Annotated in this window: 44 protein-coding genes; 29 read left to right on the top strand and 15 right to left on the bottom strand. The window is 41.5% G+C overall.

Features of this window, described 5'->3' with window-relative positions; genetic code table 11:
* The first annotated feature begins 18 nt into the window (after window positions 1–18).
* Window positions 19–456 carry a Crp/Fnr family transcriptional regulator gene (locus RG47T_RS10615; protein ID WP_074489435.1) on the top strand — a complete coding sequence of 146 codons (438 nt, stop codon included), beginning with the start codon at window positions 19–21 and terminating at the stop codon, window positions 454–456.
* A gap of 7 nt (window positions 457–463) precedes the next feature.
* Here the strand turns inward: RG47T_RS10615 and RG47T_RS10610 are convergent, their stop codons facing one another.
* Window positions 464–1,378, bottom strand: a complete 915-nt coding sequence (locus RG47T_RS10610; protein ID WP_074489434.1) for a helix-turn-helix domain-containing protein — start codon at window positions 1,376–1,378, stop codon at window positions 464–466.
* A gap of 48 nt (window positions 1,379–1,426) precedes the next feature.
* Entirely contained in the window at window positions 1,427–2,167 is a 741-nt protein-coding gene (locus tag RG47T_RS10605) for an SDR family oxidoreductase (RefSeq protein WP_074489432.1), read from the bottom strand.
* Between the two features lie 547 nt (window positions 2,168–2,714).
* Between RG47T_RS10605 and RG47T_RS10600 the strand changes: the two genes are divergently transcribed.
* From RG47T_RS10600 to RG47T_RS10585, 4 genes are all read left to right on the top strand, one after another.
* Window positions 2,715–5,183 carry an ATP-binding protein gene (locus tag RG47T_RS10600; RefSeq protein WP_074489431.1) on the top strand — a complete coding sequence of 823 codons (2,469 nt, stop codon included), beginning with the start codon at window positions 2,715–2,717 and terminating at the stop codon, window positions 5,181–5,183.
* A 119-nt stretch (window positions 5,184–5,302) separates the two neighbouring features.
* The gene (locus RG47T_RS10595) at window positions 5,303–6,694 is read left to right on the top strand and encodes a DASH family cryptochrome (protein WP_074489429.1); all 1,392 of its coding nucleotides are present in this window, start codon (window positions 5,303–5,305) and stop codon (window positions 6,692–6,694) included.
* A 56-nt stretch (window positions 6,695–6,750) separates the two neighbouring features.
* Window positions 6,751–7,044 carry a hypothetical protein gene (locus tag RG47T_RS10590; protein WP_074489427.1) on the top strand — a complete coding sequence of 98 codons (294 nt, stop codon included), beginning with the start codon at window positions 6,751–6,753 and terminating at the stop codon, window positions 7,042–7,044.
* Between the two features lie 254 nt (window positions 7,045–7,298).
* Window positions 7,299–8,390 (top strand): PAS domain-containing sensor histidine kinase, encoded by a 1,092-nt coding sequence (locus RG47T_RS10585; RefSeq protein ID WP_074489426.1) that lies wholly within the window; start codon window positions 7,299–7,301, stop codon window positions 8,388–8,390.
* Between the two features lie 606 nt (window positions 8,391–8,996).
* On the opposite strand, the gene RG47T_RS10580 is transcribed toward RG47T_RS10585, so the two are convergent.
* Entirely contained in the window at window positions 8,997–9,470 is a 474-nt protein-coding gene (locus RG47T_RS10580; protein WP_074489424.1) for a ferritin-like domain-containing protein, read from the bottom strand.
* A 154-nt stretch (window positions 9,471–9,624) separates the two neighbouring features.
* On the opposite strand from RG47T_RS10580, the gene RG47T_RS26695 reads away from it, so the two are divergent.
* Entirely contained in the window at window positions 9,625–9,801 is a 177-nt protein-coding gene (locus tag RG47T_RS26695) for a PAS domain-containing protein (protein WP_245770808.1), read from the top strand.
* Between the two features lie 365 nt (window positions 9,802–10,166).
* Here the strand turns inward: RG47T_RS26695 and RG47T_RS10565 are convergent, their stop codons facing one another.
* Window positions 10,167–11,372: a GAF domain-containing sensor histidine kinase gene (locus tag RG47T_RS10565; RefSeq protein ID WP_074493329.1), complete on the bottom strand. Its 1,206-nt coding sequence runs from the start codon at window positions 11,370–11,372 to the stop codon at window positions 10,167–10,169.
* A gap of 111 nt (window positions 11,373–11,483) precedes the next feature.
* Here RG47T_RS10565 and RG47T_RS10560 point away from each other — a divergent pair, with 111 nt between their 5' ends.
* Window positions 11,484–11,846 (top strand): response regulator, encoded by a 363-nt coding sequence (locus tag RG47T_RS10560; RefSeq protein ID WP_074489420.1) that lies wholly within the window; start codon window positions 11,484–11,486, stop codon window positions 11,844–11,846.
* 259 nt (window positions 11,847–12,105) lie between these two features.
* Here RG47T_RS10560 and RG47T_RS10555 read toward each other — a convergent pair whose 3' ends face one another.
* From RG47T_RS10555 to RG47T_RS10545, 3 genes are all read right to left on the bottom strand, one after another.
* A complete protein-coding gene (locus RG47T_RS10555) occupies window positions 12,106–12,933 on the bottom strand; it encodes an SDR family oxidoreductase (protein WP_074489418.1) in 828 nt (275 codons plus the stop codon).
* A gap of 93 nt (window positions 12,934–13,026) precedes the next feature.
* Complete coding sequence (locus tag RG47T_RS10550) at window positions 13,027–13,917, bottom strand: helix-turn-helix domain-containing protein (protein WP_074489417.1); 891 nt, start codon at window positions 13,915–13,917, stop codon at window positions 13,027–13,029.
* A gap of 92 nt (window positions 13,918–14,009) precedes the next feature.
* On the bottom strand, window positions 14,010–14,321 hold the full coding sequence (locus RG47T_RS10545) for a hypothetical protein (RefSeq protein ID WP_074489415.1): 312 nt from the start codon (window positions 14,319–14,321) through the stop codon (window positions 14,010–14,012).
* Window positions 14,322–15,513: 1,192 nt separating this feature from the next.
* Here RG47T_RS10545 and RG47T_RS10540 point away from each other — a divergent pair.
* The 4 genes from RG47T_RS10540 (at window position 15,514) to RG47T_RS10525 (ending at window position 20,429) form a co-directional block, all read left to right on the top strand.
* Window positions 15,514–15,828, top strand: coding sequence for a CU044_2847 family protein (locus tag RG47T_RS10540; RefSeq protein WP_074489413.1), 315 nt, complete (start codon window positions 15,514–15,516; stop codon window positions 15,826–15,828).
* 3 nt (window positions 15,829–15,831) lie between these two features.
* Window positions 15,832–18,642, top strand: coding sequence for a serine protease (locus tag RG47T_RS10535; protein WP_074489412.1), 2,811 nt, complete (start codon window positions 15,832–15,834; stop codon window positions 18,640–18,642).
* 343 nt (window positions 18,643–18,985) lie between these two features.
* Window positions 18,986–19,735 carry a hypothetical protein gene (locus tag RG47T_RS10530; RefSeq protein WP_074489410.1) on the top strand — a complete coding sequence of 250 codons (750 nt, stop codon included), beginning with the start codon at window positions 18,986–18,988 and terminating at the stop codon, window positions 19,733–19,735.
* A gap of 97 nt (window positions 19,736–19,832) precedes the next feature.
* Window positions 19,833–20,429: an nSTAND3 domain-containing NTPase gene (locus RG47T_RS10525; RefSeq protein ID WP_074489408.1), complete on the top strand. Its 597-nt coding sequence runs from the start codon at window positions 19,833–19,835 to the stop codon at window positions 20,427–20,429.
* 80 nt (window positions 20,430–20,509) lie between these two features.
* Here RG47T_RS10525 and RG47T_RS10520 read toward each other — a convergent pair whose 3' ends face one another.
* The 3 genes from RG47T_RS10520 to RG47T_RS27075 all read right to left on the bottom strand — a co-directional run bounded on the left by RG47T_RS10520 (window position 20,510) and on the right by RG47T_RS27075 (window position 22,444).
* Window positions 20,510–21,277, bottom strand: a complete 768-nt coding sequence (locus RG47T_RS10520) for a class I SAM-dependent methyltransferase (protein WP_074489406.1) — start codon at window positions 21,275–21,277, stop codon at window positions 20,510–20,512.
* 272 nt (window positions 21,278–21,549) lie between these two features.
* The gene (locus RG47T_RS10515; RefSeq protein ID WP_074489405.1) at window positions 21,550–22,080 is read right to left on the bottom strand and encodes a hypothetical protein; all 531 of its coding nucleotides are present in this window, start codon (window positions 22,078–22,080) and stop codon (window positions 21,550–21,552) included.
* Between the two features lie 226 nt (window positions 22,081–22,306).
* Window positions 22,307–22,444, bottom strand: a complete 138-nt coding sequence (locus RG47T_RS27075) for an ATP-binding protein (protein WP_216351043.1) — start codon at window positions 22,442–22,444, stop codon at window positions 22,307–22,309.
* A gap of 212 nt (window positions 22,445–22,656) precedes the next feature.
* Here RG47T_RS27075 and RG47T_RS10505 point away from each other — a divergent pair, with 212 nt between their 5' ends.
* From RG47T_RS10505 to RG47T_RS10490, 4 genes are read left to right on the top strand one after another with little or no spacing between them, the layout of a single operon-like run.
* Complete coding sequence (locus RG47T_RS10505; RefSeq protein ID WP_074489403.1) at window positions 22,657–24,765, top strand: AAA family ATPase; 2,109 nt, start codon at window positions 22,657–22,659, stop codon at window positions 24,763–24,765.
* The gene (locus tag RG47T_RS10500) at window positions 24,762–25,565 is read left to right on the top strand and encodes an HNH endonuclease family protein (RefSeq protein ID WP_074489402.1); all 804 of its coding nucleotides are present in this window, start codon (window positions 24,762–24,764) and stop codon (window positions 25,563–25,565) included. Before RG47T_RS10505 ends, RG47T_RS10500 begins: the two co-directional genes overlap by 4 nt.
* Window positions 25,562–26,863: an alpha/beta hydrolase gene (locus RG47T_RS10495; RefSeq protein WP_074489400.1), complete on the top strand. Its 1,302-nt coding sequence runs from the start codon at window positions 25,562–25,564 to the stop codon at window positions 26,861–26,863. The genes RG47T_RS10500 and RG47T_RS10495 overlap by 4 nt, the downstream gene beginning before the upstream one ends.
* Window positions 26,864–26,867: 4 nt before the next feature.
* Window positions 26,868–28,604, top strand: a complete 1,737-nt coding sequence (locus RG47T_RS10490; protein WP_074489399.1) for a phospholipase D-like domain-containing protein — start codon at window positions 26,868–26,870, stop codon at window positions 28,602–28,604.
* Window positions 28,605–28,698: 94 nt separating this feature from the next.
* Here the strand turns inward: RG47T_RS10490 and RG47T_RS25715 are convergent, their stop codons facing one another.
* The gene (locus RG47T_RS25715) at window positions 28,699–28,887 is read right to left on the bottom strand and encodes a hypothetical protein (RefSeq protein ID WP_139235677.1); all 189 of its coding nucleotides are present in this window, start codon (window positions 28,885–28,887) and stop codon (window positions 28,699–28,701) included.
* Window positions 28,888–28,929: 42 nt separating this feature from the next.
* A complete protein-coding gene (locus RG47T_RS26065; RefSeq protein ID WP_171972511.1) occupies window positions 28,930–29,091 on the bottom strand; it encodes a hypothetical protein in 162 nt (53 codons plus the stop codon).
* A 130-nt stretch (window positions 29,092–29,221) separates the two neighbouring features.
* On the opposite strand from RG47T_RS26065, the gene RG47T_RS10485 reads away from it, so the two are divergent.
* The 7 genes from RG47T_RS10485 to RG47T_RS10455 all read left to right on the top strand — a co-directional run bounded on the left by RG47T_RS10485 (window position 29,222) and on the right by RG47T_RS10455 (window position 36,658).
* Entirely contained in the window at window positions 29,222–30,250 is a 1,029-nt protein-coding gene (locus RG47T_RS10485) for an amidohydrolase family protein (RefSeq protein WP_074489397.1), read from the top strand.
* 426 nt (window positions 30,251–30,676) lie between these two features.
* Window positions 30,677–32,227 carry a DHA2 family efflux MFS transporter permease subunit gene (locus RG47T_RS10480; RefSeq protein ID WP_074489396.1) on the top strand — a complete coding sequence of 517 codons (1,551 nt, stop codon included), beginning with the start codon at window positions 30,677–30,679 and terminating at the stop codon, window positions 32,225–32,227.
* Between the two features lie 37 nt (window positions 32,228–32,264).
* Window positions 32,265–32,684 carry a DUF983 domain-containing protein gene (locus RG47T_RS10475; RefSeq protein ID WP_091690877.1) on the top strand — a complete coding sequence of 140 codons (420 nt, stop codon included), beginning with the start codon at window positions 32,265–32,267 and terminating at the stop codon, window positions 32,682–32,684.
* A 62-nt stretch (window positions 32,685–32,746) separates the two neighbouring features.
* On the top strand, window positions 32,747–34,909 hold the full coding sequence (locus RG47T_RS10470; RefSeq protein ID WP_083627368.1) for a cbb3-type cytochrome c oxidase subunit I: 2,163 nt from the start codon (window positions 32,747–32,749) through the stop codon (window positions 34,907–34,909).
* 9 nt (window positions 34,910–34,918) lie between these two features.
* Window positions 34,919–35,950, top strand: a complete 1,032-nt coding sequence (locus RG47T_RS10465) for a cbb3-type cytochrome c oxidase subunit II (RefSeq protein ID WP_074489393.1) — start codon at window positions 34,919–34,921, stop codon at window positions 35,948–35,950.
* A gap of 38 nt (window positions 35,951–35,988) precedes the next feature.
* Window positions 35,989–36,246 carry a hypothetical protein gene (locus tag RG47T_RS10460; protein ID WP_074489392.1) on the top strand — a complete coding sequence of 86 codons (258 nt, stop codon included), beginning with the start codon at window positions 35,989–35,991 and terminating at the stop codon, window positions 36,244–36,246.
* A 4-nt stretch (window positions 36,247–36,250) separates the two neighbouring features.
* Window positions 36,251–36,658, top strand: coding sequence for a cytochrome C (locus RG47T_RS10455; RefSeq protein WP_074489390.1), 408 nt, complete (start codon window positions 36,251–36,253; stop codon window positions 36,656–36,658).
* Window positions 36,659–36,736: 78 nt separating this feature from the next.
* Here RG47T_RS10455 and RG47T_RS10450 read toward each other — a convergent pair whose 3' ends face one another.
* Window positions 36,737–37,321, bottom strand: a complete 585-nt coding sequence (locus RG47T_RS10450) for a DJ-1/PfpI family protein (RefSeq protein WP_074489388.1) — start codon at window positions 37,319–37,321, stop codon at window positions 36,737–36,739.
* 182 nt (window positions 37,322–37,503) lie between these two features.
* Window positions 37,504–42,228, bottom strand: coding sequence for a sigma 54-interacting transcriptional regulator (locus RG47T_RS26380; protein WP_216351042.1), 4,725 nt, complete (start codon window positions 42,226–42,228; stop codon window positions 37,504–37,506).
* Window positions 42,229–42,669: 441 nt separating this feature from the next.
* On the opposite strand from RG47T_RS26380, the gene RG47T_RS10440 reads away from it, so the two are divergent.
* Entirely contained in the window at window positions 42,670–43,170 is a 501-nt protein-coding gene (locus RG47T_RS10440; RefSeq protein WP_074489387.1) for a GNAT family N-acetyltransferase, read from the top strand.
* Between the two features lie 13 nt (window positions 43,171–43,183).
* Here RG47T_RS10440 and RG47T_RS26375 read toward each other — a convergent pair whose 3' ends face one another.
* On the bottom strand, window positions 43,184–47,404 hold the full coding sequence (locus RG47T_RS26375) for a sigma-54-dependent Fis family transcriptional regulator (protein WP_216351041.1): 4,221 nt from the start codon (window positions 47,402–47,404) through the stop codon (window positions 43,184–43,186).
* Window positions 47,405–47,865: 461 nt separating this feature from the next.
* On the opposite strand from RG47T_RS26375, the gene RG47T_RS10430 reads away from it, so the two are divergent.
* From RG47T_RS10430 to RG47T_RS10405, 6 genes are all read left to right on the top strand, one after another.
* The gene (locus RG47T_RS10430; protein WP_074489385.1) at window positions 47,866–49,827 is read left to right on the top strand and encodes a sigma 54-interacting transcriptional regulator; all 1,962 of its coding nucleotides are present in this window, start codon (window positions 47,866–47,868) and stop codon (window positions 49,825–49,827) included.
* Window positions 49,824–52,136 (top strand): tetratricopeptide repeat-containing sensor histidine kinase, encoded by a 2,313-nt coding sequence (locus RG47T_RS10425; RefSeq protein WP_074489383.1) that lies wholly within the window; start codon window positions 49,824–49,826, stop codon window positions 52,134–52,136. Before RG47T_RS10430 ends, RG47T_RS10425 begins: the two co-directional genes overlap by 4 nt.
* Before the next feature lie 157 nt (window positions 52,137–52,293).
* Window positions 52,294–53,673: an aldehyde dehydrogenase family protein gene (locus tag RG47T_RS10420; RefSeq protein ID WP_074489381.1), complete on the top strand. Its 1,380-nt coding sequence runs from the start codon at window positions 52,294–52,296 to the stop codon at window positions 53,671–53,673.
* Window positions 53,674–53,854: 181 nt separating this feature from the next.
* Window positions 53,855–55,408 (top strand): GMC family oxidoreductase, encoded by a 1,554-nt coding sequence (locus RG47T_RS10415; RefSeq protein ID WP_074489380.1) that lies wholly within the window; start codon window positions 53,855–53,857, stop codon window positions 55,406–55,408.
* Window positions 55,409–55,840: 432 nt separating this feature from the next.
* On the top strand, window positions 55,841–56,677 hold the full coding sequence (locus RG47T_RS10410; protein WP_074489378.1) for an SDR family NAD(P)-dependent oxidoreductase: 837 nt from the start codon (window positions 55,841–55,843) through the stop codon (window positions 56,675–56,677).
* 33 nt (window positions 56,678–56,710) lie between these two features.
* Window positions 56,711–57,613 (top strand): helix-turn-helix domain-containing protein, encoded by a 903-nt coding sequence (locus tag RG47T_RS10405; RefSeq protein WP_074489377.1) that lies wholly within the window; start codon window positions 56,711–56,713, stop codon window positions 57,611–57,613.
* The last annotated feature ends 58 nt before the right edge of the window (window positions 57,614–57,671 follow it).

The following is a 57,671-nucleotide window of genomic DNA, read 5'->3' as shown; positions in this document are numbered from 1 at the left end:
GGGCAGGGACCTGTCACGATGTTGAACCTGATAAAGTTCAAAGACAAAAAAGTTTATTTTGAAGAGTATATACCGGCATTCGGTCAGGTCGTCGAACAGTTGGGCATCAAGGGCGTGAATGTTAAGTTCGTAAGCGAGGTGGTAGCCAATATAGTTGCCATTCAGGCCCTGGAGGATTCAACGCTTTATTACGTTACATTGGCAGATCTGAAACGGCTTTTTGACCGGGTCCCAAAATTTGAACGTTTCTTCCGCATACTTACCCAAAATGGATTTGACATGTTCCAGCGGCGCCTAACATTCAACCTGTCAAAAACAGCAGAGCAGCGGTATCGTGAATTTCGGAGGCATTACCCGCGCCTGGAACAGCGGATATCTCAAAAGCACATTGCCAGTTACCTGGGTATAACCGCAGCATTTCTCAGCATGATGCGTAAAGAAAAAGATCTGCTGTGACCGATCTTTAATTGTCATTTAGCTGACCACGCCTGAATTGTACAGGCGAAACCCTGGTGCGCTGTCTGAACAGTTTATTAAATGATTGCGGATGTTCGAATCCCAAATGGTAAGCTATCTCTGCTGTGGTCAGGGTTGTATGGTTTAGCAACCCTTTGGCTTTCTCGATCAGTGCCAGGTGGATATGCTGCTGCGTGGTTTTGCCGGTGAGTGCTTTAAGCATATCCGAGAGATAACGCTGTGACACGTTCAAATGCGTAGCAATATCCTGCGGCGAAGGTAAACCGTTAATGACCGTACCGGCACCCTCGAAATGCGCATTCAACCAAGCGTGCATGCGGCTGATCAGGTCATGGTGCATATTTTTCCGGGTCAGGAATTGCCGGTTGTAAAAACGGTTACTGTGGTTGAGCAACAGTTCGAGCTGCGATACCAGTACATTTTCGCTGAACTGATCAATATGATTATCCAATTCTGTCGCGATAGCACGAAACAGCATTTCCAGTACCTGTTTTTCTTTTTCTGACAGGAACAATGCCTCAGCTACTGCATAATCAAAGAACCCATAGCTATGGATACCTTTCGCCAACGAGTGACCATCTAACAGTCCGGGATGAAAATACAGGGCGTAACCCTGGTAGTCCCCGGGATCGGCCGTCATTTGTACGACTTGCCCCGGTGCTAAAAAAGCCATACCGCCATCCTTAAAATCGTAAGTACCCGGCCCGTATTTAACGCTGCCGTTAAAATCTTTTTTAAAAGTGATCTTGTAAAAGTCGAGCATGAACCAGCAGCCGGCATCCCGCAGGTCGATCTTGACCTGGTCATAGTTGACCAGGGCCATCATCGGATGTGCAGGCGGATCTAATAGAAGCCTGCGCATCAGGTCAGAAATATTATTAAACTTCAACGGTTTATCCATACGATCTGGCAATTCGTTCACTTATTCGACCATGATAAAGATAAGGGTTTAACCTTGAACAGACGGGCGGATCACAACATCACCTATGTCCACGTTTTCCGGTTGCTCAATAGCGTAAGCGATCGCGCTTGCAACTGCTTCAGCGGGAATGGCCATTTGATCCGCATTCTGCTGAATCGTATTTCTTACATCCTCATTTTTGATATTACTGGCAAATTCGGTGGCTACATAACCCGGCGATATCCCGGTTACCCGCCAGCGGCCCTGCGACTCCTGGCGTAATGCTTCGGTGATGGTACGCACCGCGTTTTTAGTTCCGGCATAAACGCCCATGGTGGGTACAATGCTGATACCAGCAGTAGAGATCACGTTAATGATGTGGCCGCAGCCCTGTTCTTTAAAAATGGGTAACGCTGCGGCAATCCCATATAAAGTGCCTTTCAGGTTAACATCGATCATCTGCTCCCAGCCATCCACATCCAGTTCCTCCATTTTATATAATTGGCTGATGCCCGCATTATTGATCATTACATCAAGCCTGCCAAACCGCTCAACAGCTAATGCAGTGAGTTTAGCCACATCTTCCCGGCGCGTCACGTCTATTTCCAAAAAAGTAGCCTCGCCGCCGTTTTGTTCAATGGTCTCTACGATAGTTTTCAGCCTGTCTTCTCTGCGTGCTCCTAAAACTACTTTCGCGCCTTGTGCAGCTAATAACTCTGCTGTTGCTTTACCTATTCCGCTGCTGGCACCTGTTATGGCAATTACTTTATTTTCGATCCCGTTTTTCATAAAGCAAAGTTCAGGAAACGGATAGTGCTTATTGTAGCCGAAATTGCCTGATGTGTAGCCGTTTTGGCAAAAGTAAGATCCAAACCTTAAATGTGCTGATCTGACCGCCCCTTGTTGTTCATTTCGGTTACGAATGCCCTTGTTTTGGTTACGGGGCACCTTGGATACTGAATAGGGTTGCCCTACGACATCTTATCAATTATGTATGTGAGAAATTTGTACCCCAGGCCGACCGGATGATTTGGAGAAGATTGTTTGCGATTAGTTGATGATTAAAAAGGTTACTACTTTATGATAAGAATTCTTTAAGGCTATGGTTATCAACTATAAAACTTTTCTGGATGCAAAAATGAACTTTTCCTAATGAGTAATCGGGTTTAGTTTGTCATTACCCTAAGATTTGAATAAATGCAACAGCTCAAAAAGCTAGCTACTTTTTCGAGGAGAACTGCTAATCAAATTTATATATAGTTAGTTGCCATTCAAACTATACCTGTCATAAAATGTTGTGATCAATGGCAATAACTACTCAATTTTAAGAACTTTTATGAACTCAATTATACTTGATTTTGAGCAGGCTAAATCCAAGCACCTACTATTTAAGTCAAGATTAAGATCTATTCTTTACAACATCCCTGTAGAGGAAGGTCCGGTACTTAGTCATCACGAGTGCAGTGTAGGCAAATGGATCTACGGGCATGCCTTGGTGGCCTACGGCCATATACCGGAAATGCATGAACTCGAAATGGTTCACGCAGATATTCATATCAGCGCGCGAAAGCTGGTCGCCATGCACAAAGACGGCAAAACGAAAGAGGCCCGCGATGGCTTATCTGAAATGGAGGTCGTCGCTGATCAACTCGTGCATTTACTTGGTTTGATCGAGAAAAAGCTCAAGAACTATCCCGACAATCAATTAATAAGCCCCGAACTAAAGATAAAACCGGAAGAATACAATGATCTGTTGCGGTCTAACGCTGAGTTGGATAAGCGCATCAAGCAACAGATCGCTGAAAATAATGAATCCGCTATCAAATATGATGCGGTATTGGCGGCTCTGCATGAGGGTATTGTGATTCAAAACGCTGAAGGCGTACTGATCTCTGCCAATCAAAGTGCTGAAAGATTGCTTGGAATGACAGCTAACCAGATGCGGAGACTGACCTCTATATCGCCGGATTGGCCTACAATAGCCGAAAATGGCCAACCGCTTCCAGGTGAATTGCACGCGCCAATGCTTGCGTTAAAAACCGGCTTACCTCAGATCAATCAAATACTTGGAGTTATAAGAAAAGACAATGTCATTGTATGGTTAAGCGTCAACGCTCAGCCGCTGATCGATAAGCAAAATAATGAGATCATTGGTGTGGTATCATCTTTCTTTGATGTGACCGCCGCGAGAGAGGCCGAAGCTTTACTTAAAGAGAGCTTTAGCGAACAACAGGCACTTAATGAGGAACTTGCCGCCTCTAACGAGGAACATGCTGCCGTCAATGAAGAACTACTTTCTACTAACGAAGAATTAGTTCTTATCCAGGAAAGCAGCCGGCAATTATTGGTACAGGTGGAGGCGAGTGAAACCCGCTTTAGGTTTATGCTCAATGCTATCCCGCAGCAGGTATGGACAGCAAGTCCCGATGGCGCGCTAAATTATGTCAATCAAGTGGTTTGTGACGATTTCGGCTACAATACAAGTGAAATAGTTGGCCAAGGCTGGCAGGCTTTTATACATCCGGATGATCTGCAGAATTGCCTAAATAAATGGATCAGGGCGCTGGAGACAGGAACCGAATACTTAGTCGAATTCCGCTTAAAATTCAAAAATGGTGATTATGTCTGGCACTTAGCCAGAGCTTTGCCTTATGCCCAGGACCATGAAGTTACCTTGTGGCTGGGTACAAATACAAACATCGATCTTCAAAAAACAAACGAACAGCGGAAAGACGAATTCCTGTCCATTGCCAGCCACGAATTAAAAACACCGCTGACGAGTATCAAAGCCTATAACCAGATCGTGCAGAAGATAAGCGACCCGGAAAAATTAAAACCCTTCCTGAAAAAATCCGCAGACCATATCGCCCGGCTGGAACGCCTGATCAGCGATTTGCTGGATGTCACCAAGATTAATGCCGGTAAGGTATTTTATGCACAGGAGCCAATCAGTATTCGCGATCTGATCATACATAGTATTGAAAGCATCCAGCATACCATTGGCAGTCATGAGATCATTGTGGAGACTGTCCCAGACATAAGTTATATTGGCGACCAGTTGCGATTGGAGCAGGTACTGCACAATTTTATAAGCAATGCGGTAAAATATTCGCCGGATGCCGATAAGATCATCGTGAATAGTAAAATTGATGAAGATAATATTATCGTCAGCATACAGGATTTTGGTATCGGGATCGCCCGGGAAAATATCGACCGCCTGTTCGATCGGTATTACCGCGTTGATAATACGGCCATGCGCTTTGAAGGCCTGGGTCTCGGCTTATTTATCTCTGCCGAGATATTGCGGAAGCACGGCGGCAGTTTTTGGATCGAGAGCGAGCCGGGTAAAGGTTCAACTTTTTATTTCCGTTTGCCGTTAAATAAAACTGAAAAGCTCCAAATCACGTGTACAACTACATTTTACCGCGACCGGCACATTACCATAAACTTTAACCAAACCCATCAGAGGTTGGATGTAGACTGGACAGGCTTTCATGATGAAGAATCTGTAAAAAAAGGCTGCCTGAAATTATTGGAATACCTGCAGAAAAATAACAGTGATCGGATTGTTAATGACAACACACACGTTATGGGCAATTGGTCTGAAGCAGCTGAATGGGTTGGTAATACATGGTTCCCTATGATGGAAAAAGCTGGACTAAAATATTTTGCTCACGTAATTTCGCCAAGTACGTTCAGCGAACTTGCTGCCCGGAAAAGCATTGACATCATGGCCGGCATCGTAACCACACAATTTTTTAGTGATGTGAGCCTGGCTGAGACCTGGATAAATGAACAAATATAATTTCGGGACTTAACGCAAATAATAAAACATCAATTAAATTATGGCCAGCCTATCGCATTAGTTGCCATATTAATTCCATTAGTTAATAAACGTGATTTTTAAAATAAGCTACAGAACAGATGACTAAACGCGGCTTGGTCTGGTTTAAAAATGATCTGAGGCTCCATGATAATGAGGCCTTAACAAGGGCGATTGAGGAATGCAGTGAAATGGTATGTTGCTATTGCCTGGAACGATCGGACTTTGACATGCTGGACCTTGGTTTCCGAAAGATGGATATGAACAGATTCAAGCTTTTAGAGCAATCTGTAATCGACTTGCAACATCATTTAGAATTGTTAGGTGCCCATCTGTTTATTGGTGCAGAGTCGGCGCTCATTACATTACCTGAACTGGTTAGTAAATATGGCATCACGGATGTTTACGCAGAAGAGCAGTATGCCAGCTACGAATTGGACCTTGTTAAGAAAATAATGGCTGCATTGCCGGAAACCAGTTTCCACTTTTTTTGGGGCAAGACTCTTTATCACAAAGACGACATTCCATTTGCAATTGACAAAATCCCACTTACAAGCAAAGCCTATCGTATACCTGCTGCACAAGAAGCAGAACCACGTGAACCTTTTGCAGTACCCGCAAGCATCAATCCGGTCAAAAAAATAAAAAGTAACGCCTTTCCCACCTGCACCGAATATGGATTCGATGACGAAGAATATAAACGCGTAACCCCATTTTTAATGGGGGGCGAATCTGCAGCTTTGGAGCGGCTGGAATATTACACCTTCAAATCCGAACTTTTAACAGGGTATAGGTGGAGCAGAAACCGATCTGACGGAATGGACTATAGTTCTAAGCTCTCTCCATACCTGGCATTGGGTTGTATCTCGCCCAGGGAGATTTATAAAAAGGTGAAAGCTTACGAGAAGGATGTAAAAAAGAACCAGAGTACCTGGTGGCTCATTTTTGAACTGGTGTGGAGGGACTATTTTACTTTTAAAGGAATGCGCTTTGGAAACCGAATCTTTAAAACGGAGGGCTATAAAAACAAAGAAATTGTTTGGGAGAATGACCCTGTAAAGTTTGAGCGATGGTGCCTGGGAACTACCGGCGTTCCTTTTATAGATGCACATATGCGGCAATTAAACCAAACCGGATTTATGAGCAACAGGGGAAGGGTGAACTGTGCAAGTTATTTCGTTTATGATCTTAAATTGAATTGGACTTGGGGTGCTTCTTATTTCGAATCGAAATTGATAGATTATGATGTAAGCTCCAATTGGATGAACTGGCATATGCAAGCCTTTGAAATATGGTACACAAATCCTGTTCACCAATCCAACAAATACAAAGCACAAGATTTTATACGTCAATGGATTCCCGAGCTTTCGTCCTATAATAATGTCGAGGTTTTGATTCCGTGGGAATACGAATTATCCAATTATCCCAAGCCAATAGAAGTGTACGATAAGTGGAGCCGGGCTATTAATCTGATCAAAAAAATTAAGCCTTAAAATATATAGTTGAATCGAAATGAAACTTTATGTTCAGCCAACGCTTGTGTAAGCCTATGGCAACTATCAAAAATATTCAACCTCTTAACGCAGAAAGTCTGTTTGATCTACTGAAAACAGGATTTGCGGATTACATTAATGGTAAATTAGGTTCCAATCTGGCTATCGATTATGCGCACGTATATGATGAGATCAATGTTTTATTTCCGGAGGTAATCGAAGGGCCAGCATTGAATATTACCGTGACGGATGTGGAACTTACTGTGACCTTATTGGCAAAGGAAACGGATTATAATACAGCGTTACTGGAAGAAAACCTAGTCGCTTTCCTAACAGAACAAGCAGGATAAATCTGCTAGCCTCTTCAGGACAAACCTAAATTAGGGTGGAAGTTGATTGTAGATTAGCTTTATATGATGATATAAAGGAGGTATTTAAACTGACCATTCTTAATGTTTACTGCTTTTTGCTAATTCGAATTGACCGAAATTTTTAGCTCGGTAATAAATTCTTTTAATTTCATCAGCAAAGTCACCGATCTCATACTTAAATAGTCTATCAACAAAATACCGTATTTTTACGATCTAAACTGGTGAACTATAAAATGGATGAGTCTACAAAAGATCAAAGCGCATTTGCCAGTCCGGATTCGATGGCAAGCCTGGATTTCGCGAAAATGGCACTTGAATCTGCGAACGTGGGTATTTGGGTGATGGATGCGGAATCACGTAATTTTACACCGTCGGATCGGACCAAAGAATTATTTGGCTTTGCATCGCATGAAGAAATGTCTTTTGATGACGCCGTGTCAAGGATCGCTGAAAAGCCCAGACAAGCGTTTTTGTCAATAGTAGATAACGCATTTAAGCTAAGGACCAGTTTTTATGCAGAATGCCCTGTCGTTATTCCGCCAGACAGGAAGACTGAATGGCTAAGCGTAACGGGTGGATTCAATACATCTGACAAAACCAACAACTATTTTTCAGGGATCATCGTTAATATTACGGAACAAAAGCAAAATGATCTGCGCCGCAGCAAATTCATTGGCATCGTCAGCCATGAGCTCAAAACGCCGCTGACTGCCTTGAAAGCTTATGTGCAAATGCTCAATACCTGGGCTAAGAAACAAAAGGATAATTTTTCGCTCGGAGCATTATCGAAAGTAGATAGGCAGGTTAAGAAAATGCTGAACATGATCAACAGTCTCCTTAATCTTTCCAGTGCCGAGGCGGGAAAGATCCATTTGAACAAACAGGCATTTTCTGTAAATGATTTAATTCATCAGGTGATCGAAGAGACCATGTTTGTAACTTCGTCTCACAATATTACGATTGATGAATGCCCGGATGTGAATATTATTGCAGACCGCGATAAAATCGAGCAGGTGATTGTGAATTTACTTAGCAATGCAGCTAAGTATTCAGGTAAAGATGAACCGATCGAGGTTGCCTGTACGATTGAAAATAATGCAATCACAATCAGCATTAGCGATAAAGGGATGGGAATCTCGCAAGAAGATATCGAGAAATTGTTTCTTCCTAATTATCGCGCGGAAACGAAGGAAATCGAGAAAATTGCCGGCTTTGGCATAGGCCTTTATTTGTGTTCTGAGATCATCACCCAACACAATGGCCGGATCTGGGTCGAAAGTGCACTTGGCCAGGGAAGTACATTCAGTTTTTCGCTGCCTTTATAACTACAGCGCTTTCGGAAAAATGATGTTAATGTTGTCCCGGCGCCAGGCTCGCTGAAGTTAATGATTTCTCCCTTAAGCATTTCGACATGGCTCCGGATCTGTATTTGATGGCATTGGTGATCAGATTTAAAAAAATACTGCAGACGTAAGCTTTATGAGCGTGAATGAAGAAAGTGCTTGGGGACACGTGGATTTGTACACTGTTGCGAGTGATCTTATCAGCCAGGTTAAGTCTCACGGTTCAAAATTGTCTTCGTAAGATCCACAGGTTCTGCATTTCGTTCTACGAAACCGTCGGTTGCATTCGGGATTTTACTCAGTTTGAGTATAACTTCATCCAGTCGTGATACAGAAGTTTTCAGGTACGTTTATTAGTGATAGTATTGAAGCCTAAGTAAACATGTGCTGAATAAGACAGTGAAACTTAAGCGGTACGCTATTACAATAGAAATGTGTATATAGATAACAAATAAAGGCGGAAATGTCTAAGACGGAATGAATGACTGACCTATATGGCAACATCTGGGTGGGAATCCCGAATCAATATATGGAGAATAAATTATTGGATTTAATAGCCAGGAATACTCAGTATTCCTGGCTATTAATTTAAGCCTGTACGATTTTTTGTTCAACCTTTTGCAGTGCCGAAATGATACCATCTTTTTGCTCTGTTAACAATTTGAGATGATCTGCATGATCGGCGTAGTCAGCGATCAATTCTTCATATTTAGAGATGGCAGCACGTTCGCCTGTTGTAATTGCTCTGAGGATCGCCTGGTCGTCATTGCTACTAAACACCTGTTTAACGTTAAGCCATGCTCTGTGTAAACCACCCAAAACACCGCCGGAATCATTATCGCCGGTTCCGCCGTGTAGCGCAATGTGTTCTTTTAGTTCGGCAGCGTATACAATACGTTCGCCGGATAACTGCGAAAGGAAGGCCTTTAGGTCAGGCGTAGCGGTCGCTTCCGCCGCGTCATGATAACCTTCTTTACCATCGTTTACTAAAACCAGTAGGTCTCGTAAATCATTGATGACTTCTTCTTTGCTTTTAAGCGAGGACTTTTTTATGCTTTCCATAGTGTGGTTTTATTTAAATTGGTATATGCAATTACTCAGCCACTAGCGTATCGGTATAATATATTCCTCACGATAAACATACATCATAACCGTGTTAAGGAGCATTTGCAAGAATATTGTATCGAAAAAAATAATTTTTTATTTTTTATTTTTTTTGAATAATTTAATAAATGGAGAGTTTAACCTTTCCAATGAATCTTTAAAAGAAGACTTCTCACTGCTTACACAAGCATTTGATGCCGCTAATACCGGAATTGTTTTAACAGATAACAGGTTGCCGGACAATTCTATTATATATTGTAACAAAGCGTTTGAGCAAATGACCGGCTAAAGCAGGGCGGAGATTATTGGACACAACTGTCGCTTTTTACAGAAAGACGATCGTGAGCAGGAGCAACGTGGAAAATTACGGGATGCTATTCGTACTGGTCAAAAATTGTGTCGTTGATATTCGAAACTACAAAAAGCATTGCGCAAAAATGAGGAAACCAAATAGCTGCCCGTTATCGTAATATCGGCAAGTCGTGATGGTCAGGAAATTGCAACCGATGCGGGGGCCGATGAATTTTTGGCTAAACCTTTTGACCTGGATAAGCTATTAAAGAAAATTCAGCACCATTTAATCGAAAGCCGCTAATGTTAATTGTATCAGCTATTAATGGGGTACCTTAATAAACCACTGCACAGTAATCATGGTTATTTTTTAAGTTTTACAACGAAGGTAGAACCTAACCCTAATATTGATTTAACAGTGATTGTACTGTTAAGAAGGTAGAGTAAGTCCTTAACGGTAGATAACCCTATACCTGAACCTTGTTTTCCAAACTGATCTTTAGCATCGAGCGTAAAATTATTATCAAAGATTTTATCAAGATACTTCGAAGGTATGCCTATGCCGTTATCCTCTACCGACAGTTCGTAACAGTCAGGTTCATCCCTAAAATGTATCTTGATGATCGAGTTTTTTTTATCATTGTAACGTACTGCATTACTCACCAGATTCATCAGGATCTGTTCAAAGGCAATAAGCGAAAAATTAATCGTGTGTTCTGCGTCAGGTAGAGAAATATTTATGTGATCCGGAATTACGAGTAGCTTCAACACTTTATCAATTGAGATATTTACCTTAAATTCTTGTCTTTTTTCCAGTAATAATAAAGGGTTTTTTGAATAGGCCATCATCTCCTCGATCAGCTCAAGCATATTATCCGAAGCGGCAATATTTAAGTTAACCAGTCGCAGGCACCCTTCATGCTGCGTTATTTCCTGCCGAAGTCTGAGCGCCTGTGAAGTGAGTTTAATACTGCTTAACGGATTTTTTAAATCATGAGCAGCCATTGATGCGAATTTTTGGATCAACACATTAGCATTCTTTAATTCCTGATTTGTTTTCTCTAATTCATAAACTTTCTTGCGTAATTCAATTTTGTCAACAACCTGTTTAGCCAATGCTTTCAGGGCACTGATCTGCTCGTCAGTAAAATCATGCGGCTTTTGATCCATGACACAAAGCGTTCCTAAAGCGAAGCCACCATCATTGATCAGCGGAACACCTGCATAGAACGTTACATTAGCATCCGTTACTACTGGATTATCTGCAAAGCGCGCATCATTCATCGCATTTGGTATAACCAGGATGTCGTCCGTACCTGCAATAGTATGCGTGCAAAAAGAAAGATCGCGGAAGTTCTCTGTAAGCGTAGTGCCAATATGTGATTTAAACCACTGCCGCTTCTCATCAATAAATGTAATGAGGGAAATGGGTGTGTGGCAGATTGCAGAGGCAATTGACGCAATAGCATCAAAATCCCGCTCTTCGCCACTATCAATGATGTTATAGGACTGAAGAGCAACTAATCTTTCAGCCTCATTCTTCGGTATCGGCAATCCTTTTATCTCCATAGCTATGACTGTCCAAATATACGGCATTAGAAATCATTCGGTTATACGAAGGTATAAAGCATTGTAGCTGGCACTATAATAGAGCATTTGATATAGAACTATAGTATTTTGATGGCAAAACGAATATTGATCCTGGATGATGACCAGCAAATTTTAGATGTTGTTTCCTTTCTATTAATTGATAGCGGATATGACGTACAGACACTGGACTCGGGAGAGCAAATATTTTCCATCATTGAACAGTTCCATCCGGACCTTGTACTTATGGATGTGATGTTAGCGAATATGGATGGACGGGTGATTTGTAAGGACTTAAAAGAATTTGAGGGAACTAATGGTATACCTATAATTCTAATCTCAGGAACGCATGACCTGGCGGAGTCGCTTCATCAAATCGGAGCACCCAACGATTTTTTATCAAAACCTTTTGATATAGATGTTTTATTGAGCAAAATAATCGATCAATTGAAATAGCCTCTTTTTCAACACAGTATTTAGTCTCACACGGAATTTTGTATTATCAAGATTGTTGATAGATCATTGACAATACAAAATTCACTGATTGGTAACGCTAATCAATGAAAGCACAATGTTCAAAAATATGTATAAATCTAAAAAAGTAGAAGCATATGGATACCGCAATTTTCAAATGGAATAGACATTAATAGACAACATAACAAGTCTTTTAAAAAGATGCGCGTAAATTCTTAATACAGTCTCTTTTAAAGTTAGGTTAGTCCTTCAATTCGCTGGCCATTGCAACATCTTTTTGATTGTCCAAAGCCTCTAAGCGTGTTGCCAGTGCTGCGCGCATATCCCGATAAGCATCTCCGCCCAAAGCAAGTCTTAAAGGTACTGGTGATATATTTACACAATTAATCATTTCCTGAACCGTTTTGTTTACATCGCCTTTGATCGGGAAGCTGCCGGCTTCCACAGCCCTGCGAACATCGCCTGCAGGAGTATTATCATATGCGTCCATAATTGGGGCAGTTACCATTGCAGTGGCGAAAGATGTTTTATGTGCACCTGGTTCTATGATCGTTACGCCGATATTTAAAGGTGCAACTTCTTTGGCCAGCGTTTCGCAATATCCTTCAATTGCCCACTTTGTTAGATGGTAATAGCTGAAATTTGGATAAGTTGTTTGACCGCCAGCGGATGATAATTGTAGTACATGCCCGCTACCCTGCGCACGCAAGTAAGGCAACGCCGCCCTGATTACCTGTACAGAGCCGGTAATATTGGTATCTATCTGTTGTTTAATTTGTTCGTCACTTGCTTCTTCAGCAGCGCAAAATAATGCATATCCGGCATTGTTTACAATCACATCGATTTGTCCTAAATCGGCAAATGCCTTTTTAACAACTTCTTTTATTTGTAAAGTATCGGTAACATCCAGTTTTTCTACCCAGATCCTGTCGCCGTATTGCGCTTTAAGGTCATTCAGCGCATTGGGTTTGCGCACAGTGGCGGCAACGGTATGGCCCTGCGCCAGTAATTTTTCTGTTAATATTCTTCCCAACCCGGTTGATGTACCGGTGATAAACCATGTTTTCATGTGTAGCCTGTTTAATAATATGTAACAAAACTACCACATCAATCATAGCTCGTTCGAACCCTATTCAAACCAATGCAGACCCAAATCAAACCATTAACGGAGCGATGATGGTGTTTGACCCGTATGTAACCGGAATGCCCTTGTAAAATGTGTAGCTTCTTCAAAACCAAGGCTATTACTGATTTGACTGATCGACCAGTTAGAATGCAGCAGTAATGTCCGGGCTTCCTGCATTATACGTTCATTAATGAACTGCGTGGTGGTTCGGCCGGTAACTTCTTTTAATACGCGGTTTAAATAATTGACGTGTACAAAGAGCCGGTCGGCATAATCTTGTGGAGTTCGCAAAGTGATTTGCTGATTCGGATAAGTTAAAGGGAACTGACTGGCAAGCAGGTTTTTAAACAGGTCGGTTAATCGGGTACCAGCTGTTTGACTGCGGCGTTCCGCCTCCGGCTCGAGTTTTAGCGCGCCGTGGATACATTCGAGCACATATAGAAACAACAGGTCATATTTATGGACATAATTTGCTGCCTGCTCATTGATCATTTTTATAAAAAGCTTTTCGAAAAAAACCTTGTCCGCTTCTGCTAACTTAAATACAGATTGAGCGTTTCCATTAAAAACCGCCCAATCTGTTGGACGGATATGTGTATGCAGCGGTAAAAAGTCCTCTGTAAACATACAGGCGTAGCCGTTGCAGACTCCTTCGTGTACATCCCACCGGTATGGGTCATCTCTGTTGGTAAATACCAACGCCCAGTCATCCACATTGAACACGTATTCCTGCCCTCTGTAGAAATAAGAAGTGTTGCCGTTGATCAGCGAAATTTTATAAAAATCCTTGCGGCTGTAAATCGCTGTGGCTGCAACACTTTCGGCAGAAAAATCTTCCAGGTGCACTGCCACAAAATGCCCGCCTTTATGATTATCCTGACTAAGAATTGATGGCGCGTAAATGTCAATGGAATGTTGATCAATCATATTCAAAGATAAAAAGCTTTTTTACAATCGGCCTTTTCACAAAACACAGCTACAGATAGTTTATTGATCGGCTTAACATTCGTATAGCGTTGTTAATGGTGATTGCCTTCAGCAGCACTTTGGGTTATTCTGTCCAGTAGTTTGTGCACCTGCTTGCCCTTCTCAAAATCAGGCGCAAACTGTGTATTGTTTTTAATATTATTTAGCACTGCTTGATAAGCATAATACAAACCGCGCACGGGCTGTTCCGGATCAGCTATCTCTTTAGCTAGAAATTCAGCAGGAATGTCCAGGTCTTGCAATTGTTGCCCGGATAGCGCATATTGTAGTTTAACCGGTGATAACTGGTAATGTCCCAAACCTCCGCTGATCACAATATCGCCTTTGTGCCATTGATCTCCCATAGCAAATTTGTACCTGCCGACACACTGCTGCGGTAGTGAATATTTGCTACTATTTCCCCTTCAAGGATTCCGGAAACTATGATCTGGTCATTGCTAAGCTGCGGAAACTTTTCTCCGGTCGTTAATAATCCAAAGCTCTTTTCCAACATAATACATTAATAAAAAAGTTAAACAAAAGTATGTTTGTGCTTGCTGTACTACAATATGTACACGCCATAAATATGCTGTATTACAGTTTGTTATAAGTATTTCATTGCGTCTTTTTTATTTTCTTGGTGAATTTTTGAATGACGCAACGAATGACGCAATAGAGTTTTGCGATTGTATGAGAGTTTTGGTAGGTAATGGCAAAGAAAAAGCCCTTTAAATTTTCAATTAAAGGGCTTAAATCACTTTTTTAATGTTTTCAGCGGAGAGTTAGGGTTCAGAACCTATGCGCTCTACGCTTTACTGACGCTGTTTTTGGCTATTTTTTCGAAACTACGCTACGAATGACGCAGTTTCTATCGTTTTGCCTTATGGCGGAGAGCTAGGGATTCGAACCTGCGCTCTTATGTATTCATTATCAGTATTTTACATTTTAAAAAGTTCCTTACTCTACGAATGACGCATTTAGCAAGTTTACTCTAATTGTTAAGTCAAATATAGCTAATTTTCATCTTTTTTTAAATTTATTTAATTTTTTAGTTTTCTAATTTATTGATCGATGTTTATTAAAAGGTTCGGGATCTTGCATTTCAATAAACCATTGATTTTTAAATAATTTGTAAAATTATAATGCGCTTTCAACGCTCAGAAAAATGCCTTTATACTTATTTAAAATTGGATATTCCGTAACACCTGACCAAGCAATTCTGTAGGATTTAGAGCACCGATTTGTGCAGTTGAAGTTTAAATTTTCAGTTAAGAATCATTGATATGGTCAAAGTGTCGGTGAACTAACCGCTCGATAATCCGGAACGAGGTAACAATGGATGCAGGAATGTCCAATCTTACCTAAAAAATTTGTATTCATCTAAACTGTACAATTATTATACAAATAAAATTTTTACATAAACATAGAATGTAAATGGCTGCTTCAATATTGAAAATATGTAAACTATTTTTTGAACAATTTATTGATAGAGATTTTGAGTGTAATTCTTTGAAAGTTCTTAAATTACGCCATTAATCAAAATCTAATCTTATCACAATGGAAAGTAATATTATTAAGGTCCGCCTTGATGACAACACAGAATGTTTGTTTGAAGTGACGGCAACTTCAGGCCGCGAAAGTGTATCAGCGCTTGATGAAATCTTCGATTTTCAACAAGTTAAACAGCAAATACAATTATTAAGCAGTTCTCTTTTAGAAATGCTTAAATCAGTTAGCCCAACTAAAGCATCATTGGAATTCGGAATTGAACTTAGCGTTGAAAGTGGAAAACTAACGAGCCTTATTGTCAAAGGTTCTGGCAAAGGAAATATTAAAATTACACTGGAATGGGAAAAAGAACCGAACGTTTAGAATATGGAAAAGTTCAAGGCCCTGCTTGAAAAAAGTTGTGTAAAAATCTTAAGCGCCCAAGGCAATCTTTTAGGGTCTGGCTTCTTTATTAGCAAAACAGAAGTCCTTACCGCCGGACACGTCGTTAAGGGTGCAAGCGGTTGTATTATACATTATCCGGAAATTGAAAAAAGTTATTCCGGATTTGAGATCAAATATTCCGATTTTGATTATGCAATTATCAAAATTTTAGATAGCGACCCGATACAATGTGTTTTTTTAGGCACCGACATCAATCTCAATGATGATTTACTTGCTTACGGCTATTCTGCAGAAAATTTATACGGAGAAAACCTAATATTGACACTGGAAGGTGCTAGCAGCAATAAGGAGGGTGTTTTCAAACTAAAAATGAAAAACGGCCAGGTTTCCAAAGGAAATAGCGGCTCACCAGTTCTTTGCCTACAATCGGGACAAGTCATAGGAATTATTTGCGAAACGCGAAGCCGGCTATCTGCTGAAGGCGGGTACTTTGTGGGCATGGAAACTGTTTTTTCAGAACATTCCGCATTAAGATTGGACAACAGGGAATGGCATCTGCAAAACCCCTCCTGGAATCGTGCGTTTGATCTTGAACAAACTGAATTGTCATTAAGGAACGAAACCTGGAAAAAGGCACATTTCGATGTTTTTTATGGACATCATTATGATGTTGAAGATATTTTAATACAACCTTCCTATCGGGACATTGTAAATAAATTTGAAGATTTTAGTGCTCAACAAAACCAGGTTAACTTTTTCGAAAGGTGCGCGAAAATACTAAAAGAACAATCTGTGCTATTGCTTACCGGACCCTATGGATCGGGTAAGACTCTTTTAACCAAATGCCTCCAAAAGCGTCTCATTAGGAATGGTCATAATACATTATTTATAGCCGCCAATACCTTTCGCAACGAACATAACAAGTACCATGATTTAAAACAATCGCTTATTAAGCGCATGCACAATCAATCAAATCTTTATGTGCTGATCGATGCTTTTGATGAATTGCAATCCTTGGAAGGGGATCAGGGTTTGGAACTATTCGAAGATCTTGTAAGTTTAGTAAGTGAACGGGGTGGGTATCTTATAGTGAATTACAGGACGTTAATGTCGGATGATTTTAAAGAGCAATATGGTTATTTAACTCTATTGCTTAGAACCGCATTAAATTGCGCCGAGATAAAAATGATTAATCTGGTCGAGTTCGGGAACTCAGAGATTGAGAAATGGATGGAAAATTACTCTAGGTTAAGAACACGTGATGGTGATCAAAACGTTCTTCGGATGGAAGATATTAGGAACACGCACAAACACTTTATTTATGGCTGTCATAATCCACTATTTCTATACATTGTAAATCAATATTATTACAATCAAGGCAAAGACATTAATTCCATTGAAAACATCTATGATCTTTACGCAAAGTTTGTTGGTGATACTGTTCGTGGTAAGTTCAGTATGGAAACTAGCGTTGGTGCTAAGGCCTTACAACAAATTGTAAGCTATTACCTTGATTTCTTAAAGGAGATAGCTTTGAATATTGCATCGCACTCCCCCAAATTTGCAGGTAGTAACGTCGATGCTGACAATTTCTTAGACGATAACATTGAACTAATGGGCATCCCGGAAAATAAAACAGCGGATGCGGTAAAAGAAATATTTAATGTTTTGATACCTTACTCAGAAGACTTTAAATCGAAGAAAATTGATCGGGTATTATTGAACTGCTATTTTTTCGAGCAAACGAATGGCGTTTGGCGGTTTCGGGATAACAACATACTTTACTACTTCATTTCGGAGAAGCTGTTTTCTTGTATAAGCCGCACAATTACCGCCGTTGATGAACTAAAATCATTACCAGAAATTTTTGGCGAATTAAAACCTGCTGCAACAGTTCCATTGCATCCGGTTGTTATTGAACTTCTCTTAAGAAAAACGGCTGCCATCAAGGAAAAAGATAGGATCACATTTGTTTCAGCACTCCGTGACCTAATTAGTAATGAATTTATTTTGAGTGTCCCACCTAATCAATCAGAATTACATATTGATCAGTATAAGATTAATCTGGACATATTTTTGTGCATATTGTTTGTTCAGTTAAATCAGGAAAGTTACACTGGCTTAACCTTTTTCTTTAAACGTTTTACCTGGCTGTTGAGTATAGTTAAAAGAGTTAATCACAAGATGGTCGGGCTTGCTAAACGTTTTTATAAAGGTGCACGCATCATTGATGCTGAATTTCGGCGTGTAAACTTAAAGGACTGCAATTTTGATCAAACCTATTTGAAAAAAGTCACATTTATACAAACAAAACTTTACGATGTAAGAAAAGACAACAGTGCGTTTGTAAGCGTAAAATATCTTCTTTGTGATTTTGCCTACACACATATGAATCAAATTAACGGAGACATTGTGTTTGAGAGTTGTATAATCAATTCCTTAAAATTTGATGAAAACAGAGGCGCTATATTCCTTACGTTCGAAAACTGCCGAATTGAGCATTTGGAAATCTTCGGCAATAAAGGCAATAAAGTATATCTTAAATTCAAAAACTGCACTTTAGTAAATGTCTTGGTTAAAGATGCAAGGGTTAAGCAGCTATACTTGGAGACGAATAGGATTGAACATTTCCAGATTGAAACATCAAAAGTTAATTTGATGATGATTGCCAATAAATTTAAAGATGAGGAAGATCAGTTTGACATTAAACATAAGGTAGATATAATTGAAAGTTATTTTAAGCCTGAAGATATGGTTTACCCTGTAAAGGAAACGTCCGATAGAGTTTCGTAAACGGGTTTATAGCACGGAAACATTATGAATCTGTGGGATTAAACCCAGCGGCGTTAATAAGTTTGGAATTAATCAGCGTTGATTAGGCAAGGAAGCAACGGCAACGGACTTAATACATTGGTTTTTAAACGCATTTTCAAATGCATCTGTTGTTTGACTTTAATTCGTGCTCCCGACTCATTCCGCCTTGACTCTAAGAAACCTCGATAATTTGTCATCCATTTAGGAACTAAAAGAAAAAATGAAATCAGCACACGAAATTAACATTTCCTTGTAAACACATTGGTAATTTAGCTTATACTGTTATGCAAAGATGGCAGATAAAAATATTAATAATTAAGAGATGAAAAATCAATGGTTCTTATTATTGACTGTATTTGGTGTAAACAATTGTACTGCACAAAACAAAATATCTACAATTAAAAATGTAGATTATTTTACCACTGGTTCCAACAAGAGGATCGCCGAAATTAAAAAGACAGAAGATTCTTTGTTCATCACACAAAAAATGGCTGGTAATATTGTAAAAAATGAGCACTACGGAATTGCGGATGAAGAAAGAATAGGTAAATATTATTTAGTCTATATTAAGAGAAAACCACCTGTTTGGGTAGGTGCTTCACATAAAGAATTAACACATTCCAAGCCATTGCCTGTTTTTGGCCTCATTGTGTTTTATTTTTCAAATGATAAAAAAGAAATATTTGTCTTACAGGAAAGCAAACTTTATGATTCTTTAAATGATATAAAGGCTACCAACGCAAGTTCGAACTTTGATGGTAAATATTTTTATTCCTGGTATTCCAAAAAAGCTTTTGAATCCTATCAGCAATATCCTGATTTAATTGCAGCAGATCAGGTCACTGTGCAGAAGATTATCGACAATTGGGTTTCGGAAATGGAAAGCAATAAAGCAAAGATCTTGAATACGCAGGATGCGGATATTTATGGAGCCGGGCATGCACTTGACAATTTAACCAAGGTACTTATTAATAATCGTGTAAACCCGATTGCCAGCATAAGCGAACTTGATAAAAAAGCTGTTCAATATCATATCGTTATCCCGACTTTACCGGTAGAACATAAGAATTAGAGCGCTATTCTAATAGCTGCTACTGCACACAGAAAAGGGCGCACGATCATTATTGAAGGACCCAAACAATAACATAAAGTCGCAAAAGAGCCTTTGTATGAATTTCAATGAGTTGAAATATTGTAGATATGCCGATATAGATCAGGCAGCGAATATCCTGAAAAATGCCAATCGCGTCCTTGTTTTTGGAAATGCCGGCTCCGGGAAGAGTACGCTTGCCCGATCTTTGGCTATCCAACTTGGCATGACCTACATTTCTATGGATAGAGATATTTTTTGGCTTCCTGGCTGGCATCTTCGGCCAAGGGAAGAAATAGTTCAGCGAATCAAATATGCGGTGGCAGAGCCGCGATGGATTATGGATGGCAATAGCCCCGGTACGTTGCCCCTCCGATTGCCGAGAGCCGATTTAGTGATATGGCGGCGACCATCCCGATACCTCTCACTTTGGGGCGTATTCAGGCGCTGGCTATATTTTCATGGAAAAACGCGTCCCGAAATGGCATTGGATTGTCAGGAGCGGTTGGACCTGAAATTTTTGCATTATATCTGGACGTTCGAGCGGGACGAAGCACCACAATTTGAAGCGATGCTGACGGAACATGCAGCGCAAGTGCCAGTTCTGATCTTGAAGTCTTATCGGGATGGGAAAAGACTGACCGATCTTCTGTGCGGGATAATTAAAGCGGGGTGAAATTTAATTAAGGTATTATGAATTTGGTGCTAAGGCTTTCCACCAAATTCAACAATTCACTCGAATTAATACGACAACTTTCACAAATTATCTTTTTTTGCAATAAAATATTTAACCAAAGCACTACAAGTATGGTTTTCGTCCCTTAAACAATTTAAAAAATCCATTTTTAGACGAATAAATTGAAAGCTTTCCAATGAGTTTTGTAATCCGGTCATCCGGTCTAATCTATTTTGCCAAGCGAGTACTACGCGGTTATCTGCCAGTCCATTAAAAGCCAACTCTGGATCTTTTACGTTTTGTTCAAAAATCACAGTCAAACCACAGTCAACTAGATAATTACGTAACTTACTTCCCATCTCAAAATCATAAGTAAGTTGATCATATAGTTTTTTATAATGTGATTTAAAAAAAGCTTTTGTTTCTGTCGGTAAAGGGTGGTGTCCAAATAAATCATCGATTTCTACAAGTGCTATCCATCCGCCAGATTTGAGCTTTTTAATCCAATTAGATAGTACTGGCTTAAAGTTCGGAAAATAAGCGGCAGTAAAACTACACCAGATACCGTCAACATTAGGAATTTCTATATTTATTAGAATTTGGCTCAGATCCGAACTAATGAATTCTATGTTTCCTAAATTATTATTCCGTTTTGCAGACTGAAGAAGTTCCGGATTATGATCAATGCCAAAGACTTGTAAACATCGTTCACCGAGTAGCTTGGTAACATCTCCAACACCACATCCCAAATCCAATACAACATCCGTGTTTTTGATAGGAAGCTTGGTTAGGTACGATTCCCAATTTCTCCATTGATTCTGTTGTTCATATTCCTCAGTAAGCGTCATGAGATAATTTTATGTGTTCAAAAGTAAATGCTATTATAATACTAAAGCAATGAGGATTGCAGCTTTTCAATAGCTTTAAACCAAAATTAGGTCATTTCGTTGTAGCATATTGGAGAAGCTTGACTTACGCAAATACTGAAAATCGATTAGTTCGATTTTATCAGCCAAAAACGCGTGCGAGGTTTATCGTTGTCCTTTTGAGACAAATTTAGATTTAAAAAATGACCTTTTCTAGGCCATAAATTGCCATCTGCCCGCGATATCGAATTTGTCTATCTGCTAAAGCGAATATATTGTGCAAAGCGATAATCATGCGGATATTCGGTGATCTCTGTACGTGTGTAGAGCACCATGCTATCGGCGGTTAGTTTTTTTATGGAATAGCCTATTCCTGTATTGTTAGAATTCAATAGCAGTAAACTACTGTCTGCTGCTGATGCTTTGTATTTGTAAATAAATGGCGGAAACGCATCCGGGTGATCGGGATTAACATAAAACTTGATAAAATTAGTCATCAGAGCGTCATGGCCAATCTGTTCATTTATTTGGGCTGTACTGTCTGCCGTAAATTCAATATAATCAAATTTACCGATGAAAAAATAATTTTGCGGGAATACGATGCGGGTGTTGAAGTCAGTGGCCTGTACAGTGTCTTTAACGAAATACCATTTACCGGAAAGAGACTGGTTGATAGTGACCGGTTTACTAATGTTAGATGTTGTTTGAGGCTTTGAGCCGTCTTTTTTACAGCCCTGGATTACAACCGTCAAAGCGATTATCATAATCAGTATAACATTTTTCATGTTGGGTAGTTAAGTGGTTATTCAATTTTACTCTAAGATAAATACGCTATATTAACTAGATATGCATTATAAGTAAATACGGTTAACTAATAACAGGATTATTACGTCTGTTGGGTTAATCATATGCTCAAGATCAATGTTAAAATCCAACTTTTGTATCTGACTGGGTTAAGGATTGCCAAAAAGGCTACGCCAACATCAGCAATTACGGCTTCGCATAAATTCGCTACTCCGTCTGCTCCATAAAATACAAATATAGGCCAAATCCTAATCCAGTTTGAGTGCCGCTCGGATCAGATCGATTGTACCGTCGAAAAATATGAGGCAATTTTTCAGCAGAAATGCCAGGCCCGTGGTCAGTCACGTTAACTTTTACAAATCCGGCCAGCTCATCGCCGTAAACAAAATCGGCTTATTCAAAGGGAGGGGCAAATGCGCCCTGAAAGAAGCTTCAATGGTCATAGTCGGAACCTTGGGCTACTTGGCAAAGCCGACCTCAATAAATAAAAAAAAATTATAAGGTATTGACAGTTAGGGTTTTTTAATTAATTTTAAATACTTAATCTTATCTTCATTATGCTTAGAGTTAACCGTCCCGAGCGCCCACCATTTTATAATAGTTCGTCGTACATTTTGGCGAAGGAGCAGCTGGAAAGTGATGCGCTGAGCAATTCCCAGCAACGTTTGCATTTTAATTATGATATCCTGAGTTCACTAGCGGGTGATTTGCTGCCGGTTTTTCATTTTAAGTGCGCTTATTGCGAAAGCCCGGTTCCCGGTCCAAGCGATTTCCAGATCGATAGTTTCCGGCCCAAGGGGGGAGCCGTTGGGTTGAGTAATGAGTTTTCCTTGCTGCATTATTACTGGCTGGCCTATGAATGGGAGAATTTGTTGCCTTGCTGTAATGATTGTAATAAACACAAGGGCAATTCTTTTCCGATAGAACCAAACACAGAACGGGCACGGATCGGTGCGGTCGGAGAAGAACTGTACCTGGAAATGAGTTTGCTGGTGGACCCGTGCCGCGATGACCCTAGAGAGCACATGATGTTTCATGAGGACGGAACGGTGTCGGCTATTACCGGAAAAGGGGATTGCACCATAGAGATATTGGGACTGAACCGTGGTAATCTGGTTCGAGAAAGGCAAAGGGAAGCGCAACAATTATCTACTGAGATCGAGACAATGCTAATGGATGACCGCACCGAGGCGGCTCAGTTTTTGGAAGCATTTACTTCCAGGTGGCCGGAACGCCCCCACTTGGGTGCTATGATTGATATCGCTTTGCGGCGCATAGAAGCTGAAAGACAAAAAAAATCATCCCCATTCCAGTCTATTCACGTCACAAGTGCCGCCAATATCGTTCTGCAATCCCATCCCGTTTCAATACAATTTACCGAGCAATTAGAAGCACTAAAGCGGTTCACGATTCGGAAAATTGAAATAAAAAATTTTAAAACTGTGGAGACTCTAACGCTGGATATACCTGCGGGCCAGAATACAGATACGGAAGCTTGGTTGTTAATATTGGGTGATAATGGTATTGGTAAAAGTTCCATTTTGCAGGCAATCGCCTTGGCATTATCGAGCAGAGAGCTGATCAATAAATTTAAAATAAAGCCAGTTGAGGTGCTGCGGCATGGGGCATCCGAAGGTTTTGTGCGAATCCACAGTTATGAGCAGGACGAATTGATCGAACTGCGTTTCAACAAACGGCGGTTTACCCGTTATTGTTCAAAACCCACGGTTTTTCTTTTGGGGTATGGCTCGACGCGTTTACTGCCAAAAGGTTATTTGCGGTCGGATCGTTACCGCCAGCCTTACAGCAATATTGGCAATTTGTTTGATTACACAGCGGCGCTGACCGATGTGAATAAATGGCTGTCCTCACTGCCTGCCGAAGAATTTGAACAGCGGGTGGCTCCTGTGCTTATCGACTTGCTGGATATGAGCGGGAAGGATCGCGTGGCGATGGAAAATGGCCGGTTAATCCTTTATCATCATGGCGATAACAGCGACCTCTCTGTGAGCAGCGACGGTTATAAAACGATTATCGGGTTGGCCTGTGATATGATGCGAACGCTATCGCGTGAAAAGGCGAATTATCATACCATGCAGGGCATTGTCCTGATCGATGAACTGGGTAACCATTTGCATCCGCGCTGGCGGATGAAGATCGTTCCTGCTTTACGCCGGGCTTTCCCAAGACTGCAGTTTATTGTGTCAACGCATGAGCCGCTGTGTTTGCGCGGATTACTGCATGGCGAGGTTGTGGTGCTCCTCCGTGATGAAAAGAACCATGTTTGCGCATTGGATAAAACACTGCTGCCAGATCATAACAAACTGCGGGTGGACCAATTGCTGACTTCTGATTTATTCGGTTTATTGAATACCCTGGAACCTTCACTGGAGCGCAAATACGAGGACTATTATCTGTTGCTGTCCAAGCCGCCGGAAAACCGGAACTTGGAGGAACAGGAAAAAATAAATGTGCTTGGCAAGGAGCTGGCCGGTGAAGAACTGATCGGGTCGACCCCGCAATTGCAGGCTTTATATGGCGTGATCAATGAGACTTTCGCAAAAAAAATGCGAGAAGACGGTTTTAAAACTAAGGCGCAGGTAAAGGCAAGTACGATTGCGGAAGTAAAAAACTTATTGGATAAACCTGAATTCGACTGGTTATGATTCGCATTAAACGACCACCTGCACCGGCGTTTATGACTGATCCGCATGATAAATGGATGCTGGAAATCGCAGATGCCTGCCAGCATTATCAAACCGAACAGACCGCCTTCCCATTTAAACATTATAAAGACCCGGCCGTCAAAGATGAACTTAAAAAAGTCTTCAAGAAATGCGCCTATTGCGATTTCCCCTATGCTTCATCGTATGATGGGGATGTGGAGCATTTTCGCCCGAAAGGCCGGGTGATCGAAAAGACGCCGCCAACACCAGGTTATTACTGGCTGGCCAATACCTGGGAAAACTTGCTTCTGTCCTGCCAGCACTGCAACCAAAGCCGAAAACATTTGCTGTCTGGTGAAAAGTTGGCTAAAGCGCGCGGTAAGCTTGACCAGTTCCCGCTGTCCAGCGAAATTCCGCGCATGCAGAACAACACTTATGACATTACACAAGAGGATAATGTCAGGTTGCTTCTTAATCCCTGTATCGATGACCCGGCTGCCCATCTTGGTTATGATGATCAAAGCGGCGTTATCCAGGGACTGACCCCTATGGGTGAGAAATCTATAGACGTTTATGTATTGGCCCGTACTGAACTCACGGACCTGCGGCAAAAGCGGATGCTGGAAATATTCCACCAAATGGAGGTGGTCAAAAGGGAATTGGACAGAGAAAGTGCCGATTTTATGAAAGAGTTCAGGTTTCTACTGGGTATGACGGGGCCTGACCAGCCTTTTGCGGGTATGGCGCGCTATTTCGTCAAACAATTTATTTCTGATAATCAATTAACCGTTATTGTATGAAAGACAATCCACACCAGGCCGTTATCATCGTTCATGGAATGGGTGAACAGCGCCCAATGGATACTTTGCGCGGTTTCGTTGAAGGCGTTAAGTGGCAAATGGAGCAGAACGACCCCAGCGAAAAAAACGCCAAGGTACGCAGTAAGCCGGACAGTATCGGCGATATATATGAAACAGTACGGCTCAGCCTGGAAAGTAATTTCAGTGCCAAGCGGCCTATCACGGACTTTTACGAGTTTTACTGGGCGCATAATATGCGGGGCACTAAGTTCAGCCAAATGGGCACTTGGCTGCGGCAGGTTATTTTCCGGCAAGTCAACAAAGTTCCTAAGCAATTACAGCGTGTCTGGTGGACGGTCTGGGGTTTATTCATTATCGCCACTATCATCAGTTTGGCTATCAGTTACTGGCTAAAAATACCAGGTTGGTTCAAACCAATAATTGCTATTCTCGGCGGAACGCTTTTTTCGGCGTTATGGACGAGTATCACCGCGTTCGTCAAAACTTCCTTTTTAAACTCGCTTGGCGATGTGGCCCGTTACATGACCCCAGAACCGGATAATATCAGTGAACGCAAAAATATTCGTCAACAGGGCATTACGTTCCTGCGCAAACTGCATACCATCGCCACCCATGATAAGCCAGACCGTATTATTGTTGTGGCGCACAGCCTCGGCAGCGTGGTGGCTTACGATCTGTTAAGGCTACTTTGGACGGAGTATAACACGGTTTACACTATACCTCCGCCAAACAATGCACAACCTGCATTAGACAGCTTAAATACCATGGCACAGCAGCCCGGCGCGCTGCCCGGAAATTTTGCAGAAGCGCAAAACCAGTTGTGGCAGGAATCCCGCAGCCTGGGGAACCCTTGGCTAGTATCCGACTTTATCACCTTAGGTGCTGCGTTAAACGCAATTGATTATTTTATGGTGAATAAAGTGCCTATCGAACAATTAATTGAACAGCGCGAGATACCCGTTTGTCCGCCTGAGATTGACACAAACGATCACAATATCTACTACCGGCAGTTCTTCGACGCAGAAGAAGGGAAAAACCGCAAAGGCGTAAATGTGCTCAACCATGGCGCGCTGTTTGGGATGATCCGCTGGACCAATATCTTTTATGCCTCTGACTTCGTTGGCGGTCCCATGCAGCGTGTATTTGGCAAAGGGGTAAAAGACATTTCCGTCAAACGTAAATCGCTTTGGTGTTATCCTGGCGGGCATACGGAATACTGGACCGGCGGTAAACCCAATCAAGCTTTAGAAGAAATTGTCAACGCACTTAAACTTTAACCATATGACAGATCCGAATGCTTTTGAAGTTAGCGGCACTAATAGTGACGCCCTTTTTACCCTCAAACTTTTTAGAGGCGAGCGCATGGCCCTGCTGGGCATGAACTGGAAAAAAGACCAGCCCGATCCCGATTTCGCCGGCTTTGCCATAGAATACCAAGAGCCCGGCGGCGTCAAATTTTATCCTGTCAATAACCGCTTAAGCTTCCTGCAAAATGACGGCAGTGTCAACCCTAACACTCTGTCGAGCCGGCTTTCACCGATTCAAAAATTCCGATGGATTCACTTTCCCTACCATCCTGATCTAAATGGGCTGTATACCTACCGAGTGACGCCCGTATTTATGGACGCGACCGGCCATTTGAGTTACGGAGACTTTCAGCAGGCACAAATTGCTTTGGCAGGAGAAACCTATCCCGGGAAACTCAATATCGCTTTCACCCGCGGCTTTATATCCTCCCAGGCATTCTGTGACCGCTTTCAAGCCGGCGACCAGGCGCATCCCTTATTACCAGCTACCGGCACTAATGGACTTAATTTTGTGTCGCAAAATGCGCAGGAAACAGAAGCGCTCGCCTGGATGGGTTTCGAAGCGCGTGAAATCATTATGAAGCTGCTAGACGATGCCTATAACGATCCCCAACCCGAAGTCCGGGTAACTGCTTACGACCTTGATTTGCCTGACCTGGTCGCGGCTTTGGTCAAACTGGCACGAAAAATAAAAGATAAACTGCAAATCATCATCGATGATTCCGGGGACCACGGCGATGCGGATTCCCCGGAAACGCAGGCGGCGAAGGAACTGGCTGATGCCGGAGCCAAAGTGCAAACCCAGCATGTTGGTAACTTACAGCACAATAAAACAATCGCTGTTCTTGGTAGGAATGTCAACTCGGCCATTGGCGGCTCTACCAACTATTCGTGGCGCGGCTTTTTTGTACAAAACAACAACGCTGTTGCTGTACATGGCGCAGCACAGGTCCAGCATTTCTTCGATGACTTCAATAACCTCTGGGCCAACAAAAACGACAAGTCTGGCTTCGCCGAAACTCCATCCGCGGAGTGGGTCGATCTGAATTTTAACGGCCCCAAAGCCAAACTGACTTTTTCGCCACATGGGCTGAACAAAGCCAAAGTCAGTAACAAATGCCTCGACCAGATTGCCAAAGACATTAACGGCACTCAAAGCAGCTTGCTCTTTTCCTTAGCTTTTCTTTACCAAACTAAAGGCGTTATCAAAGACGCGATAATTGCAGTGACTAACAAACCCGACCATTTTGTTTATGGCATCTCCGATAAAAAAGTTGGCGGCCTCGACATCAAAGCACCCGACGGCAACGAACCAGTAGCGTTCCCGACCGCATTGTCCGAAGCGCCAGAACCCTTCAAGAGCGAAGCCGCAGGTGGCGGAGGCATCCACATGCATCACAAATTCGTGGTCATTGACTTCGACCAGCCAAGTGCCCGTGTTTACACCGGTTCCTATAACTTCTCCGTAGCCGCTGACGAAGACAATGGCGAAAACCTCTGGTGCTTTGACGACCGCAAAATCGCAGTCGCCTACATGATCCAGGCCGTCGCCATGTTTGATCACTACGAATGGCGCGATGTACATGCTAAAGCGAAAGATGTCGGCAACAAGCTCTACCTCAAAACTCCGCCCGCGGCCGGTCAAGCCGCTTGGTACGATGAAGACTTTAAAGACCCGCAAAAAATAAAAGACAGAGAACTGTTCTCTTGATTAAAAAGACCGCCAGAGGGCGGTCTTTTTAATTTCCGGAGACAATATTCAGCGAGGTCGATACCCCGATCTTGAAATTTCGCTTCAAAAATGGCTACGTGGAAGCAGCTAAATTAGTCATATCATCCAATTCCATGATAAGCGCTACTACCGTAGTTGAAGAACTGTCGTCTTTCAAATAGGCAAAAGAGATACCCGTATTATATTTCGGATGAAAAGCGGTCGACAGATCAACCGAGGGATAAAGTAAAAACCCGATCAGGCTATTCAGCGAGCCTGGCACAAAGCTGAGATTGCCGCGCAGGTTTGTGTTGGTAAACGTTTGCTAAGTGCTCGTGGCATAGGTGTCCCCAAGCGGGTTTACTTTAGCGACCGTGCGGGTATCGTTGCCCCAAGTGAATGCCGAATCATTCTTGATCTTCACGTTATCCAAATCATCGTTATAATTACAAATTTTTATATTTTTCATGCCCTTTAAAATTGCCATAAACATCATGCAATAGGCTTACGAAATAAAATAATTGAAATTAACAAATGTGAATGCTTTTAGCAGCTTTTTGGTAGAGATTTGGCTTTTAAAGCGAAGGATTTTCCCTCGTTTTTAATTCAATATCCAAATGAAAAAACCTACTGTGACAATTATTTTCCTGATGTTTATAGCAATCGGCTTAAACGCCCAGCAGCTAAAACGGCCTTTGCCGATCATTGATATGCACCTGCATGCGATCAGCATCAATGACTTTGGCACACCACCGCTAAAGATCGGCGCGCCTTTTGATAATTGGGGGGCAAATGACCCGAAAAACAATTTTGCTGATGTATTCTTGCAAGAACAAAAAACGGGATCCTGGAGTGATCATTCTATAACCTCGCCTAAGACTGATGATGAATTAGAGCAGGCCACCATAGCCATTCTTAGAAAGAGAAACATATATGGTGTGCTTAGCGGTAGTCTTGACCGGGTAAGAAAATGGAAAGCAGCCGAACCTAAACATATCATAAACGGTGTTTATTGGGATTTTAGCCATATTAAATCTGAAAAGCTGGATGCCGATTCTTTGCGGCGTTTATTTAAAACCGGAGAATTTAAAGTTTTTTCTGAAGTTGCCATTCAATATGAAGGCATTCTTCCGTCAGACACCGTTTTTGAACCTTATTTAAAGATGGCGGAAGATCTTGATGTCCCTTTAGGAATCCATATAGGTCCGGGTCCTCCGGGAGCATCTTACCAGGGAGCGCCAAACTATCGGGCAAGAATGCACAGTCCATTAGTTCTGGAAGAGGCGCTGATCAGGCATCCTAAGTTAAGGCTTTATGCCATGCATGCAGGTTGGCCAATGATAGATGACATGATTGCGATGCTCTACACATATCCTCAGTTATATGTAGATCTCGGTGTGATTGATTACATTATTCCTCAAAAAGAATTCTATCAGTATCTTAAAAGGCTTGTTGACGCTGGTTTTGAAAAAAGGATCATGTATGGTTCGGATCAGATGATATGGCCCGGGGCAATGGAAAAGAGCATCGAAAATATTGAAAGCGCGCCATTCCTGACTAAAGAACAGAAACGTGATATATTTTTTAATAATGCAGCGCGTTTTTTAAGATTGTCAAAGCAGCAGATCAGCGAGATGTCCCGTTAATGTCCGCTACCCTATAATAAAACCGAAGTTTCCGGCACTGGCTTTTCATTGGCATTAATTGTCTTTGAAAAGCCTTTTGGTCAACGCACGTTATCCTCTCGAAATCTATAGAATATCAGAGTTCTTCTGATTTAAAGGGTCATTCTTTTAGACTTTATTTCGTTTCCAATTCGCCTAATGACGAAATCAAATAATTCACAAATTAGGAATTATTGATTAACTACTTATTTATCAGATAGTTATTTCGTGGCATAATGATGGCTTACTCGGTTGTCAGTAAGGCGTAAATCATGGAATCGAATAAGGTTCAGATAGCGCCTTGCAATTAATATGAAAGCCTTTATGCTAAGCTACCCCGTTATGATTAGGTCGGAAATAGATAGGGAGGCTAAGAGTGGCTTTTATTGATTTAGCAAATTTGGTTTTATGACAAATTTAAAACGGAATATTTTAATTTTTACGGTTATCCTGGCCGCTATAATGGAACTCATTGATACTTCAATTGTCAATGTGGCTCTAAACTACATGAGCGGAAACCTTGGTTCGACACTGGAGGATACCTCATGGGTAATCACGTCCTACGCGATTGCTAATGTGATCATCATTCCCATGACAAGTTTTTTGACCGCCAAGCTCGGTCGGCGCAACTATTATATTGGGTCAATAGTGCTTTTTACTTTTTGTTCTTTCATGTGTGGCCACGCCGATAATATCTGGACACTGGTATTCTTTAGGTTTATTCAGGGTATTGGCGGAGGCGCATTGCTTTCCGTTTCGCAGGTTGTAGTTTTTGAGCAATTTCCAAAGTCGAAACAGGGCATCGCCAGCGCAGTATTTGGCGTGGGCGTTTTTATCGGCCCGACAATTGGCCCAACTCTTGGAGGTTATATAACGGAGAATATTTCATGGCCATGGATTTTTTATATTAATATCCCGCTCGGTATAGCAGCGGCTGTATCCTGTTATTTCCTTTTAACTGAACCGCCGACAAAACCGGTAGTCAATAAGGTAGACTGGGCAGGGATTGCCTTGCTGGCGGTAGGCATCGGGTCACTGCAAACAGTCCTTGAAAGAGGCGAAACAGATGATTGGTTTTCGGCAGGTTATATCATATGGCTAAGCGTGATCGCATTCGTTGCGTTGACAGCATTTATCATATGGGAACTCCGTATCGTTGCACCAGTCGTAAATCTTCGAGTGCTGAAAAGTAAAACGCTAAGCGTCGCTGCGATCCTAACGTTTATTACCGGCCTGGGCTTATTCACCTCCATTTATCTAACACCTGTCGTTTCGCAGCGGATTCTTGGATTTACGCCCTCACAAAGTGGCCTTTTACTCCTGCCCGGTGCCGTGCTTGCCATTTTAGGACTAATAATTTCCGGCAAGCTGCTTCAAAAAGGAGTGTCTCCCGTCATCATTATCTTTGTAGGATTCTGTCTCTTTATATACTTTAACCACCGTATGTCAGGGCTAACCCTTGACACTTCTGCCAACGAAATAGCCTCCGCGCTGATTTTTCGCGCACTCGGGCTTGCACTTTTAACCGTACCGCTTACCGCGCTTGCCGTTTCGTCCTTGCCCGATAAAGATATTCCACAGGGCGCGTCATTGAACAACATGATGCGCCAATTGGGCGGCTCATTTGGGATTTCAATATTTAACACCTACCTGGCCAGAAGAACCGCGTCGCATAGAGTAGACCTTATCACGCACATTACAGCTGACAATCCTGAAGTGACAAGCCGTTTGGCGGGGTATATGCAATATTTTCAGTCGAAAGGATCAGGTGTTTTTGATTCCCGCACAAAAGCATTCAAATTGATTGACAGTATCGTGGTAAAACAATCAACGCTGTTAAGCTTTGACGATTCTTTTTTTCTGCTGGGATTGATTTTCGCGATAGCACTTCCTCTTTTATTGCTGGTTCTAAAGCAGGCGAAAAGGGCAGGGGGGCCAGTTATTATTTCTGATCATTAGTCTTTGAATATCAGACCAACCATTAACAATTAAACCGATGACAAATCAACCAAAACCGATCCCATTGTGGCCAGCCTTTGTTCAGGCGATGTGTCCGCGATGCCGCAAAGGACAGATGTTCTCTAATAGCATGTATGGATTACACGGCCAGCATATGAATAAGATATGTCCACATTGTCAACTAACATTTGAAATCGAACCCGGATACTTTTATGTAGCCATGTTGCTGAGTTACGCTTTTAATGTAGCAGAAATGGTTACCGCCGCAGTAGCAATAAGTGTTCTTACCGGAAGTGTTAACCCATGGTTGTATGTGGGTATAATCCTGACGATTTCGATCGTATTATCTCCCTTTAATTTTAGATACTCCCGGCTTGTTTTATTGTATTTCTTAACGCCTGGGATGAATTACAAGCCAGAATTAAGCCAAACGCAGTTGTTTAGATCCGGCGAATAATCAATCGTTTTCCAACGAATATTACCCAGCTTAAGCATATCTAACACTATACAGTCACCAATATGAAGTCCAAATTTGTTCCCCTTGGCTTAATTTTCTTTTTGATATTAGGCACGTCCGGATTTGTCCGGGCCCAAGATTCCGACAGTGTACCGAACGCAAGTGATTTTTCACCCGCTCCAGGCCCATTGGTATACATTATCGCCGCATTTGTAAGCTTGCTTTCGTTGGCTTTTTGGCTATTAAGGCTTAGTTCGCGTCTGAAAAAAGAAAGCAATTTTCCCTCACCCGACAAATCGGATGTTGAAGCACATATCAATGATTTTGAGGCCGGACAGTTGAAAAAAATACTTGATCATAAAAACTACCGAAAATTGAATGATTCGGATAAATCAGACTTTTTAACGAAAAGTTTGCCGATAGCTTTTTTGATAGCCTTTACCGCCATTGAAGCTCACGCGCAGGCTCCGGCTTCTACCCGGTCACCGGCTGGAAGCCCTGGTATGATCATCATGCTGGTTTTGATTTTTATCCCGCTCGTAGCTACCGTTTTTTTTATATGCTTAAAGCTTAGTCGGCTGGTTCGTATCACCCACTATAGGCGGATAAAGCAGGAGGCAAGGCTTCTAGCGGAAAAGCTGGCCGATGCCAATCATATGACAGCCGCCACCCATGAGATATTATTGCAGCGCAAGCAGGCACTTGATTTTAAATTAAGCAATTATGAACTGGAAGGGCATATGGAAGCGGCTGATAGAACGGGGCTTCTCCGTAACATTGCTGAAGTAAGTTCGCCACGTTTCATTTCATCAAAGCGAAGCGCATCTCCCAAGCATAATATAGATCCCCGACTGGTGAAGCTGATCTTGTGGTATTTGGGAACGGCTGCCTTTTGGCTCGTTTTGGGTACATCTATAGGGGAGTATATGGGTATCAAGTTTGTATCCCCGGATGTAGATCATGTAAGCTGGCTAAGCTTTGGAAGGCTAAGGCCTGTACATACTAATATGGTTTTCTGGGGCTGGTCGTCCCTGGCGATGATCGGACTGGGTTATTATGTCGTGCCTACAGTCAGCAATACGCCGATTGCGAATATCAAACACGGTTACGTTACACTTGTCCTGATGAACAGCGCCGTTGTTGCGGGTACACTGCTATTATTAAACGGGATCAATAACGGCGGCGGTGAGTATCGGGAATATATCTGGCCGGCTATGGCACTATTTGCATCGGGAATCATCACGACGCTGTATAATTTCATACGGACTGTCGCCCGACGGGCTACAAAAGAAATTTATATATCCAACTGGTACATTGTCGCTGCGTTGATGTTTCTTGTTGTAATTGTGCTGGTAGGCTATTTACCCTGGTGGCAAAACGGCCTGGGGGAAACGGTAGTGCAGGGATACTACATGCACCAGGCCGTAGGGATGTGGTTCATGCTCTTTAACCTTGGCCTGATCTATTATTTTCTGCCGCAGCAGTTGAATACGCCGATCTATTCTTATAGTCTTGGCATACTTGCTTTCTGGACACAGATCCTCTTTTACACGACTATCGGAAGTCACCACTTTATTTTCAGTGCGATACCCTGGTGGCTGCAAACAGTGGCCATTGTCGGCAGTATGGGAATGCTAATCCCTGTTTTCTCAGGCACAACCAATTTCCTGATGACTTTCAGGGGGAATTTCTATAAAATTGCGCGCACCTATACCTTGCCATTTTATCTTGTCGGGATCATCTTCTACTTTATCGGCTCCACCCAGGGAACTGCGGAGGCTTTTAGAGATACGAACCTGATCTGGCACTTTACCGACTTTGCGGTTGCCCACTCTCACATCACGATGTATGGTATCATCGCATTTTTACTTTGGGGCTTCATCTACACACTGGTGCCAAGGCTAACAGGCCACGAACCAAGGCAAAGCTTAGTCGGCGCGCACTTTTGGCTTGCACTGATCGGCATTTTGTTTTATACGATTCCATTAATGATAGGCGGCACGTTAAAGGGAATGTCATGGATGGCCGGTAAACCTTTTATAGATGGCGTAATGCTGATGGCACCCTATTGGTTATGGCGAGCAATCGGCGGATCGCTGATGTGGACATCTCACCTGTTTTTCGCCTGGAACCTTTATGTCATGATTGCTGGACGAACCGAGCCGGATATCCGCGAGGAGATCATTAGCCAAATGGATCATTTACCTGTAGAAACCAACCTTTAATTATCTGCCATGGAAATTTATAACAATCACAAAGTATTATTCACCGTGGCATTGGTTTTTTTCCTGACGCTCACCTTGTTCGTCGCCATATTGCCGGCAGCAAATAACCAGGATCAAAATGCACCCTTGCCAAATAGCAAACCCCTTAACCCTTTAGAAACGGAAGGAAAGGCGGTATTTATAGCAGAAGGGTGTACGGCCTGCCACACCCAACAGGTGCGCAATGTTGAAATGGATAAGGTCTTTGGCAGCCGTCCAAGTATAGCGGCTGATTACGCAAGGAACAAACGGATTGATATCTGGCGTAATACGGCCACGTTAATGGGTTCTGAACGCACGGGGCCGGATCTGACTGATATTGGCAACAGACAGCCAAGTGACGACTGGCATCTTTTGCATTTATTTAATCCCCGGTCCGTGGTGCCAGCATCTGTGATGCCTTCCTATGCTTGGCTTTTTGACGTTAAAGAATATAAATCTTCGGATGACGTTCAGGTAAATGTACCGGCAAACTTCAGGGAAGAAATTACAGGTAACATCGTGGCTTCTCACAAAGTGCTGGCGCTGGTGGCTTACCTGAAATCGCTTAAACAGACGCCACTTCCTTCCGGTAAAGCGGTGCCAATTTTTCTATACGGCAAAAAGCATCAGGATGAGAATTCAACCAACACAGCAGGTTCATCGATTGCTAAGCCTCAATTTGATGGGGCCGCCTTATATGCAGCCAACTGTCAGTCCTGTCATCAGGAAAATGGCGAAGGTCTGCTTGGTGCTTTCCCGGCATTAAAAGGAAGTAAGGTAGTGCTAGACGAAGATCCGGATATTCAGATCACCATCATTATGCAAGGGTATAACGGGCGTGTTAGTGAAGGCTATGGCGTCATGCCGCCTGTAGGAACCAATAATAGCCTGAAACCGGAAGAGATTGCCGCCATTATCAACCACGAAAGAAGCAGCTGGGGCAATAAATCCAGGAAAGTTACTGAAGATGAAGTCAGAAAGATCATCAGCCAATTAAAAAAGCAGAAAATTACAAAATGACCATACAGTCTAATTAAACATTGAAAATCTAAAATTCTATGAAAAGAATAATCGTCACCACAGGTCTATGTATGTACGCCTTAGCCGGCATAGCTTGCGAAGCCTGCAAAAAACAGCAGCCGAAATTCTTACAGGGCATTACCCATGGGGCAGGGCCGGATAGTAATTGGGACTATTTAATCGTTGCCGTGATGGTATTAATTACGGTTTATACGCTTTATGCAACCATCCAATGTTTTATAAAGCCAGCTGAAAGTAACGCATTGCATATTAAAAGATCGATATTAGAAAATTAAGCTTATGAAATCTACCAGTTCGGTGATCCTGTTTATGGATGATGATCCGCAGCCTATCGGCGACTTTCCGGTGCCCGTTACTTTTGACCTGGATACCAGGAAACTGATTGACGGCAAGCACGTACTTAAAGTCGTGAGTAAAGACCAACAAGGGAAAGAGGGAATCAAACTCGTTCCCTTTACCGTGAGGAACGGGCCGGCAATAGCCATTGAAGGCCTAAAAAATGATGAGGTCGTCGAAGGTACGTTACCACTGATGATCAACGCTTATGGCAAAGGTGATCAGAAATCTTTTGTTTTACACGGCAGCGAGACGCCACAAAGTATTCCATGGTGGATCGTTGTCATTATTATATTTCTTGTCGCATGGGCTTTATATTTTGTGATCATGTCGATGAGGGTTAAGTTATGATCTTAAAAACTATACGATATTGCTGGCAGTGAGAATTAGGCAGGTAATGTCCTAAAGAAAATTAAAAACGCTACAGCATTATTTTTGAAAGCCCATCAATGCCCTGACGTGATCAACATTTTCTATTGACGTAAGGTGTTCAAGTAATTGGAATGCTACATCGATACCTGTTGAAGGGTTCCAGGATGTAATGATGCGGTTATCGGTAACGATGGGCTCCTGTAGAACGTTTACGCCCAATCGCCGGAACTCATCCTGCAGTTCAGAGGACAGATTGTACGTTGTACCCATCTTTCCGGTAAGAATTCCGGATTTGGCAAGCGGAAAAGCCCCCGTACAAATAGAAGCGACCCATTTATCCGATAGATGAAAATCTCTGATTAATTGGAGGACTTCCTCCCGGTAGGCGTGTTCATAAAAATGGTATTCTTCAAATCCCCCTGGCACCGCCAGGGCTGCAAAGGTAGCCGCATCAATTTCATCAATCGAATAATCAACCAGTACTTTTTGACTAAACGAGCTTTTAACTTCTTTTGTAAGTCCGCAAGTGTAAAGCCGGGTATTTCGGTCACCTTCAAGCGAGTTCCAGCCCATCACATCTATGAATGCGCTTGCCTCTAAAAATTCAAAGCCTTCAATGAGCAGTAATAGTACTTTTTTCATCAACTTAACGAGCTATGGAGATAGTCAATTGGAATTTTCGGTTTACGAAGAGTTAAAGAAATCAATATTTATTAAACCTCTTTGCTAATTCAGTTTTTAATTTTCATGGTGGATAAACCATTCTTTCAAAGCACTTAAGAAGGTGCCAATTAATATCGCTTCGGAGGATTGAACAACTTCTGTTATTTGGCATGCTCCCTTCTGATCCCGAGCCTTTTGATTTTTGAATTTAAAGTAGTGGGCGGAACGCCAAGGATTTCGGCCGCACCCCCTTCACCGGCTATCTTGCCTTTACAATATTTCAAAATATTATAGATGTGATCCTTCTCGTTTTCATCAATTGTCTTTAGCGAGACCTCCTGGACTACTGCACTTGTCAAAATTTGCTGCCGCGTTGAGGGTAAGTGAACCTGTTTAATCATATCACCGGAGGTGAGTAATACGCTTCGTTCAATCAGATGTTCCAGTTCCCGGATATTGCCGGGCCAATCATAGTTTTTGAGGTCTTCCATGGCCCTTGTACTCAAGCGGCTGATATTTTTACCTGCTTTTTTTGAATACCGTTGGATGAAATGCGTTGCCAGTAAAAGTATATCTTCCCTTCGTTCCCTTAACGGTGGAAGAGATATGGGAAAAATATTCAGCCGGTAAAACAGGTCCGATCTGAATCTGCCCTCTTCCATTTCTTTTTCAAGATCGCGGTTGGTTGCCGCAATAATGCGCACATCTACTTTAATGGTAGTTTTCCCACCGACGCGTTCGATTTCCTTTTCCTGAAGCGCGCGAAGCAGTTTAACCTGGAGATCAAGCGGCATTTCGCCAATCTCATCTAAGAACAATGTTCCGCCATTGGCAAGCTCGAATTTTCCAAGGCGGCGCTCTGTCGCACCGGTGAAACTTCCCCGCTCATGTCCGAATAACTCGCTCTCGATAAGGTTCGCCGGTAGAGCAGCACAATTTACTTTAACCATAAGTTTGCCTTTTCTGGGCGAATTACTATGGATCGCGCGGGCGATTAGCTCTTTTCCCGTACCCGTTTCACCGAGGATCAGCACGGTGCTGTCAGAAGCGGCAACCTGGTCTACCAGTTTATACGTTTTTTTAACTTCCTCGCTTTCTCCGACTATCTCAGCGTAATTGTAGGTCGTCTCAATTTCTTCAGTGAGGTAGATTTTTTCTTCTTCAAGCTGCTGCTTATAGCTGGCTATTTCTTTTAACTGGTCATTTACTTTTTCATTGGCTTTGATATTTGAAACTGAAATAGCAATTTGAGAACAGATGGACTCCAGAAGCTGATTTTCTTCTTCGGTTGCATTATAAGTGCTGGCGGGATGTATAACCATCATGCCAATATTCTCCTTTCCAAAACGAAGGGGCAGGCCCAGCGCCTCTTCAAAGCCGAATGTTTTCCAAAACCTGACGTAAGCAGGTGTGACAGCACCCTCATTCGCTTTATTTACATTGAACAGTACCGGCGATGATGACGCAAGCACCGTGTTCATGAAGCCGTCTTCAACGTCATAGAACCTATCTGGCTGCCCAAAATCCGAGTGCCTTGTGAAATTTGCTTCAGGATCAAAAAGAAATAATTGATGGGTTAACTTATTATCTGACAGGGCATGAACAGCATACTCCCGAATGAGGCCCATATCTTTCATATACCTGTTAATCACCAGAGATAATTCCTTTTTACCGCGAACCGATGCTATTGCGTTACTGAAATTGAGCAACAAGGATTTTTCATGCGCCCGTTGCTGAATCTCTTCGTTTGCACTGATATTGGATACTGCTATGGCCATTTGAGAACAGATGCTACTCAAAAGCTGAAAATGATCTTCCTTGCTTTCCATGGCATCCTCTACCGTAAGTAACAAGGCACCGAGGTTGTTTTTTCCTGTAACAAGGGGTACCCCGATTAATTGTTTTACGCCGATTGAATTCCATTGATTCATCCATTGTGGTGTAGTATCATCAACCGGAAACTCTTTTAAATTATAAATAGCGGGTTTACCTGATTTCAGTACACAATCAATAAATGGGCAAACTTCTTCGACGCTGGAAACCTGTCCTTCCGGGTTTCCAAGTTCATGTTCTGCAAAAGAAGAAAAGTTTGATAAATAGCTATAGGTGGACTTTTTTTCAGCAGTTAACAAGCGTAATTCATAGCCCTCACAAATTTTGAGTCCGATCAGCTGCTCGTCGATTACATCGGAAAGCTCTTCCTTACTTCGAATGCTGGCAATTGCCCCACTGAATTTTAGCAACTTAGTTTTGGCCGCTTCTTTTTTCTGAATATCTTCGTTAGCAATGATATTTGAAACAGTAATCGCTATTTGCTGGGCAAGGCCTGCAATCAGGCTAAGCGCGCGGGCATCCGGCGGAGTTACTGCTTCATAAAAGATCATCAGGAAGCCAAATGCAAATACACCTTTTGAAAAGCGTGCTGCTATGGCCTGATTGATGCCACTTTCCCGGTTTATATTTAGATACACAGGAAGGTCCTGCTGCTCTGCGAGAGTATTCAGATCAAGTGTTACCGGTAACCCGGATGTGAAAACTTTATTAATAACGCCATCATCTACCGGAAATCGCCTGATTGTATTTATTCTATGGATAGGATGGTTCTTGTTTTTGGTATCCGGGTCCAGCAAATAGGCACTAAAGTATTCATCATCATCACTCATCGTACCAACCATAATGTGTGAAAAACCGAGGACTTTCTTTAATTGAAAAGTGATAACCTGCAATAATTGGTCGTAATCCCTTACCGCAGCAATTTGGTTGCTGAAAGAAAGTAGGAGATTCCGCTCTCCCTCGCGTTCCTGGTTTTCCTCGCTTCCCAGTATATTGGAGAACGCAGTTGCAAATTGCAGTGAAGCGCCATAAATTAGATCAACCTGGTGATCAGTATAAATAGTTTCCTCTTTGGCATTGACGAATAGTAGTCCTTTGATATGGCTATTATCACGAAGGGTTACGGCGACTTTTGTGCGGATGCCCTGCTCATACTCCTTAAGCAGATATTGAGGGAGATTAGGGTCTTTAATGATTTCATCAAGGTGAAATACATAAGCGGAAGCGTGATCAGCCGCTATATTAAAAATTCCATCATTGCAAGGAAACTGCTGAGTTGGGAATTCGGGATAAATAAACTCCTCCGCTCCGTACAGTACGGATGAATGTAAAAAGGAACTATAGGTTGAATTTTCGTTCAACGCCATAATGACAATCTCTTCAAAATCAAATAGCTTTTTAAGATTCTTATTAATAATGGAAAACAGGTCACGTTTAGTACGGATTGTTGTGATATCAGCGCTTAGCTTCAGAAGAAATTCGCTTTCTGCTTTTCTTTTAAGAACTGCGGCATTGGCTATCAGATTATCGCAGGCGATGGATAGCTGGTGAGATATGTCTTTTACCAATTTTAGCTGCTTGGCATTCATTTCTTGCGTTTCAGTGAGATTGATCACCCAAACACCGAGTATCCTTGTTCCGACGTGCAGACCGATCACGACCGTCTTCCTGATGCCGCATTCATAGTTTATCGCCATGTATTCGGGAAGGCTGCCCCTTGTCAGCATCAAATCCATATCGTAAATGACGGCGTCTCTGGATAGCATGCCTTTGTAAAATACGGGGTCGTTTAAAGGGTATTTTGTTTTGGTAATCGCTCTGTAGTTGGGGTGGAAGCGGGATTTAGATTCCGAATCTTTCAAAAAAGTTCCGATTGTGGCCCCATCCTCGTTTATAGCTGCTACGTAATGATGTGCAAAATCGAAAAGATGCTTCATTTTTAAATGAATAGTTCCCAGAATATCGTCCTTATTTAGGTTTGACGAAAGATCACTGTTGATCGACTGAATAATTCCGTATTCAAATTCCCGTTCTTCTATCTTTTCAAGGTGCATGATATTTAAAATGGTGCCAGTCAATTGGGCTGCAAGCAATTGAAGTAAATGGAGTAATCCGGTATGCTGGCTTTGAGACGTTTTAAATAGCACGATCCAGTTCCCGATCACGTCTCGTCCCTTAAAAAGATTGATTAAAAATCCTGTCTTATCAGCATTGGTCTTGTCTGAATTGAGAAATGGGTATATCTTGTGATTGGCTGTAAGTTCATCAAAATCATAGATGAGCTGAGTGTTATTTTGATAGCTTTCAAGGCTTATATCACTGTCAATTGGAAACTTTCCTATACGTAATTCATTTTGAAAAGGATTTTCAACAGTCGCGGTGTTCGGGTCAAATAGAAAATCCTTTAGCTCACTTCCTTTCTCATTCATCATAAACACAGTGGAATAAGTAAAGTCGAGTTGCTTTTTCAATTGGTTGTGAAGAACCATAAACAATTGCTGTCTATTTACAACCGGGCTGAGCATTTGGCTGAAGTTGAGTAACAACGCATTGTTTTTTTCCAATTGCAGTTGCGTTCTTACCAGTTGAATTTTCATGAGCAACATAGTGAGTTCATTAGCAAGCAACTCTACCGCGAACGTATCAGGTTCGCTATCAGTGATGAATCCTAATGACAGTACGCCGGTACGTTGCTGCTTTAAATGAACGGGTATAAAAATAATATAAGTGTAAGGGAAACCCTTTAGTGGCTTCCCCGAAGCTTCTAACGCAATGAACTGAGTTTTGTCAAAAAGTTGGAATGAATGATGATTAACATGCTGCTCTGCAAATTCCTTTATATATTTTGAAAGATTTGGCGAAGGGATATGTTTGCGATGTGCCTGAAAGCAGCTTAAAAATTGGCCGTCATTAATTGGCTCAAAATTTAGCTGGAGAAAATCGGCTCTGCCAACTTTCATTAATTCATCCAGAAAATTTGTAAGAACTGTATCGGAAACATCTTCTTCGGATAGAAATTTTCGCAAATAATTTAGCATCTGTTCACTTTTCATACCTGTCTTTTTGCAATTGGGTATTCAATAGTAGTGCCATGGTTAATGTGCTGAAATGTAGTTGTTTAGATGAGTTCGTTCGTCATCCTAAAAATGTTATTTCAAGAATTTAGAATTTATAAAACGAAATATCGTCACGATTTTAAATTGGATTTCGGCTGTCCATCTTTGTTTTGAAATAACTTAATCCAAGAATTTACTATTAATTGGCTGGTTTATGAGCGAATTGAGCGATTACCTTGATGCAACTAAGTATTTATCCGGTTTCATCCTGGGCTTTACTAAGCTTCATTGCGTCACGTAATCATGGTATGGCTTTATTTCGCCATCTTTATTAAAGGATGTAATTTATAATTAATTGATATACAGTGTTTTGTTTGTTGGTACTGTTTTTACATGCGTAGAATGTAATGGTGAAAATTGACTATTAGCAAATGGGAAATGCATAATATTATTAAGGGAATACCAAGCGATGCTGAACGCATTTCCGAATTGATAATCAAGATCTGGTCAGATTGCAACATATCTTCTATCGATAAGCAGAAAATATTTTACCTGATCAATCAATATCAAACGCCAGCTATTATTCGGGATCAAATTTCTAATTCAACCCAAAGCTATTTGCTGCTTACCTGGTATGGCAGGCTAGCCTCTTTTTTATCTTACTCGTTTTTAGATGATGAGCCAGGTATTTATATACATCAAGTGTATAGCCTGAGGGAAATGCAGGGTAAAGGGCTATTGAAAGCCCTTTTTAATCAAATAGAGTTGATTGCAACCAATGCCGGACGACAAGATATTTATATTTGCCTGGATACTCAAAATTTGTCGCTTGAATATTATTCAGGTCTCGGTTTTTATGTCCACCCGGAAAAGAACTTAGAAATAGCGAAGATTTCAGATCACAAGATGATTATGCACAAAAAGCTTCGTCAATACTGAATGGCTTCTTATGTTAAGTATTGGGCAAAACTTGCATCAGACCCTTGTTTATTTTAAGCCGTGCAATTTTTGAGTTTAATGTTGTAGCGGGAATTTTTAGCAGCTGAGCCGCTCCGCCGATACCAGCAACTTTACCCTTGCACGATTTCAGTACAGCGATAATGTGTTCCCGCTCGACCTCATCTATAGTCCTGATCCGGTCATTCATCGGAATCTGTATTTGCTCTTCATTTTCCGGGTTAGGAAGGTCTATTTGATTGATAACCGGGCCGTTTGCAAGGAGAATGCTTCTTTCGATGAGGTGTTCGAGCTCTCTTACATTTCCCGGCCATTGATAAGAAACCAATTGTTTAATAACCCTGCTTGAAAACTTTAGGTCATGCTTCGTAGCCTTAATCGCATATTTTGTTAGAAAGTGCATTGCAAGTTCGGGTATATCATCTTTGCGCTCCCGAAGCGGTGGAAGGGTGATCGGGAACACATTAAGGCGAAAGAACAGATCGCTCCTGAAATTACCAAGTTGCACCTCTTTCTTAAGGTTTCTATTGGTTGCAGCAATTACCCGGACGTTTACCTTGATGACCGACTTACCGCCAACTCTTTCAATTTCCTTCTCCTGGAGCGCTCTTAAAAGCTTTACCTGAAGATCCAGCGGCATTTCGCCTATTTCGTCCAAAAATATAGTTCCGTTATTGGCGAGTTCGAATTTGCCAATCCTTCTTTCCGTCGCGCCTGTAAAGCTTCCGCGTTCATGTCCGAAAAGTTCGCTTTCGATGAGGTTAGCAGGCAGTGTTGCACAATTAACTTTAACCATCAATTTGTCTTTTCGTAGTGATGTGTTATGCAAAGCCCTTGCGATCAATTCTTTACCTGTTCCCGTCTCACCAAGCAACAGTACCGAGCTTGAGGTTTCGGCGACTTGGGAAATCAGGTGAAATACAGTAGCCATTGATTTGTCTGAACCAATTATTTCACTGTAATTGTGGGTGGTTTCAATTTCTTCTTGTAAATAAAGGTTTTCTTCCTCCAATTGTCTTTTATAACTGGAAATCTCTTCAAGCTGGGTAGCAATTTGTTCATTTGACATGATGTTCGCTATTGCAGTGGTCAGCTGTGCAGATATACCCTTGATTAGGTTTATGGTGCCGGCTGTCATGGGCAATATATTTCTATTAAAAAAGATGATAAAACCGATCTTTTTTCTTCCGTCATTTAAGGTGGAAAGTACCGCCTGATTAATACCTGATTCAATGTTTACTCTGATGATGTCCGGAAAGCCAGGGCGGCCAACCCAATCATGGACATCGTAAGCTGTTGGTTGTTCTGCCATCATGCCGAGTTTGGTCAGCGCCACGCCGGTGATATTCTCATGGCGTACCGCAAATGCGTAATCTTTGTGGCCCTTAGAAACAGAATTAACATCAATCAGAAATGGAGTATAACTAATTAAGTCATCATTGAAAAGGTTTATAACGAAGTGGCTAACTGGCAATAATTTTTTTACCTTTTCATTGATATTAAAGGTTAGGTCACTCTTGTTTCTAACCGTGGCAATTTCACTGCTCAATTCGAGTAAAATTGACTTTTCATTTTCCTTTTCAATGATTTCCTCGTTAGCGATCAGATTGGCCAATGCTATCGATACCTGGCTGGTGATCCCCTTAATGAGTTTAAGTGCTTTTGAGCTGATTAGCCCTTTTTTATTTGAAAATATAACGAAAAAGCCAAGATGCTTGTTCCGTACATACAGTTCTGTCATGACCATTTCCCTTAGCCCACTTTCGTAATTCATCTTGATCCACGACGGAATATCCTCACTTTTAAGCTCATCAAGGTCAAATATGACAGGCGTTTTAGCGTTAAGAACCAGGCGAATAAGGGGATTATTAATGGGGTGGTCAGAATTAAATAGATGCGTGTAGTCCTTGTGTGATCTGCTTGCCGAATTGGGATCGAAGAGATAGCCTGTGTAAGTCTGTTTTATGAGGTCGGAGATCCCTGTTACGGTATGAGAATAATAAAATAATTTTCTTAAGCTTTCCTGAAGTATCAATTGCATATCATTCTTATTCCTGATTCCGGAAAGTTCATTGCTGATATTTAGCAGTATGGATTTTTCCTGTTCTTTCTCAACAATCTCTTCATTACTGATGATGTTCTTTATAGCTAATGATAGTTTGTCAGATACCCCTTTGATCAGGCCTAATTGGCTTTTGCGATACGAGTGTTCATTTTTAGCAAGCAGGTAAAACCGACCTACTACCTTATCACCGTCAAAAAGGGAAACTCCTACAAATTCGCGAATGGCATTTAACTCAAATAGCGATGTTTGCTGATTTTTGACCGAACCAATATGTTCGGCATTAAAAATTACTCCGTTGTCGTCAAGCGGTAAGAGTTCGGTAACGTCTTCCGGAAAGTATTCTGTTTCTACACGTTTTAGTAATGGATTTTCTTCTAATTTTAGTTTTGCAGAATGAAGGTATAGCTCATTTCCAATTTCATTATGGAAAAATAGCATCACGTAGTCGAATGGGATCATTAATTTCAATTCATTTTCAAGTACGTGAAGCAATTGATGCTTACTCACAAATGCTGTGATATGGTTACTTAATTTGAGTAGCTGCGATTTTTCATTTTCATGTTTAAGAATTCTTTCATTCGCCAGAATATTGGCCGTTGCTATTGATAACTGGCTTGAAATTGATTTCATGATTTCCAGTTCTTTTTTTTGAAAGACCCCTTTTTTATCGCTGATTAGAAACCACCCGCCGAGATGCAGGTCGCCGCTTTTCATACTAACGCCGACAAGTTCTACTGCTCCGGTTTCGTTAAAGAAATGCATGTAATCAGGTGCGTCTTTTCTTTTTGCCATATTGGCAACTTGATATACTATCGGATCAGTAGCTGCATAAACTTCATTAATAAGTCCATCATCAATCGGGAAATCAAGATCTAATAGAAAATTAAAATTTTTATGCAATTTTCGGTGTGGCTGAAAATCCGTGATCCATAATCTATGAACGTTTCGCTCTTTGTTTGCAATAGCCAGCGTAAAATCACTGAAGGGAATTAAAACCTTTAGTTTATGGAGAAGTACTCTCGTTAGATCTTCCTTGTTTCTCGTCATCGCAAAATCGTTGCTGATAGATAGGAGAATCTTCTTTTCTTCTTCTTTCTGATTAATTATTTCATTTGCTATGAAAACATCATTGATGGCCGAAACTTGGAAAGTAATGCCTTTAACGAGCGTTTGATAGGTACCAAGCAGATCTTCCGGTTCCGGCGACATTATAAAGATAAATCCGAATACACCGATATTGTTATATATCGGAATCACGGCCATTTTTTGATATCCGCACGAAGGCCAGGAGGCAAAATAGGAGTGTGGGGGGGCTGAGGCGTTCAGCGCGCTGATGTTCAGTTCCCTTGGTTTCTTTGAAGTGACGAGCTTATCTAAAAAGCCGTCATCTAACGGAAAGGTATGCGCGCTCCAAATTTGGCTATAATAATTATAACCATGTTTGTCAGGTAATGCCAGTGTATGTGTCCCATCTAACTCATTAATGAATGTTAGGTAGATATCGAAGCCTAAAGCAGACTTTTTCAGGTTTCTATAAATTACTTCTGATAACTGAAGTTTCGTTTTTGTTTCGGAAATCTCTGCTGATAATGAACTGAGAAACTCATCTTCGACGCGTTTAAGATTGGAGTCTTTACTGTTTTGAATGTTTTTCAAAACTAAAAACAGTTGCCTTCCAAGTGTATCTATTAATGTTTGTTTATCTGCATTGAATTCTATTGGATCCGCAAAGCTTAAAATAATAATTATTGCACTATCAGAATGATCAGATAATGGAATGATGATATAGTCGTTGATTTTTGTATTTCCAACTTGAATTTCATGGCTTGTAAAGCTTAATTCAGGCTTAAAGTCATTAGGGCCTTTATGTATAATTAAGCCATGTTCTATCGCTCTTTCGGCCCAACTTTCCAGTTTATTCTCGACATTCTTATTTTCGACATATAAGTCGTCTGGTACAAATTTTTTTGAATAATAGGTATAAATAGTCTCTTTAGTTTTTTTTTGCCTGCCGATTTTTAGAATGTGCGCGGTAGTAAAGGGAATCAAGTCGTTTAAACTTCCGGTCATGAAGCTTTCAAGTTGGTCCTCATTACCAATGGCTGATATCTCATTGCTCAGTGAAAATATTTGAGGTAAATAATTCTCCATAGTTGAGCTGATTAAAGTTTATAGTTACTTATTAAGAGTAAATTTAGTAAATTTAGATTACGTTACCAAATATCGTAATTATTGGATGATAAACTTTGAGTTCAAATCGTTTGGTTTGCAATTCTTTTCGTAACTTAATATTTTAAAGCCAATGTATTTATACTTTTAAAGTATTGATAACTAAATGTATATGATTTTCGTGTGTCCATTTAGATCAGGTTATAAGTAAACTTTAAGATACACCGTAATGAAGTCATCGATAGATATCAAAGTTAAAAAAGCGAAATGACGTTTATCTATTCTAAAAAAACGATATATCGTTTCAAATATCAATGGTTCGATAAATAAGTGGCATAGGTTCAATTGGTTAGAAATGGCATCATATTTTCATAGGTACTTTGAGGCTTTATATCATCAGCAACTCCCTAATGTTCCGCAACAGATAATGTAAACTTAACTTTATGGCCAATATTCCGGTACAGCAAGGAACAAATACATCAGTTTTAATAGTTGAAGATCACTTCATCGAGGCAAACAGCCTGAGTATTATCCTGGAAAGATCTGGCTATGCAGTCAGCTTTATTGCAAAGTCAGTTGATCAGGCTTATAAATTTTTTGAGAAGTCGGTTGTCGACATTGTAATTGTTGATATATTTCTAAAAGGTAAATTAACGGGAATCGATTTGGCCATATCGTTAAATAAATTGGGCATACCGTTCATTTACCTTTCGGCAAATTCCAATCCCTCTGTTTTTGAACTTGCGAAGGAAACTAACCCATATGGTTTTCTTGTCAAACCTTTTCGTGAGAAAGATGTGCTTACAGCCATAGAAATTGCAAAATATCGCCATGCTCAGGAAAAAGATATTATTTCAAAATCAGAGCAATGGGTGTCTGATATCCTGGTGAATAACATTAAGCTGGCATTTTCAACTGGTAAAAAAGTACTGCAACTTGCTAAAGCACTTGAACCCTTGCTTGCCTACGATTATCTGGTCGTATTCTCTGATCTCGATAATATTGACAAATTTAAAGTATATATCATCAGGAGGATAGGTCCAAACGATTACAAAGAAATTGACGGACAACATCTTTTCGAAAGTGCCAACCTGCAAGATAAGGACTACCAGGAATTTAATGATGCTGCCCGAACCAAATTTCTGCCTCAATTTTACGTGCTGGATGAATTTATCGATGAAAGCTACAAAAGTAAAGTTTCGCTGACCCTTAAGGAAGAACTAGCGTTAAAGTCTGGAATTGAATTACCGCTTTTGTTAGATAGTAAAAACCTTTTATTTTATTTTTACAATAACGATTTCGACAGTTTCAATGCGGGCAGTATTGAAACAATACTCCGGTTGAAGCCCCTTATCTCCAACGCGGCACGTTACATTTTTAATGCAGATCTTTCCTCACAGGGAACCTCAGATATAGGTCAACAAGTTGAAAAAAGTAAAAGCACACAGTTAAAATTTCCTGGAATAGTTGGCCAAAGTGCCAGATTAATTGATTCTCTGAACCGTATCTATCAGGTAGCTGCATTTGAAACGACCGTTTTAATACTTGGCGAAACAGGTGTTGGGAAGGAAGGCCTTGTTCATGTGTTACATTCGCTCTCTGAACGTAAGGTATATCCCTTGATAAAAGTAAACTGTGCAGCTATTCCCGCAGATCTCATGGAATCAGAGCTTTTTGGGCATGAAAAGGGTGCATTTACCGACGCCCGCGAAAAGAAAATTGGTAAATTTGAACAGGCCAATGGCGGCACCATTTTTTTGGACGAAATAGGTGAAATGCCGCTTGCCTTGCAAAGTAAACTTCTCCGTGTCATTCAAGAAAAGGAGTTTGAACGGATAGGGGGTAGGACTACTTTAAAAGCGGATGTACGAATAGTTGCGGCAACCAACCGCAATCTTCACAAAGCAATTAGTGAAGGTAATTTCAGAATGGATCTTTATTACCGGATCAACGTATTTCCGATTACACTTGCTCCGCTTAGAGAACGCCGCAGTGATATTAAAATTCTTGCTGTGCATTTTCTCGAAGCCAATATCCTTCAAACGGGTAAAAATATCAGAGGCTTTACTCCTGAAGTTATGGATCAGATGGAAGCCTATTCCTGGCCTGGAAATATCAGAGAACTTCAGCACGTAATTGAAAGAGCTGTACTGCTAACAGATACTGCCGAAATTTCGTCTATTGATCTTGAAGAAGAATTTGATTTGCCGTCTAATCCCGAAATTACGCTGAAAAGCCATGTCGACCCATTTAAACCGGAAAGCATTGTTGAGGCACTTCGTCAAACTAATGGTAAAGTTTCTGGAAAGGGTGGTGCAGCAGTACTGCTTGGTGTGCCAGCACCTGCACTGACCTACCAAATGAAAAAGCTTGGAATTGTATGGCGATTTATTTATGACGAATGAGCAGTAAAACGATCAATAGCGGTATGAAAGATATGGACATAAAATATGCAATAAAGCAATACCCGTTGATTTACATAATGTCTATGGTATTTACTATGTTCGTTACAGGCGCATACAGTTTGCCACAACAGCCTGGTTTGAAGGTCAGCAGGGATACGTTTTTAGTTAGGCAAATCAAGGTGCTGACTGATAGTGCAGCTTACTTATTTGGGATGCCCAAAGCTGGTAAAGAAAACTTCGCAAGGGCGCAAAAGTTATATGATCAGGCCCTACTTATTTCGAATGGTATTCATTCGCCCCAATCTGGATTGGATGTTATGTTGCTTAAGGGCCAATGTTATTATTTTAATACTGAAATAAAACCCGGAGACAGTTGCTTTAGTTCTGCGTTAGAAGGCTACAAAAAATTAGGTGATAAACATGCAAGGGGCATGGCCTTACTTACCTGGGCAAAATTTAAGCACGATTATGAATCCGCTGGTTATAAAGAAAGAATTCGAATGTTTTCGGAAGCTCAGGCACTCTTTAAGCAAACTGGAGATCGATTGAATGAAATTTATGCATTCAAATATATAGCTGACGTTAATCTATGTTATGGCAAGTTTGACCTTGCAAAACAGCAACTTTTGCAAGTGGTGGCCGATTATAAAAAGATCCATTATCCTGATCTAATCTACACCTATGATCTCCTTGCCGCCATATCTATATCAAGGGGAGAAACTGAACAGGTGCTTTATTATAACATGCAAATGATCAAAAGCATGGATGATAAACGATTTGCCAAAAAATATTACTATTTCTGTTACAAGATAGGGGACAATTATCTCAACATTGGATTACCATCACTAAGTACAATTTATTATAAAAAAGCGCTGGAAGCCGTTCCCCAATTTAACGATGTTTATAGTTTGTATCTGAACTACTTCTTGCTGGATAAAGTGATTACTTCGATGATTTTGGAGCACCATGGACAGGCCGCGCTCGCCTTTCTCATCAATTATATTAAAGATGCACCTGATACTGACGTCGCAAATGCGTTTATCAATAAGGATTTTGGTATTTGTTACCAGGAATTGCACAGGTATGCCGAAGCTGAAACTTACTATCTAAAGATGATTCCGAATATGGATAATGGAAGTTTGAAATTTATAATCCCTTTTCCAATTCGCTTTGAAAGTTACCGGATCATAGCTGATTTTTATGTGCTTACCAAACGATTTAAGTTCGCGGATAAATACCTGCAAGTAATGTCTGCCAGTAAAGAGACGGGCCACATAGCACCGCTGGATTTAAGTAAATTTTATTTGCTTAAATTTAAAGTTGACTCAGCAGCAGGAAATTATATCAGGGGCATCCGGTATTTGCATAAATATAACCAGATCACTGATTCTTTGTTCTCGGTCACCAAATCGCGGCAAATAGCGGAATTACAGATCAAGTACAATACTGCCAAAAAGGAGCAGGATATTCGTCTAAGAGATAAAGATATAGCCCTTCTAAAAAAGCAAAAAAGAAGTTCACAATTAACCTTATTGGGTGGTGTGATTCTTAGCCTCATTCTTTTGGGGGCAGGCTACAACAGATATAGGTATAAGCAGCGAAGCAATCTCCAGCTGCAAAAGCAGCAAAGTGAAATCTCTATCAAAAATCAGTCACTGGAAAAGCTGCTGTCAGAAAATGAATGGCTGCTTAGAGAGGTACACCATCGGGTTAAAAATAATTTACAGATCATCATAGGCCTTCTCATTTCTCAAACAGTCTATTTGAAGGACGAAGTAGCGCTTGACGCAGTATTGCAAAGCCAGCAACGTATTCAAGCTATGGCCCTGATACATCAAAAGCTCTACAGGTCACCGTCGATCTCTGTCATTTTTATGCCGGAATACATCAATGACCTGATCGATTATCTTAAAGACTGCTTCCAGATTGGAAACTCGGTACTTTTTAAAATTGATGTGGAGGATATTAGCCTAGATGTCGCCAAAACGATCTCCATTGGCTTGATCCTGAACGAATTGATCACAAACGCGGTCAAATATGCTTTCGGCAATACAGCACATGGCGTAATAACGATTGAGATGTTCAGTTTGGAAAATGGCAGGATAACTTTATTGGTAGCAGATAACGGTTGCGGATTACCAGGAGATTTTGACACGGACAGAAGTGAAACTTTTGGTATGAAGCTGATCAGAGGCCTGGCAGGGGATCTTGAAGCCGAATATCTATTTGAAAACAAGGAAGGAACGGCATGCTCAATTGTTTTTGACAACGGGAGTTCAACACATACAAACGAAATTCCTAATGTTTAGTCTCGCTTATAATTTCTTGCATCACGCCAATGTCACCATTTAAATACAGCCGGTTTAGAGCCATTTAATTAACATAGGTGAATGGCCAGGGTTTTTCAAATGATCAATTTTGTTATGCTCGTCCGGGTATCAACGGGGGGCTTAACATAAAAAGATCATGAATAAATATCAAAATTTATTAGATAGGCAGAAAGCCTATTTTAATACTAACATCACAAAAAGCTTTGAATGGCGCATTGAACAGCTTGATAAACTATCTAATCTCCTTAAAGAGAATTTAGACGAATTTTACGCAACAGTTTCAAAAGATTTTAAAACGGCTATCTCCGAGCAGGTTTTTGAAGTAAATGCGCCGCTCGGCATTATAGAAATGGTCAAAGGTCAACTGAAGAACTGGATGGAACCAACTATCGCGCCGTTACCAAAATTTCTCGCTGAAGCTGGCCATACGGCTTTCGTCCAACGTGACCCGTTTGGCTCAACGTTGATTATCGGCCCATTTAATGGCCCCATCCTCTTATTGCTTTATCCGGCAGTTACTGCACTTTCGGCCGGTAATACGGTTGTCCTTAAGACAAGTGTAGATACGCCTGCTACCAGTGCGCTATTGGAAAAACTGATACCTCAGTATTTCCAGGAAGAAGCAGTTGCTGTTGTAAGCGGAGGAGTTGAGGAGGTTACTGCTTTGCTGGAACTCCCTTTTGATTTTATTTTCTTTACAGGAAGCGCAAGAGTAGGTAAGATCATACTTCGCGCTGCCGCCGAAAATTTAACACCGGTTATATTGGAACTTGGAGGTCATAATCCTGCCATTGTCGATGAAACGGCTGACATTGCTGATGCCGCTAAAAAAATTGTATGGGGTGCAACTAGTTGGAGCGGTCAATTCTGTGCTTCACCGGGCTACGCCTATGTGCATGAATCTGTAGTTGAGCAATTCGTGGAAGAGGCGAAAAAAGCGGTCGTTGAATTATATGGTAACGATCCTAAAAACAACCCGGAATATTCTTCGATAATCAATGCCGCTCATGTTAAGCGATTGGCCGGTCTGATCGACCAGACGAAAGTGGTTGCAGGTGGCGAAAGTGATGAATCGGCAAGATTTGTTGCGCCAACAATTTTATACCCAATTACCTGGGAAGATAAGATTATGGAGGAGGAAATCTTCGGGCCAATCCTGCCGATCCTTACTTTCAGCGATCTTGATGTTGCCATCGCTAAGATTCAGAAAGCAGCAAAGCCGTTGGCTACGTATGTTTTCAGTACAAATAAGGAAAATACCGAGAAACTATTAAGCACCCTTTCTTTTGGAGGTGGCGCAGTCAACATGACCAATGTTCAATTATTTGTTGCATCCTTTCCGTTTGGAGGTGTTGGTGGTTCAGGAATGGGTAGCTATGTTGGTAAATACGGCTATGATTCACTTACCCACGCCAAACCGGTTCTTAATTCACCAGCAGGTGCCGTGATCGACCATTTATATCCACCCTATACAATGGAAAAGCTTCAGGCGCTTAATGGTTGGTTTGATTTTTAATCAATTTTAGTCAACGAACCGTCGCTGATACAGCGGCGGTTTTTTTATGCCAGTAATATGGTGTTATTAAATAGTCATAATGTTCAACGACTTCGCGCGAGTTGCGCTTATTAACATAGGTGAATGCATTTGGCAGTACATATCAGGAAATTTACGTCATTAATTAAAAGTAATAATAGTTATGGAAAACATAAAGGATAAAACTGGTCAGGATCATTATGATTATATTATAGTAGGCGGAGGCTCTGCCGGAAGTGTAATTGCCAGGCGCCTTGCTGATAACCTGAATGCTAAAATCCTTTTACTGGAGGCTGGTGAAAGCGGTGAAGGTATAGCTACGGTAGAGACACCGCACCGCTGGGTGGAAAATATTGGAAGTAAAATTGATTATTTATATAAATACCATCCGGCACCAGCCGTTAATAATAGGCTGATTTACGCACCAAGAGGTAAAGTTTTGGGTGGATCAGGTAGTATTAACGCGATGGTATGGGCCAGGGGAAACAGAAAGGACTATGACGGCTGGGCCGATGCCGGTAATAAAGGATGGGACTACCAATCGGTTCTCCCGTTATTTAAAAAAATTGAAGACTGGGAACTGGGCGAAACGGAGTTTCACGGAGTAGGAGGCCCCATCCACATTGAAAATACTAAGGAGCTTCATTTCTTCGACAAGGCATTTATCGATGCCGGTAGAAGTTACGGTATGCCCGCGCTTGCAGATACAAACGCCCCGGAACCTGAAGGCGTAGGCCCGATGAGTATGAATATCAAAGACGGTAAAAGATGCAGTCCATTCCTTGGATATTTAAAGCCTGTAATGAACAAGGCTAATCTAACCGTATTAACAGGTGCGAAGGTATTGCATCTGAATTTTGATGGGAAACGCTGCATTGGCCTGACCTACCTGAAAGACGATAGCAATATAGTTGCTACTGCTTCCACAGAAGTAATCCTTTCCGCAGGGGCATTTGAAACGCCACGGATTTTAATGCTTTCCGGTATCGGTAACGCTGAGGATTTGAATGCGCTCGGGATTGAGTCAAGAGTCAACCTCCCTGGCGTGGGTAAAAATCTTCAGGAACACCCGCTGGCATCAGTGATCTACCAGGTTAACCAGCCGGTCGGTCAATTTACTGAAAACCTGGGCGGAACGGATCTTTATTGGAAAAGTTCACCTAACCTGGACAAACCGGATTTGATGCTATTGACGATGCGGATGCCTCTGCCAACCGCTGAAATCGCTGCACAGCATCCTGTTCCGGAAAACTCTTTAAGTGTATTCGTAACCCTGGTAGATGTGAAAAGCCGTGGCTACGTAAAAATGACATCATCAGCGCATGATGCTGATCTGGAGATCCAGCCCAATTTGTTACAGGAAACCGAAGACCTTGAAGCGCTCACCTCGGGAATCGAACTTTGTATGAATCTTGCAGCACAGCCGGGCCTCAAAAATGTGATCAGCAAATGGGTATCTCCCCCAAAATCGCTTAACAGAGAGGAGATCAAATCTTACCTCAGAGATGCGTGCGCGCACTATTTTCACCCCGTAGGTACCTGCGCAATGGGTAATGGTGAGGATGCGGTAGTAAACAACAAGCTACTGGTACATGGGACGGACGGTCTAAGAATAGCAGATGCTTCAGTGATGCCGCAAATAACTACAGCTAACACCAATGCGCCGACTATAATGATCGCTGAGTTTGCGGCCGAATTGATTCTTGGAAAAAGGTAGAAATTGCTTGCAGATCCTGGCATCTTTAGATAAGGATTTTTCGGTTATCCGAATTGCTTGAAAAGACCGAAGGGCCAGCTTATTGCTGGCCTTTCTTATTCACGTAGATGCCGACAATACATTTGTTGGCCTTTAAAGTGGGATACCGGAGGAAGGTAGAACTCTATTTCGCCCTCCGTTCGCTCAATGGCGTTATACAGTCAGCGTCTAAAATGATTTTTTTATGTAAACTGCTTACTGTAAGCATGTTATTATATGGCATTGGTATTGAATAACATGTCTGGGTCTTTGGCTTGGCTGTTGAATATAAACAACGTAAACGAAAGCTATATCAAAGATATGATTTACGTAAAAATGTGTAAACAAATCCTAATTACGGATAAAGGCCCCGAATGAGAGTGACTGTACCTTTGTGTTATCAAATTAAAGACGATGTCAAAAATAATTTTTATCACAGGAGCATCTAAAGGATTCGGAAAAAGATGGGCCGAGGCTTTTCTGAAAAGAGGCGATAAAGTGATCGCAACCGCCAGGAATATTGAGGCTCTCCGTGAGCTGGTAGAAAAATATGGCGATGCTGTTTTGCCGCTGCAACTTGATGTTACAGACAGGGAAGCATGCTTTACAGCCGTAGCGAAAGGCAAGGCTAATTTTGGAAGGATCGATGTATTGATTAATAATGCCGGATTCGGACTTTTTGGAGCTATTGAAGAAGCTACGGAAGCCCAGGTCAGAAGCTTGATGGATGCAAATTTCTTCGGATTACTTTGGCTCACCCAGGCTATCATTCCAGTCATGAGGGAACAGCAAAATGGCCACATTATACAAATATCGAGTTACCTCGGCCTGGTTACACTGCCCATGCTAGGAATTTATAACGCAACAAAATTTGCCGTTGAAGGACTAAGTGAAAGCCTCTCATCGCAAGTCAAGGGTTTTGGAATTAAGGTCACTCTGATAGAGCCGAATGGTTTCCTGACTGATTGGGCCGGATCCTCCGCAGAAACAACTACACCGATAGCAGTCTATGATGGGTTAAGGCAGGCTTCGAAAGAACGAGCTGAAACCCCTGGCTATAAAGGCGATCCTGATGCGACCGTAAAACCAATGCTGCTCATTATTGATCACCCGAATCCTCCATTACGGTTACTGATGGGCAAAATTGCTTATCCGGCTGTCAAGGAGAATTATGAACAGCGACTGGCTTCATTTGCAGCATGGAAAGACGTATCGGATGCCGCACACGGGTCATTTTCAATGCCCGAGTAACCCTTAAGGTTAATACTTTTAAATCTTATAATCATGAAACACTACAGCAGTCTAATAGAACTCCACCGGGAAAATAATTTTCCCGCACCGGAAAACCCGCTGTTCAGCCTATTTGAAGTGGATAAGGATTCCACTAATTGCCTGATCGGCAATGAGGAGTTTACCTCTGATTTCTATATGCTCGCATTCAAAAAGCTGAAAGCCGGGGTCATTATGTATGGCAGAACGAAATATGACCACCAGGCAGGCTCCATGTTCTTTACTCAACCACGTCAGGTCATCAAAATGAATGATCTTGAATTTGAAGAAAATGGTTTTCTTATATTTTTTCATGAGGATTTTCTGAATGGTAATAGGTTACATGAAGAGATTAAACATTATGGCTATTTCAATTATGAAGTAAATGAAGCGCTACACCTCTCGCCTAAGGAAGAGCAAATCATCTGGGAATTTTATCGAAAGCTGGAGTTGGAATACTTCAATAACCAGGATGAATACAGCAGGGATATCCTGTTATCAAATATCAACTCGATGTTAAAATACGCACAGCGTTTTTATAAACGGCAATTTATTAACCGGAAAGAGATATCCGGCAGAATGGTATCCCGTTTCAATGACGCTTTGGAAAAATATGTAGCTGATGGCTTATTGCAAACCAAAGGCCTGCCATCTGTTTTTTACATCGCTGAACAATTGTTTACTTCTCCGCGGTACCTGAGCGATCTGATCAAGCAGGAAACCGGAAAGACCACGATTGAACTGATACATATTTACCTGATCTCAGAAGCTAAAAACCTGTTGCGAAATGGTGATGCGCAAACCGTGACCGAGATCGCCTATGCCCTTGGATTTGAAAATATTTTCTATTTCTCCAGGCTTTTTAAAAGGGAGGTTGGCATGAGTCCGGTTCAATTTAAAAAGCAGATCCTGAATTAGCAAACCCTGAATTATACGAAAATGTCCCTTTGGGAATAGCCGGATTTGATCCGGGAGG

It is taken from the genome of Mucilaginibacter polytrichastri (assembly GCF_001911425.1).
GTDB classification, from domain to species: Bacteria; Bacteroidota; Bacteroidia; order Sphingobacteriales; family Sphingobacteriaceae; genus Mucilaginibacter; species Mucilaginibacter polytrichastri.
The sequence above is the reverse complement of the archived record's forward strand: the minus strand, read 5'-3'. Positions and strand labels throughout refer to the sequence as shown.

Excerpts from the sequence above, each read along its gene's own strand:
- RG47T_RS10615 (WP_074489435.1), top strand. The coding sequence starts at position 19 with ATGTTGAACCTGATAAAGTTCAAAGACAAAAAAGTTTATTTTGAAGAG.
- RG47T_RS10610 (WP_074489434.1), bottom strand. The coding sequence starts at position 1,378 with ATGGATAAACCGTTGAAGTTTAATAATATTTCTGACCTGATGCGCAGG.
- RG47T_RS10605 (WP_074489432.1), bottom strand. The coding sequence starts at position 2,167 with ATGAAAAACGGGATCGAAAATAAAGTAATTGCCATAACAGGTGCCAGC.
- RG47T_RS10600 (WP_074489431.1), top strand. The coding sequence starts at position 2,715 with ATGAACTCAATTATACTTGATTTTGAGCAGGCTAAATCCAAGCACCTA.
- RG47T_RS10595 (WP_074489429.1), top strand. The coding sequence starts at position 5,303 with ATGACTAAACGCGGCTTGGTCTGGTTTAAAAATGATCTGAGGCTCCAT.
- RG47T_RS10590 (WP_074489427.1), top strand. The coding sequence starts at position 6,751 with ATGGCAACTATCAAAAATATTCAACCTCTTAACGCAGAAAGTCTGTTT.
- RG47T_RS10585 (WP_074489426.1), top strand. The coding sequence starts at position 7,299 with ATGGATGAGTCTACAAAAGATCAAAGCGCATTTGCCAGTCCGGATTCG.
- RG47T_RS10580 (WP_074489424.1), bottom strand. The coding sequence starts at position 9,470 with ATGGAAAGCATAAAAAAGTCCTCGCTTAAAAGCAAAGAAGAAGTCATC.
- RG47T_RS10565 (WP_074493329.1), bottom strand. The coding sequence starts at position 11,372 with ATGGAGATAAAAGGATTGCCGATACCGAAGAATGAGGCTGAAAGATTA.
- RG47T_RS10560 (WP_074489420.1), top strand. The coding sequence starts at position 11,484 with ATGGCAAAACGAATATTGATCCTGGATGATGACCAGCAAATTTTAGAT.
- RG47T_RS10555 (WP_074489418.1), bottom strand. The coding sequence starts at position 12,933 with ATGAAAACATGGTTTATCACCGGTACATCAACCGGGTTGGGAAGAATA.
- RG47T_RS10550 (WP_074489417.1), bottom strand. The coding sequence starts at position 13,917 with ATGATTGATCAACATTCCATTGACATTTACGCGCCATCAATTCTTAGT.
- RG47T_RS10545 (WP_074489415.1), bottom strand. The coding sequence starts at position 14,321 with ATGGGAGATCAATGGCACAAAGGCGATATTGTGATCAGCGGAGGTTTG.
- RG47T_RS10540 (WP_074489413.1), top strand. The coding sequence starts at position 15,514 with ATGGAAAGTAATATTATTAAGGTCCGCCTTGATGACAACACAGAATGT.
- RG47T_RS10535 (WP_074489412.1), top strand. The coding sequence starts at position 15,832 with ATGGAAAAGTTCAAGGCCCTGCTTGAAAAAAGTTGTGTAAAAATCTTA.
- RG47T_RS10530 (WP_074489410.1), top strand. The coding sequence starts at position 18,986 with ATGAAAAATCAATGGTTCTTATTATTGACTGTATTTGGTGTAAACAAT.
- RG47T_RS10525 (WP_074489408.1), top strand. The coding sequence starts at position 19,833 with ATGAATTTCAATGAGTTGAAATATTGTAGATATGCCGATATAGATCAG.
- RG47T_RS10520 (WP_074489406.1), bottom strand. The coding sequence starts at position 21,277 with ATGACGCTTACTGAGGAATATGAACAACAGAATCAATGGAGAAATTGG.
- RG47T_RS10515 (WP_074489405.1), bottom strand. The coding sequence starts at position 22,080 with ATGAAAAATGTTATACTGATTATGATAATCGCTTTGACGGTTGTAATC.
- RG47T_RS10505 (WP_074489403.1), top strand. The coding sequence starts at position 22,657 with ATGCTTAGAGTTAACCGTCCCGAGCGCCCACCATTTTATAATAGTTCG.
- RG47T_RS10500 (WP_074489402.1), top strand. The coding sequence starts at position 24,762 with ATGATTCGCATTAAACGACCACCTGCACCGGCGTTTATGACTGATCCG.
- RG47T_RS10495 (WP_074489400.1), top strand. The coding sequence starts at position 25,562 with ATGAAAGACAATCCACACCAGGCCGTTATCATCGTTCATGGAATGGGT.
- RG47T_RS10490 (WP_074489399.1), top strand. The coding sequence starts at position 26,868 with ATGACAGATCCGAATGCTTTTGAAGTTAGCGGCACTAATAGTGACGCC.
- RG47T_RS26065 (WP_171972511.1), bottom strand. The coding sequence starts at position 29,091 with ATGGCAATTTTAAAGGGCATGAAAAATATAAAAATTTGTAATTATAAC.
- RG47T_RS10485 (WP_074489397.1), top strand. The coding sequence starts at position 29,222 with ATGAAAAAACCTACTGTGACAATTATTTTCCTGATGTTTATAGCAATC.
- RG47T_RS10480 (WP_074489396.1), top strand. The coding sequence starts at position 30,677 with ATGACAAATTTAAAACGGAATATTTTAATTTTTACGGTTATCCTGGCC.
- RG47T_RS10475 (WP_091690877.1), top strand. The coding sequence starts at position 32,265 with ATGACAAATCAACCAAAACCGATCCCATTGTGGCCAGCCTTTGTTCAG.
- RG47T_RS10470 (WP_083627368.1), top strand. The coding sequence starts at position 32,747 with ATGAAGTCCAAATTTGTTCCCCTTGGCTTAATTTTCTTTTTGATATTA.
- RG47T_RS10465 (WP_074489393.1), top strand. The coding sequence starts at position 34,919 with ATGGAAATTTATAACAATCACAAAGTATTATTCACCGTGGCATTGGTT.
- RG47T_RS10460 (WP_074489392.1), top strand. The coding sequence starts at position 35,989 with ATGAAAAGAATAATCGTCACCACAGGTCTATGTATGTACGCCTTAGCC.
- RG47T_RS10455 (WP_074489390.1), top strand. The coding sequence starts at position 36,251 with ATGAAATCTACCAGTTCGGTGATCCTGTTTATGGATGATGATCCGCAG.
- RG47T_RS10450 (WP_074489388.1), bottom strand. The coding sequence starts at position 37,321 with ATGAAAAAAGTACTATTACTGCTCATTGAAGGCTTTGAATTTTTAGAG.
- RG47T_RS26380 (WP_216351042.1), bottom strand. The coding sequence starts at position 42,228 with ATGAAAAGTGAACAGATGCTAAATTATTTGCGAAAATTTCTATCCGAA.
- RG47T_RS10440 (WP_074489387.1), top strand. The coding sequence starts at position 42,670 with ATGCATAATATTATTAAGGGAATACCAAGCGATGCTGAACGCATTTCC.
- RG47T_RS26375 (WP_216351041.1), bottom strand. The coding sequence starts at position 47,404 with ATGGAGAATTATTTACCTCAAATATTTTCACTGAGCAATGAGATATCA.
- RG47T_RS10430 (WP_074489385.1), top strand. The coding sequence starts at position 47,866 with ATGGCCAATATTCCGGTACAGCAAGGAACAAATACATCAGTTTTAATA.
- RG47T_RS10425 (WP_074489383.1), top strand. The coding sequence starts at position 49,824 with ATGAGCAGTAAAACGATCAATAGCGGTATGAAAGATATGGACATAAAA.
- RG47T_RS10420 (WP_074489381.1), top strand. The coding sequence starts at position 52,294 with ATGAATAAATATCAAAATTTATTAGATAGGCAGAAAGCCTATTTTAAT.
- RG47T_RS10415 (WP_074489380.1), top strand. The coding sequence starts at position 53,855 with ATGGAAAACATAAAGGATAAAACTGGTCAGGATCATTATGATTATATT.
- RG47T_RS10410 (WP_074489378.1), top strand. The coding sequence starts at position 55,841 with ATGTCAAAAATAATTTTTATCACAGGAGCATCTAAAGGATTCGGAAAA.
- RG47T_RS10405 (WP_074489377.1), top strand. The coding sequence starts at position 56,711 with ATGAAACACTACAGCAGTCTAATAGAACTCCACCGGGAAAATAATTTT.